Source organism: uncultured Roseobacter sp., assembly GCF_947501835.1.
GTDB lineage: Bacteria > Pseudomonadota > Alphaproteobacteria > Rhodobacterales > Rhodobacteraceae > Roseobacter.
On sequence record NZ_CANMXR010000017.1, the window covers coordinates 1 to 57076 of the forward strand.

The following is a 57076-nucleotide window of genomic DNA, read 5'->3' on the forward strand; positions in this document are numbered from 1 at the left end:
CTCCCATGTTCACAGATATCCTGTGATCCTATCGGGAGCTCGACCTCAGTTCAGGGTCAGCCCAATTACGCATGCTTTGGGCCGTCCTTAGATGGGCAGAATGATCCCGTTCGCGAGACGCTGCGTGAGTGCTGACGGCAGCAGTGAGCTCCCTTTGCTCATTCGTCAGGCTGCGCCGACGTCTGGTTCCAATTCTGCAACCTCATATGGCCGCGTCAAACATCCATCCCGAAGCCATAAAACCGCTTACGGCCGAGGCGAGATAGAGCAAAAACGGCGATCCGACTTTGATTGGATGAGCTAGAGGTTCCTTTTGAGATCCCGATAGCGGCGTCTGCTGACCGGGATGACCGTTCCGTCTTCCAGGATGCAGACGTAGGCGCTGCCCGCAGGTTTGATCTTTTGGACATACTTGAAGCGAACCCAATGTGACCGGTGACACTGCATGCCGTGGAACCCCTTGAGCGCGCTCACGCATTCCGAGAACGAGAGTTTGAGCGTCGCCCTCCCGTTGGCCGTTGTAACGGTCACATAGTGATCCTGCGCCTCCGCATGTATCAGATCATCTCCCAACCGCATGGGTGCGGCGGGCAACGCGCTGCGAAGCGAGGGTTCCGGGAGATGCCGAGATCTCAGAAGGGTCCGGTATCTTTGCGCTATATCCGCCGCACGATAGGCAAATATCGCGACCAGTGCTGACAGCCCCAGAGAAGGGGGTGCTACCGCCGCGAGTTCTGCAAGATAGAGGCGCCCAAAGCTCTGAGTTCGGAGTTCCATCGTTGGATCCCCGTCCAGCACGGCATCGGTCACAAGAGAGAACAGCGCTAGAAACACGGGCAGAAGGCAGACCGCCAGTATGAACGGGAGCGGCATCCGTGCGCCCAGAAGAACGCCCAACGCGGTCATGCCTGCGAGCAGGCAAGCGGCGACGAACAGGTGGCTGAACCAATGCAGAACCGCGAGCCAAATCGGGTAGTGCGCCGTCGCGACTGGATCGAGGCTTGTGATGACCAGGCCTCCGACCGCCGAAAACGCAACACAGTACTTGGCAAGTTGCAGCCAGGACGTGTTTCCAGACCCAAACATCGTCATCAGGATTGTTGGGATCAACCCTGTGTCGAATTCCGCTCTGTCACCGAAGTCCTTCATCGCGATCGAGTTTCCTGTTTTGATTGACGCCCCTTCGTAGTGAACGGTCCAAGTGCGCTGAATGGCGAATTCGCGAATGGTCGAAAAAAGACCGCTCGCGACCCGTTACCTACCGCTCGCGGATTTCTGCCCACACTTCAAGAACACGTTCTTTTCAAAGCCATTCATCGCGAGCTGTTTAGCGACGTGTCAGCCGCTTCGACGCGGCGCCACGGACATCAAACTGAGAAGAGGACGTTCCTATGCCGGAACACTACAAGACTTGGCTGCTGTTCCACAGCGCGTTTATGATCGCGGCGCTCTACGGGCAGCAGGTTTTTGCAAATGAAGCCGGGCGGGACCTGTCAGGCGTCATTGGGATCGGCGTCAGCTCCGGTCCGGAGTTCGCGGGGTCCGACAACGACACCACCGATCTCATTCCGATCATCAGCCTGACTTGGCGTGATCGTTACTTTCTGAACGAACGCGGGCTTGGCTTCTACGCGATCAGGAACGCTGGTCCACGGGATGTGACGGTCAGCTTTGCCATCGGCTATGATTTCGACGAGAGGCTGGCAGAGGATGACGTGCGCTTGACCGGTTTGCGGGATGTCGAGGCGGGTGCGTTGATCTCCGCTGGCCTGGAGTTTGATCTCGGCGGCGCCGCCATTGAGATCGAACTCAATCAAGGGATCAGCAGTGACGGACATGAGGGCACCCGCGCTGTCGTTGGTGCAGCGTTCAGCCGCCAGGTCGGAGACCGATTGCAGCTCGGCGTGAAGCCCTTCGCGGTCTGGTCCGACGGGTCTTACGCCGATGCGTTCTATGGTGTAAGCGCTCAGGATGCCGTGACCTCCCCATTTGCAGCCTATGACGCCGGCTCCGGCTTCGAGCGCCTAGGGATCGAATTGCAGGCGTCTTACGAGCTCACGCCCCGCACCGCGCTGTTCCTCGGTGTCGAGCATTCTCAACTGTTGGGTGATGCGAAAGACAGCCCGATTTCCTTCGACGACTCTCAGACCGAGATTTCGACCGGCGTCCTCTTTCGTTTCTGAAGGACGATGGTCGCGACCGGCGAAAAAACTCACTCGATCCATCCTGACAGGTTGGGAGACAAGACATGAAACCTGTTTTCTACATACCGATTCTGGCCAGCTTGGTCCTGGCGGCGCTCGTCCTGTCGATGGGCGAAGACCCGGACCGGACCAATCCGATTTCGGCCGAAGCTGAACCGCTGGCCTCTATCTTACTGCCGATGAGCAAGGGCCTTACTCTTGCGCTTGTCAAAGATGCCGACAGGCGGGAGACTCCGCTTCTGGTGACCGGAATAGGGGACGCCGAGATCCTCGCAATCGACCTGACCGAGCATGGTGCGGGTCACACTTCAGATCTGCTCGGCGTTGTGGACGATCTTGGAGAGCACGCGCTTGCAGGCCTCTTTGCAGAGACGCAAAGGGGCGGGGCAGTTGGGGTGTCCAAACCCTACGCCTTCGACGAACTTCTGTCGGTCGCGGGGCGCGGCCAACGGCACGTGGCATCTGGCACCAATTTCATTGAACATGCGGAAGAGACGCGAAGCCAGACGGTGTTCAACTTTCCGAAGTTTGGCGGAGCGACCCCGCCGGTCACAACCGTCGCATATAACGAGAGCATGTTGCTCGACTACGAAGTTGAGCTTTGCATGATCTTCGACCGCGACATCGCCATCATTGATGACTTCGACGCCGCAACCAAAGGCGTGTTCCTCTGCGGCGATTTTACGGATCGCGCGGTCCTGTCCCGGATGATTGACGTTGACGACTTCGATTCTGGGTCCGGCTTCAGCGACGCAAAGAGCGGACCAGACTTCTTCCCGAGCGGCGGCCTGTTGGTGATCCCGAAAGACTGGCGACGTTTCGTTGGTGAAGAACGGATTGTAACTCTTCGCAATGGTCACCTGCGGCAGGATGCGCGCGGTGCTGAGATGATCCTTGGTTTTCGTGAGTTGACCGAAAAGGTCCTGGCGGATGCGACGTCGACCCGTTTCTTGTATCAGGGCGACTCCCACCGGCTGATCGAGGATGGAAAAATCGGACGGGATCAGGTCCTTATGTCGGGCACCCCGGAAGGCGTCATTTTCATGCCGCCGACGTGGCGCCAAATGGCACGCGGGATCTTTCGATATGTGGTGTCCGGAGCCTTTCTGACGCAGACCAGCGGGTATGAGTACGTGGTCAATTCCTTTGTTGGAGAGGAGTTGGATTCGGGTAGGTTTCTTCAACCTGATGAGCAGATCAAATACAAATCCAGCTCACTGGGAACGATCACCACGACTGTGGTTTTCGGCAATGAAGATGCTGAGGGATTGCCGGCCTCCGCAAGATAGACAGAGCACACCACGCAGCCCAACCTTTGCCGACGAGACGCGTACGATAGGACCTAGAATTGCGTTCCAAGTCTCGCGAAGGACTCAGGGAGGGGCGAATGAATGCCAAGCGCATTGCAGTGTTCCTTCAGCACCTCCTGCAGAGTGGTGGTGCCAACAGCTAGCGAAGTCTTGGATCACCCTAATACGAGTTTTCATAGACAATAGAGAGGAGCATCTACCCGTGAATTCCGCCAAAGATCATCGCATTGTTGTCCAACGTCGCGGCTCTCCGGGCGTTATGTCTTGGAGGCCGGTTCAGACGCCGGTGCCGGGTGCTGGCGAAGTCCGCATTCGCATCGAGGCTGCTGGCGTCTCCGGTTACGATTTGATGATACGCGGTCATTGGTTTTTGGGGTTTACCAAAACGCCCTATACGCCCGGCGAAGACTTTGTCGGCATTCTAGATGCCATTGGACCGGGTGTGTCCAATTTCGCCATAGGCCAAAGGGTTGCTGGCTGGACGTTCGGACAAGGGGGCGGCTACGCGGAGATGATCGTCCGCCCTGCCGAGACACTTGTTTCAGTGCCGGATGGCGTCGCGCCTATCGCGGTGGCCGCGATCATAACCAACTACCTCACGGCATCGCTCGTGCTGGAGAAAACGGCCAAGGTGCGTCCCGGTGAGCGGCTTTTGATCCACGGTGCGACCGGTGGTCTTGGTTCGGCGCTTCTGCAGCTGGGCAGCTTGGCCGGGTTCGAAATGTTCGGCACTGGGAGCGAGAAATCCACCGACTTCATTGCCGGCAATGGCGCTGTCCCCATCAACTACAGATCCGAGAACTTTGTCCGCTGTATCCGTGAACTGACCGGCGACGGGGTGGACGTCGTGATTGATGTCGTTGGCGGACCACGGCAACTCTGGCGATCAAGCCGATGCCTCAGGCGCGGGGGACGGCTGGTCATGCTCGGAATGGCATCAATCTACAAATCCGGCCCTGCAATCATTCCATTCAGCCTGTTGACCGCCGGTGCTGTGGCGATTTTGCCAAATGGCGTCAGCGTGCCCATGTCGCCAAGCATGTTGAGCTTTCCCGCAAAAAACCTCGACTGGTACAGGGATACGCTGACGGACTTGTTGGAGAAGGCCGCAGCGGGTCGTCTACGCCCCGCCATTGCAGCGGAGATACCCATGCCCGAGGCATCCCAAGCACACGCGATGCTCGAAGTTGGTGGCCTGGTCGGCAAAGTCGTGTTGACCAACTCAAAATGAAGTCTGGGCCAAACTCGATGAACTCACAGCCAATATACCATCACTGGATTACCGCCCACGGTCGCGAAGGCGGGAATAGCCCTTCCGGAGCGTTGTTTCCTTACTGGAGTTTCACAAAGACGGCGATCTCAATTTGCGCGCTCAAGCTTGTAGAGGCTTGTTACCTGAGATTGGACGCCATCGTGCCGGGTCAGCAATTCACCCTGCGTCAACTGCTGCAGCACACTTCAGGCCTTCCGGACTACGAGCCGCTGAAATCATATCGTGCGGCTATTGCCGGAAAGGAAGAGCCTTGGTCCCGCCAGAAGCTGCTTGAGGCTGCGATGGCCCAAGGCATACTTTTCGATCCCGATCAGGGATGGTCTTATTCCAACATTGGCTACCGGTACGTTCGGGAACTGATTGAAGAAACCACCGGGATGCCAATTGGCAGAGTGATTTCGGACCTCATTTGTGAGCCCTTGGGATTGCAGAGCGTGAACTATTGGGAAACACCTGAGCAGACAGCTTCGTTGATTTGGGATGCCGCCGATGGCTATGATCCGCGTTGGGTCTTCCATGGCTGCCTGATCGGCTCAGTTTCGGATGCAACGCGTATTTTGCATGCTCTCTTCCACAGTCAGCTGCTCCGTGACCAAACATTAGACGACATGCTCGTTCGGCATGTCATCGGCGGAGCAATTCCAGGGCGACCATGGACAGAGTGTGGCTATGCGCTTGGCCTGATGTCCGGCGCGGTCGGCGAGGTTGGGCGAGCGATCGGACATTCAGGAGGGGGGCCGTTTAGCGTGAACGCGGTCTACCATTTCCCGGACAGGCCGGACCCCGTCACAGTGGCTTGTTTCACAAGTGGGGAGACCGAAGGCGTAGCGGAACTCGAGGCTGTCAAAATCGCAAAGCAGGTCTGAAGTGTGTCCATTTTGATAGTTCGTCAGAACATTGCTTTGTGCCAGTCAAAGCCATTCCTACCGAGCTAAATCCGAAAATAACGTCTCAAACAACTGCGCGGCGAAAACTTCCGAAAGGTTAGATCGTGATGAAAGAAAAGAAATCATATGATCTTGAGATCAGCATTGATGATGAGATGACCAAAGAAGAGATGATGGGCGTTGTAGAGCGCGCCGCGATAGCGACAGGATTATACATTTCTCATATCGGAGGCTATTCGCGCGTAAAGTACCCCAACTCAGTTCATTGGCACTTCAAGAGACATAAGAAGGAGCCAGGTTTGATTGATGCCACTTTTTGGAAGGAAGGTGCGAGGTTCTGGCTGATTGTCAGAAATAATGAACCACAATGGGTGCACGACGCGGCGCCGTTACTTCAGAGAGCTCTGAAGAACGAGTTGGCAGAACCCTAGAAGGAGCTCGCACTTGCAGCGGCGTTGCCGATACGGATTTGGCATCTTCGCCAAAATCAAAAACCACAAGCAGCCGGACTCTGGCACATCTCTAGTTGTAGATGCGGTCTGGCGCGAGCGCACTAGCAACAGTCCGCCTCACCAAGGGAGACGAGATTGCAAGGTGACATAGCATTTGCCCGGTTGCACGAAGTTGAGCCAACCGAGATAGCAGCGCACATGTCCGATCCACGTGTGGCGGAACACATGCCCCTTCCTTCAATGAATTGGGATGCTGACGTGGCAAAGAAATTCATTGCAAGCAAGGAACAGTGCTGGGCGCGTGATGGCCTAGTGCACTGGCATTTTTGTCCGGCGACCGGTACGTCGGTTGGGGCGGTTTTCAGAAGGAAGGCAACGAATGGGATTTCGGCCTGGTCTTGCGGCCCGATGCGTTTGGCCTTGGGCTTCGCATTGCAAGAATGGGAATTGACTTTGCGAATGCCGACGACCGCATTCCTTACGTCACATTCCTGTTGCCGCCATTGCGTAAGAACCTGAGCGCCCTCAGAAGACTGGGTGCCAAGCACGTCGGCGAGATCATTTACGATGGGGCCAACTTTCTCAAATACCAGCTTGAGACCGGGTGACGGCTTTGTCAGCAACTCAGGATTCAATCGATACCGAGATCGAGCACGTGCAGCGAATGGCGGCAATGCGGACTGCGGCTGCAGCATCTTGGCTGCTTGGTCAACGGCGGGAATGGGCCGTGGGCGGTAGAAGAATTGCAAATCATCTAACCGACTTGACTTGGCTCACTTGACGCTCACAAAGGTATGAAATAAACCCGGATTCTGTTGAGCGGGCGTTGTGTAATGGTAAGACCTCAGCCTTCCAAGCTGATGATGCGGGTTCGATTCCCGCCGCCCGCTCCAACTTTCTAGACCCACTGAAAGAGCTGGTTTTTGCGCCGTACAGCATCTCTTTGAACTGGCCCGGTAGTCATGTGTTGCGGGTAATAATCGCTCCTTACAAAGTCATAATCGAGCAGCCTGGGTGAATTTTCCCGCTCGCTATATACACGCATACCGGGAAGTTTGCCGCGGCATTTCGGCCCCAATCGGACGTTTGGGTTTCCGGAGCCTTGACCCTTTGCACGCCTACAGCCATGAAATAGCCCGACGAAAGAGGAATTGATATGGCCCGCGGTACTCCCCCGGCCCCTGCGGCACCGGGGCAAAAAGAAGAACGCGCCAAGTCGCGAAAAATCGGTGCGCTTGCGGCTCTGGTGCCGTTTCTGTGGCCGTACAGGCGGCTCATGTTCGCGGCCATCGCCGCCTTGGTCACAACGGCGCTCATCTCATTGACACTCCCTTTGGCGGTGCGCCGTGTCGTCGACAACTTTGACACGGCGAATTCGCATATTCTTGATCAATATTTCGGGGCCGCCCTGGGCATCGCGGCGCTTTTGGCCATTGGGACCGGTCTGCGCTATGCCTTGGTCACACGCTTGGGCGAAAGAGTTGTCGCCGATATCCGCAAAGCCGTTTTCGACCGCGTCATCACCATGAGCCCCGCGTTTTACGAAAAGGTCATGACCGGGGAAGTGTTGAGCCGGATCACCACAGATACGACACTGCTTTTATCGGTCATCGGCTCCTCGGTTTCCATCGCGCTGCGCAACCTGCTGATCTTTATTGGCGGCCTCGTGCTGATGCTGCTGACCTCGGCAAAACTGACAGGGCTTGTGCTGCTGATTGTGCCCGCCGTGGTGGTGCCGATCCTTGTGCTGGGGCGCCGACTGCGGGTTCTGAGCCGAGAAAACCAGGACTGGATCGCGGCGTCGTCTGGCAATGCCTCGGAAGCGCTGAGTGCGGTGCAGACCGTGCAGGCCTTTACCCATGAGACGGCGAGCCGGTCGAAGTTCTCCGAATTTACCGAACTCTCTTACGATTCCGCGCGCCGGCGGATCTGGACCCGCGCCCTGATGACAGTCATCGTGATTTTCCTTGTCTTCGCGGGCATCGTGGGCGTGCTGTGGATTGGCGCGCGGGACGTGCGGGCAGGTGACATGACCCAAGGCGCGCTCGTGCAATTTGTCATCTACGCGGTCATGGTGGCCGGGGGTGTTGCGGCGCTGTCAGAGATCTGGGGCGAGTTGCAACGGGCGGCCGGGGCGACCGAACGTCTGGTGGAACTGTTGCAGACCAAAGATAGTGTGCAGGACCCGCAAACGGGTCTGGCGCTGCCGCAACCTGTGACCGGTCGGATCACCTTTGAAAATGTGACCTTTGCCTATCCGTCACGGCCCAAGATCAATGCGCTGGATGACGTCAGCCTGAACATCGAGCCCGGCGAAACGGTGGCATTTGTCGGACCCTCGGGAGCGGGCAAGACAACCATCATTCAGATGATCCTGCGCTTTTACGACCCCTCTGCGGGGAAAATCACATTGGACGGTATGGACCTGAGCCAGCTGCAGCGGGACGCCTTCCGCAAATCCATCGCGCTGGTGCCGCAGGACCCTGTGATCTTTGCGGCCTCGGCCCGGGACAACATCCGCTTTGGCCGTCCCGACGCCACGGATGCGGAGATTGAGAATGCCGCCAAAGCCGCCGCAGCGCATGATTTCATTGCGGCCCTGCCGGATGGCTATGACGCTTATCTTGGAGAACGCGGCGTGATGCTGTCGGGCGGGCAGAAGCAGCGGATCGCCATCGCACGGGCCATTTTGCGCGATGCGCCCGTCTTGCTGCTGGATGAAGCGACCAGCGCCTTGGACGCGGAAAGCGAACGTGCCGTGCAGACTGCTGTGGACACGCTAAGCCGGGGGCGCACGACGCTCATCGTTGCGCACCGGTTGGCCACGGTTAAGAAAGCGGACCGGATTGTCGTGATGGATCAGGGCAGGGTGGTCGCCAGCGGACCACATGATGAACTCGTCGCGGAAGACGGGCTTTATGCGCGTCTGGCCCGGTTGCAGTTTACCGATGGCATGGCTGCGGAGTAGCAGCGCAGATTGACACACCCTCCGCAGGCCGACACATTGGTTTTGTGCCCCAGCGTCACGGCGTGTGACGCAGCGTTCCGGATGCTGTGGCGATTATCGCGGAGCTTGCACTAAATTGCATTAGGCCCCATCTTCTTTGCCACAGATAAATCGCTCGAAAACGGGCGTTTGGGAGGAAAATGAATGACCTTTGCCGGGATCGAAGATCGCGATGCGATCGAGGCTGCAATGCCATGGGTGGATCGTCCACTGCCAAAAACGCTCTATGCGTTGCTCAGCGAGACCGCAGGCAAATTTCCCAACCATAACGCGGTCAGTTACCAGATATTCTCAGGCCCCGGGGACAAGGCGGAAACGCTGACCTGGACGGATCTCAAAGAGCAGGTGACGCAGGCGGCAAACCTGTTCCGCTCCCTGGGCATCGGCGAAAACGATGTGGTCGCCTACATCATGCCCAATGCCAATGAAACGGTTCTGGCGCTTCTTGGCGGGGCGGTGGCGGGTATTGTGAACCCGATCAACCCGCTGCTGGATGCGGAACAAATCGGCTCCATCCTGCGCGAAACCAACGCCAAGGTTGTGGTCACCCTGCGCCCGTTTCCCAAAACTGATGTGGCGGATAAGACCGCCGAGGCCGTGGCGCTGGCGCCCAGCGTCAAGACGGTGCTGGAGGTTGACCTTCTGCGCTATCTGACCCCACCAAAGTCCTGGATCGTGCCGCTGATCCGCCCAAAACGCACGGTTCAGAACCACGCGAAATACATGAACTTCAACGCAGAACTGGCCAAGCAACCCAAAGTGCTGAGCTTTGAGGACAGTACCGAGGACCGGGTCGCTTGTTATTTCCACACCGGCGGTACCACCGGCATGCCGAAAGTGGCGCAACACCGCTATTCCGGGTTGATCTACAATGGCTGGATCGGCACCGAGCTGCTGTTTTCCGAAGAAGACAACATCATCTGTCCGCTGCCGCTCTTTCATGTTTTTGCCTGCCACGTGATCCTGATGGCGGCGGTCACCTCCGGGGCGCATGTGATATTCCCGACGCCGCAGGGCTATCGCGGCGAAGGGGTCATGGATAACTTCTGGAAGCTGGTGGAGCGCTGGAAGATCACCTTTATCATCACCGTGCCGACGGCGATCTCGGCCAAGATGCAGCGCCCGATCAACGCGGATGTCAGCACGGTCAAAACCGCGTTTTCCGGCTCCGCGCCGCTGCCGCTGGAGCTGTTTCGCCGGTTCGAACAGGCGACAGGCGTGAAATTGGTCGAAGGCTACGGGCTGACGGAAGCAACCTGCCTGGTGTCCTGCAATCCGGTGGATGGGGAGAAGAAAGTGGGCAGCATCGGCATCCCCTTCCCCTATTGCACCGTCAAGATCTTCAAGGCGACGAACAGCGGACCGATCGAGGCCGATGTCGACGAGATCGGAGAGATTTGCGTCTCCAATCCAGGCGTTTTTGTCGACCATACCTACACGGAAGCGGATAAGAACAAGGATCTATACTATGGTGATCACCTGCGCACCGGCGATCTGGGCCGGGTCGATCCCGATGGGTATCTGTGGATCACCGGGCGCGCCAAGGACCTGATCATTCGCGGGGGCCACAATATTGACCCGGCCGAGATCGAGGAAGCGCTGCTGCATCACGAGGCCGTCGCCTTCGCCGGGGCCATCGGGCAGCCCGACGCCCACTCCGGTGAAGTGCCTTGCGCCTTTGTGGAGCTGGTGGAGGGGGCAAGCGTTTCCGAAGAGGAACTGCTGGCCTTCTGCAAGGAGCATGTGCACGAACGTGCCGCACAACCGAAGCACATGACGATCATGCCGGAATTGCCCAAGACGGCTGTGGGTAAAATCTTCAAACCGGAGCTGCGCAAGATGGCGATCACCCGTATTTACAATGCCGCTCTGGAAAAGGCGGGCGTTGCCGCTCGTGTGGTGGCGGTTGTGGATGACAAGAAGCGCGGCCTTGTCGCGCAGATTGAACCCAATGGCGCCGGCACGGATGCGATTGCCCATGCGCTGAGCGCTTTTGTCCGGCCTTGGGAATTGGCCAGCAGCGTGGTTGCCGCGGAGTAATCAGGTCAGAAAAACGGGCGCTTTCATCGTTTGTGCGATGGGCGCCCCCAGCCGCGACAGAATGGTCGGGGCCAGTTGCAACTGGTCGATCACATCGTCTTTTTCGGGCCCGTCTGCAGGGCCGAAGTAGTAAAGGGCAGCTTCCTGTTGCAGGGGATCGCGCCCGCCGTGGTGGCCGCGCGCGTCCTGACCATGATCCGCCGTCACAATCACCTCATACCCGGCATCCCGCCACCGGGTGATGAAGGGGGCCAGCATCTCATCCATCACGAAACAGGCGTGATCCATTTCCTGACAGTCATGGAAAAACCGATGGCCCATGCTGTCGAGGGTACAGGTGTGCAACATCCCGTAGTTGAGGTGAAACCGCTCGCAAAGCCCCGTAAGGGTCGCGAAGAGATCCGCATCCGAAGGTGTCATCTGATTGGTCTGACCATAACCGCTCATCGTATGAAAACGGCCGTGGTTGATGGTCGTGCTGTCGGGTTCGTCATATTCGATGTCGCGCACCAGATCGAAGGGCGCACGGTTGAAAAACTCCGACCAGAAAGAATGTGCCACGGCGCCGGTGATGCCGCCCACCGCGCGAACTTGGGAAAAGACATCCGGCTGCTTCAGACGGAACACATTGGCGTTGCCGGTGCAGCCGTGCTCTGCCGGGGTGAGGCCGGTGTGGATCGATGCGTAGCAGCTGGCAGAGATCGACGGCAGCACGGAGCGGATTTTCCAGACCCGGGCATCGCCGCTATCGACCCAGCCCTCTAGGTTCCCGAACAGACGCCGCCAATTGCGCCAGGGCACCCCGTCGAGGATGATCAACAGCAGTTTGGGTTCCATACCTGATGCTCCTTTTCTCGCAGGTATCTGACGGAAAGAAGCGCAAATGCACAACTGCGAAATCGACGTAGGCCGGCTTTTCTGCGACGGCCTGGGCCCGCGGTCGCGAGGCGGCTGAATGAGCTCCGCAACTGGTTTCCAAGGGTATGGTTTAACCGCTTTGTGGCTTGCAGTCTCACGATCCGTTGACAAAAACGTGACAAAGGGCGGGAGTGAAAGCCTTTGCCGGTTCCAGCAGGCCAAAGCTAGGGTGCGGATGAGATAGGCATTGGAGCACGTGATGAGCAAACCCCGCAAGACCAAGTCCCGCAAGTCCAAGGCCGCTACCGCTGCGGGGCCTGAACCCACACGCCGCGACATGTTCAAGCTCGCCCGGAATGGTGCGATTGCGGCCGCCGCAGTGGCAGGTGGGGGGTATTTTGCCGTGGGATCGTTTCGTGCCTATGCGGCTGAGCACGACCTGACCCGTTTGGGGCAGGGCAAGCCGGTGGTGGTACAGGTGCATGACCCGCAATGCCCGACCTGCACGGCGCTGCAAAAGCAGGCGCGCAAGGCGCTCAAGGGCTTTGGCGAATGCGATTTGGTGTATTTGATCGCGGATATCACCACGCCCGAAGGTCGCGCCTTCGCTGTGCAGCACGGGGTCGGTAACGTGACCCTGTTGCTCTTTGATGGTGCGGGTGGATTGCACCAGACCGTGCAGGGGCTGCACAACAGTCAAGGCACATCATGGGGCTGTGCGCCAAGACGCCTAAGCACCGAAGGATTATCGGCGCAAGCCTGACTGTCTGGCCCTAGTTCTGGCCCAGCACCTAGTTGCCGGCGCTTTCCATCTTGCGGTTGGCAATCACCTCTTCTAGCCAGCCCAGCTTCATCTCCGGTACCGAGCTGAGCAGCAGGTCGGTGTAATCATCAAAGGGCGGCGAGAGCACCTGGGATTTCGGACCGTAGCGCACGACTTCCCCTTGGAACATCACGGCGATGCTGTCGGCAATGGCGCGCACCGTCGCGAGGTCATGGGTGATGAAGAGATAGGCCACATCTTCGATCTTCTGCAGGTTCAGCAGCAATTTGAGGATGCCGTCAGCCACGAGCGGATCAAGCGCTGAGGTCACCTCGTCGCAGATGATGAGCTTGGGCTTGGCGGCGAGCGCGCGGGCGATGCAGACACGTTGTTTCTGCCCGCCTGAAAGCTCCGCCGGATAGCGATCCTGAAACCCGTCGCCAAGCTCGATCTCGTCCAGCAATTCCTGAATGCGCTTCTGCTTTTCCGCGCCCTTGAGGCCGAAATAGAACTCCAGGGGTCGTCCGATGATGGTGCCCACCGTCTGGCGCGGGTTCATCGCCGTATCCGCCATCTGGTAGATCATCTGCAGTTCACGCAGGTCTTCCAACGGGCGTGTCGGTAGATCCGGGGTGAGTTCCCGACCATCAAAGGTGATCTTGCCCGACGAGGGCGGCAGCAAGCCGGTGATCACCCGCGCCAGCGTCGATTTGCCGGACCCGGATTCACCGACCACGGCCAGCGTCTGACCGGGGTGTAGCTCCACGTTGATGTTCTTGAGCACATCGAAGTTGGTGCCCTTGTAACGCGCGGTGATGCCCTCGACCCTCAGCACGGGCGTATTGGTTGGCTGCTTTTCCTCATGTTGGATCGAGCGGACCGACACCAACGCCTTGGTGTAGTCTTCCTTGGGGTGGTTGATGATCTGGTCGGTGGTACCGTATTCGACGGTGGCGCCTTGTTGCAGCACCATGATGTGGTCACTTACCTGCGCCACAACCGCGAGGTCGTGGGTGATGTAGAGCGCCGCCACACCGGTATCGCGGATGGCCTCCTTGATCGCGGCCAGCACGTCAATCTGGGTGGTGACATCCAGTGCCGTGGTGGGCTCGTCAAAAACCACAAGATCAGGCTGCGGACACAGCGCCAGCGCGGTCATACAGCGCTGCAACTGCCCGCCGGAGACCTGATGCGGATAGCGGCTACCGATGTTTTCCGGATCAGGCAGGCCCAATTTGCGGAAAAGCTCCACCGCGCGTTCTTCGGCCTCTTTCTTGGAGAACTTGTTCTGAAAAATCGCGGCTTCGGTCACCTGTTCCATGATCTGCTTGGCCGGATTGAACGATGCGGCTGCAGATTGGGATACATAGGTCACCTCGGCCCCGCGCAGACGGCGCACGTCGCGCAGGCCGGACGACAGGATGTCTCGCCCGTTAACCTCAACCGTGCCGCCGGTGATTTCCACTCCGCCTCGGCCATAGGCCATCGAGGCCAGACCGATGGTGGACTTGCCGGCACCGGATTCGCCGATCAAACCCAGCACCTTACCCGGTGCCAGATCGAAATCGACCCCATGAACGATTTCAATCTCACGGGATTTTTCGCCAGGCGGATAGATCGTGGCGCCGATTTTCAGGCCGCGTACTTTGAGCAGGGGTTCGGTCATCCGCGACCTCCTTTCAGTGAGGTGGTTCGGTTCAGAACCCAATCTGCCACGAGGTTGATCGAGATACACAGGATCGCGATGGCATAGGCCGGATAGAGTGCTGCGGAGATGCCGTAATTGATCCCTTCCTTGTTCTCTTTCACGATCCCGCCCCAATCGGCCTGCGGTGGCTGCACGCCAAGGCCCAGGAACGACAGGGTGGAGACAAAGAGCACCATGAAGATGAAACGCAGCCCCATTTCCGCCACCAGCGGCGAGAGCGCATTGGGCAGGGTTTCGCGGAAGATGATCCAGCCGATTTTCTCACCCCGCAGACGCGCGGCCTCGACGTAGTCCATCACCGTGATGTCCACCGCGACTGCGCGGGCAAGCCGGTAGACGCGGGTGCTGTCCAGCAGCCCCATCAAGATGATCAGGATCGGGATGGTGGTGGGCATGACCGACAAGACCACCAGCGCAAAGATCAGCGAGGGGATCGACATGATCAGATCGACAAAACGGCTGATCAGCTGATCCACCCAGCCTCCGGACACGGCGGCGAAAAAGCCAAGCACCGAACCTGTGACAAAGCTGAGGATGGTGGCCGCCGTGGCGATGAAGATCGTCGTCTGCCCGCCGTAGATCATCCGGCTGAGCAGATCGCGGCCAATGCTGTCGGTGCCCAGCAGAAACTTGTCGGAAGGGGCTTCCCAAACGTCGCCGACCACCTCGGCCATGCCATAGGGGGCGATGAGCGGTGCAATGATCGCCATGACAAAGAAAAGCCCGGTGAAAAACAGGCCGATGAGGGCGGAAATCGGTATCCTCATTTTGGATGCCTCAGTCTTGGATTGGCGAGGATCGACACGATGTCAGCGATCAGGTTTAGCCCGATGTAAACGGCGGCGAAAATCAGACCGCAGGCCTGTACCACCGGCACGTCGCGTTTGGACACATGGTCGACCAGATACTGGCCCATGCCGGGGTAGGCAAAGACCACTTCGACCACCACAACGCCCACCACCAGATAAGCGAGGTTCAGCATCACCACGTTCACGATGGGGGCGATGGCGTTCGGGAAGGCGTGTTTGCGAATGATCTTGAGCATGCCGAGGCCCTTGAGTTCCGCCGTCTCGATATAGGCCGATTGCATGACGTTCAGGATCGCGGCTCGTGTCATGCGCATCATATGGGCCAGCACGACCAACGTCAGCACCATCACCGGGATGGCAATCGCGTTGAGCTTTTGGCCGAGCGTCATGCTGTCGTTGATGATGGCAACGGAGGAGAACATGCCCCACTTGATCGACACCCAGTAGATCAGCACGTAGCCGATCATGAATTCCGGGATCGAGATTGTCGTCAGTGTGACGCCAGAGATGATTTTGTCGGGCCAGCGGTCTTTGTAGCGCACGGCCAACAGGCCCAGGAAAATCGCCAGCGGCACCGCGATGACCGCGGCCCAGAAGGCGAGGAAAAGCGTGTTAGAAAGTCGGCTGCTGAGGCTTTCGGCGATGTCGCGGCCGTTGGTCAGCGCGGTGCCGAGGTCACCTTGCAGGATGCCACCAAGCCAGCTGAAATACCGGGTGACGGCGGGCTCGTTCAGGCCCAGTTCACGGCGCAGGTTTTCCAGCGCTTCGGGGGTGGCGGCTTGTCCGAGGATTTGTTGGGCCACATCTCCTGGCAGGATGGACGTCCCTGCAAAGATCAGGATTGAGGCGGCGAAAAGCAACAGGAGGCCCAACGCGAGGCGTTGGGCAACCAGTTTTACGATGGGATGCATCTGCTGACCGCCTTATGCGTCAGTCAGCCAGCACTTGATCGGGGCCTTGTTGTTCATCAACGGGCCGTTGGGGTCGTCATAATAGCCGCCCACGTTATTGCCGATGGCACCGACAAAATCGTTGAACATCGGCAGGATCAGGCCGCCTTCGTCACGCAGCATCCGGCCCATCTTGGAATAGATATCCTTGCGCTTGGCCTCATCGATTTCCGCGCGTGCGGCCAGCAGCATCTCATCGAATTCCGGCACTTTGAAACGGGTGTCGTTCCAGTCAGCAGTGGACAGATAGGCGGTGGAATACATCTGATCCTGCACCGGACGGCCGCCCCAGTAGGAGGCACAGAAGGGCTGCACATTCCAGACCTCGGACCAATAGCCATCATTTGGCTCGCGCTTGATTTCCAGTGGAATACCAGCGGCTTGCGCTGACTGCTGGAAGAGCGCTGCGGCATCGACCGCACCCGGAAAGGCACCGTCTGCTGTGCGCAGGATGATCGGTGAGCCATCGTGGCCGGATTTCTTATAGTGCTCTGCGGCTTTCTCCAGCGAAAACTCTCGTTGCGGAATTGTATCGTCAAAGAGCGGATAGGACCCGTTGATCGGCATGTCGTTCCCGATGGAGCCATAGCCCCGAAGGATCTTGTCGACCATTTCCTCGCGGTTAATCGCGTATTTCAGCGCCAGACGCAGCTCATTGTTGTCAAAGGGGGCGGTGTCGACGTGCATGATGAACACGTAATGTCCACGACCCGCGACGGATTTCACCGTCAGATTTGGCGCCCGATCCAGCAGACCGGCAACCTTGGGGTCAACCCGGTTGATCATGTGCACCTGACCGGATTGCAGGGCGGCGGTCCGCGCGGTGGCGTCGTTCAACACCAGTTGTTCGGAGAATTCCGCGTGGCCGCGGTTTTCGGAATCCCAGTAGTCGTCGCGGCGTTTGAAGCCGTGGCGCACGCCGGGCTCATCGAATTCGATGGTGTAGGGGCCCGTGCCGATGCCCGCGCCGGGGTTGTCCATGCCGCCGCCGGGCTGGATCATCAGGTGGTAATCGGCCATCAGATAGGGCAGGTCGGCGTTGCCGGTGGACAGTTCAACGACAAAATTGTCGCCGTCCACGGCCATATTCTCGATCCCACGCATGATCCCCAGAGCACCAGACTGGCTGTCTTCGTTGGAGTGGCGCTGCATGGTCATCAGCACGTCGTCCGGCGTCATGTCCTTGCCGTTGGAAAAGGGGATGCCCTTGCGGATCTTGAAGACCCATTTCTTGGCGTCAGCGGTGCCTTCGACGCTTTCTGCCATGCGCATCTCAAGGCTGCCGTCCGCACCCACATCCACCAGCGTCTCACCCCAGTGGCGCAGGTTGTAGAGCGGTACTTCGGAGGCCGTCAGTGCGGGGTCTTGCGTGTTCGTGCTTTCACCCCCCGAGGCGCCGATTTTGATCGTGCCGCCCTTGACCGGGCCTTCTGCCTTGGCGGCGGTCGCCAGCATGGAGTTCGCGACGGCTGCCGTCACGCCCAGGGCCGCAGCACGTCCGACAAATTCGCGGCGCGTCATCAGGCCCTTTGTCACGCGTTCGGACAGATGTTTGAGTTGATCGTTCATTGGTTTCTCCCAGTTGGATGGTGCGTCTCTTGCGCATTCTTATCAGTGATGCGGGCAGGCTTGCGCATTTCGGGGCCTGTCGCAAGGGCTTTTGAAGATATTCCATAGGGCCAGTTTCACAGGTGATCGCGCTCAATCTGGTCCGAATGATCGCGTTCAAAGATCAGCTGATCGTTTTCATAGGCTTCCATCCGCGCGCTCAGGTAGAAATGGGTCGCGTCCGACCACATGGCGCAATGCGCTTCCGTGCGCAATCTGATCCCGTCGCGTTCCAGCTCATCGGTCCAATGACAACGGCCCTTGGCAGAAAGCGGATCGTCCGGATGGATCGACCATTCCTCCCGCGCCACAGAGCCGGAGACCAACCCGTGGTCGGCATCGCGCAGCTTGCCGAAATCATCCTCGATCCGCAGGCAGACCACACCGGTGGTCATATCAACTTCGCGTGTTCGGCTGTTCTTGGCCTCCCTGAGCGTTTCAACTTGCCAGGGTTTGGCGGCGGTTGGCGGCTGAAAGCTGTGTTCCTCGCGCCTGCTGGTGCGCCGCATTGGCAAGATGATTTCGCCGCGGTCCAGTGTCAGGGTGCTGGGCGTTGGGGCGGGCCAGAGGAGCGGCCAATAGCTGTTTGAGATGGCCACACGCAGCCGGTGACCTTCGCGGATGCGATAGGCGATGTGGTCCAGCTTCACCGTAACCTGCGTCGGTTCACCGGGCGTCAGCGGGACGGGGGCGGCGGGATCCTTGCGGTGCGACAGGTTCAGAACGCCATAGGTGATACGACTGGTCGCGCCATCCGGGTGCACATCGCAGAGGCGCACGGCGATCTGCCCCTGCTCTGCGTCTGAGGTCAATTGCAGTTTCACCTGCGGCGCGCCCACGATATCCGTGTCCACGTCCAGAGGGGCCGTTTCAAAACAGGCGGACATCGCATCATCCCGGCGCTGGTCGCCGGCCATTTCCGGACCCAGCCAGATGGCGCAATATTCACCGCTTTCCGCACCGCAATCCTGTGGCGAGGCGATGCTGGCCGAAAGCCAGCCAGAGGTGTCCGACAGGCCGCGATCGGTCAGGTAGAGTTTGCGGTGCGGGATATGCGAGGCGGCCCCGTATTCTTCGGCGATCCACTGGCCCGGGCGTTCGGTGTACCAGCGCGCGGGCGGGGTGCTGTGCATGAGGTAGGCGCGGTAGTCAGGGTCTTCCTCGACCCCTGTGTTCGCGTCCTTGAGCCACCTGTCCCACCAGCGCAGGGCTTCCTGCAAAAACCCGATGCGGGGTTCCGGTACCGCAAAATGCGGGTATTTGTGCACCCAGGGTCCAACGATGCCTTTAGCGCCCGGCAAGGCCTCCACCAGCTGCGGCACGGCGTTTTTGTAAGCGTCCCCCCAACCGCCGATGGCCAGAACCTTGGCCTTGATCGCGGCATAGTTTTCGATCACTGACCCATGCCGCCAATAAGCATCGCGCCGCTGGTGGCGCAGCCATGTCGAGGGCAGAAAGGGTTCGTTTTCGAGGCGCTCCAGCCACATCTCACGCCAGTTCTCGCGCAGGGCCGGGTCCGGCGCGCGGCTGGAATAGGACCACATGGTCGCGCCCCAACCGAGGTTTTCATTGAGCAGGCAGCCGCCCTTGTAATGGATATCATCGGCAAATCGGTCGACTGTGGAGCAGAGCGTGATCACAGCCTTCAGCGGAACAGGCGCCAGAGCCGCCACCTGCAACCCGTTGAACCCACCCCAACTGATGCCCATCATGCCGACATTGCCGTTGCACCAGGGTTGTGCCGCAAGCTGGGTGATCACCTCGACCGCATCGCTGAGTTCCTGGGCGGTGTATTCGTCCGCCATCAGCCCTTCACTGTCGCCATTGCCGCGCATGTCAACGCGCACGCAGGCATAACCGCGTTCGGCAAACCACGGGTGAGTCAGGGCATCACGTGCCGTGGTGCCATCTCTTTTGCGGTAGGGCAGATATTCGAGAATGACCGGCACAGGGTCGTCGCCTGCATCTTTTGGCCGCCAGATGCGGGCCGAAAGCCTGCAGCCATCTTCGAGGGTAATTCCGTAATCGGGCAGTTCTTCGATGTCGCGCAGGGCATTGGGTCGGGTCATGCGCAGACGTTTGCCGCGACCGTGGCTGCTGTCAAGCGCTGGCGTCAGGATTTCAGCGCGATGACCAGATCCATCACATTTGTGCCTGTGGGCCCCGTTTTGAGCAGTGCATCGCGCGCGCCCAGCCAGGTGCCTGCGTCAGCACGCTCCAGTGCCTTCTGTCCAGAGCTCTCCCACAACGCCCCATCCACAATCGCACCCGCCGCATCGGTTGGCCCGTCGGTGCCGTCGGTGCCTGCGACAAGCACGCGCAGATCTTGTACGCCAGCGATTTCGCGTGCGATCAGCAGTGCCAGTGCCTGATTGCGACCGCCCTCGCCGGGGTTCGGTGGCAAGACCACGGTGGGTTCTCCGCCAAAAAGATGCAGCCCCGGTGCACCCGACGTCAGAACCTTGGCGATGCGGGGCGCCACGATGTTGATGTCTTCATAAAGCGTCTCTTCGTTGATCTGCACCGGGATGCCTTGCGCCGCCGCAGCCCTTGCGACAGCGCTGCGCGCAATGGCGTTGCTGGCCACGATGCGGGGGTCAAATACGAAGTTTGCAGGTTTGGGCGCTGCGCCAATGCCTGATCCGATGATATCGAGGCTGTCGCCTTCCACATCCGAGATCGCCAGCGTGGTGACAGAGGCCCCCTTGAACGCGGCCAGCAGTTTGCCGCCCTTGACGCGGCTCATGTCCTTGCGGGCCGCATTCATCTCATGGATATCCGCGCCGGACGCGAGCATCTTTTCGGCGCGCGCAGTGAGATCGGTCAGGTTCAGGGGGGCCGCCGGGTCTTCCACGAGTGCGGAGGCCCCGCCAGACACCAGCATCAACAGATGGCTGCCTGGCGCCATGCTACGCACCACTGCGCCGACGCGCGCGCCCGCCCTGAGGCTCATCTCGTCCAGCACCGGATGCGCCGCTTCGATGATCTCCGCGCCGTCCGGTGCACCCGCGCTGTGACTGTATTTGGTGACAATCAACAAGGGTGTGTCGGGAAAACGCGCGCGAGCGGCAAGGGCCATCGCCGTCGCGGCCTTGCCCACCGCGATGATCTGATCGGGCACCGGGCAGGGCGCGTCCCGCAATGCGGTACTGACGGCACTGTCACCGCGCACAGCCTGAACACCTGCCGCAAAAAGGGGGAGTAAAACGTCGTCGGAGGGCATTTCTTCTTCCTGTTCAGGGGGCATCGGTGTCGAGCCAGATGGTGACGGGCCCGTCATTGATGAGGGCCACTTTCATCTCGGCGCCAAAGCGACCGGTTTCGGTGGGGATGTTAAACTCGCGCAGGCAATGGGCGAAATGCAGATAATGCGTCTCTGCCTCATCGGGTTTGGCGGCGCCGGAAAAGCCAGGCCTGTTCCCGCGAGACGTGTCGGCGGCGAGCGTGAACTGGCTGACGACGAGCGCGGCACCCCCGGTCTGCGCCAGCGACAGGTTCATCTTGCCCGCGGCGTCATGGAAGATGCGCAGCTTGGAGACCTTTGCAGCCAAAGCCCTGGCGGTGTCAAAGTCATCCCCCGGCATGGCGCAGACGAGGATCAGCAGACCGGCGCCGATCTCTCCAACGCTTGTACCCTCGACCGTGACGCTTGCCTGTGTCACCCGCTGGATCAGGGCTCTCACGAGCGGACCTCCATAATTTCACTGAGCGATGCGCGCTCGGTCCTGAAGCTGTTGGCGGGGTGGTCGGGGTCGGCGTAGCCAAAGGAGATCGCGCAGAGGATCATTCTGTCGTCTGAAATTTCGAAATGCCTGCGCACAAAATCCGCGTAGGAGGCCACAGCCGCCTGCGCGATGCTGTCCACCCCAAGCGCCCGAGCGGCCAGGGTAAAGGCGGTGACAAATCCGCCGGTGTCCATCGCACCATATCCCCCCAATGCGCGTGGGCTGGAAATGATGGCCACATGTGGTGCGTCAAAAAGGGCAAAATTTCGCATCATCTGCGCGCCGGATGCCGCGCGATCCCCTTTTTGCACACCCACCGCATCGTAAAGCTGCCAGCCGCAGGTGCGACGACGATCGCCATAAACGCCAGGGTAGCCGTCGGGACCCGGCAGGTCGAGCCTGGGGGATCCCTTTGCAGCCTCCTCTTGCAGCGCCTTGCGGAACTTTTCTGTCGCCGCTGGCTCTGTGACAATGAGCTGCCAAGGTTGCGCGTTGCACCATGAGGGTACATGGCGTGCCGCATCGATGATCTGATGGATTGTCTCGCCCGGCACGGGATCAGAGCGGAAGGCGCGGCAGGAATAGCGGGTGCTCAGCAGGTTCTGGAGCGTTTCAATATCCGTCATTGGTTCATCGCCACCCCGTATCCCACACCCGCTGCGATGACGGCTCCGATCAGGATTGCAAAGGCGATCTTGATGGTCGACCAGGGGCGTTCACCCTGCACCTTTCCAGTGCTGCCGTTGACCACAAACCGGTAGGTCTCGCCGCGATACTTGTAGGCGGCGAGCCAGACCGGCAGCAAGATGTGCTTGAAGGTCACATCACGCACATCGGTCTGTACCTGGTGGATGCGCTGGCGGTCGCCGCCGATGTCGAAGCGGATGTCGCGGGCGATCACCTGGTCCATCTTCTGACGTGCCTCACCAAACCCGTCCTCCAGTGCCACCGCGTAGCCTTCGGCCCTGAAACCGGCGAGGAATTCGGGCGCATAGGGTTCCAATCCGCCCAGGTCCCAGGGTTCCAGCGCATCGGTGAAACGCTTGGGCAGGGAGCGTGAGGCCAGCACAAGAACGTCATCGAAAAATCGCGCAACCCGGCCCCGCGCCGCCCGCCAGCGCACCTTTGGCACACGGACCTTTTGCTGCCGCTCGCCCCGCATGACAGTGCGGGTTTCATAGTAGATCGTGCCGCGTTCACCGGTGTAGGAGGATTTCGTATCCGCATCAAAGGTCCAATATGGGACGTAAATACCCTGCATTTTCCGACCTTTGCGGGCGTATTCCTGCAACCCGCCCGGCGCAAACCACAGGCCCCCCAACCAATCGGTCATGGCCTCGCGCGCGGTTTCCTCGTCCAGCGCAAAGGGCAGCACACCGCGTGGTTTGATATGGCGGTGGCTGCCGGTGTCGGTGACCACAGGCGTGGCGCAGAACGGGCACTCCGTGGCATGAAGCTCTGCGTCAAATTCGACCTCAGCGGCACAGTTCGGACATTTGGAGACGCGCGTCTCCTCCATCTCTACCGCCGGTAGATTGTCGCGCAGGGCGCTGTTGAAATCCAGCTCCCTGATCTGCGGGGTGCCCCACGGGCCGCTGTCGAGCGATTGGTGATTGCCGCAGTGATCGCAGGTCAGTTGCCGGCCCTTTGGATCAAATCGCAGATCGGCACCGCAATTGTCGCAGGGGAAATGGTGATCGGCCAGTGGGGCGGAGGGCGCAGTTGTCATCATTCAAAGCATATTGTGCATGAAGCGCGGCGTCATATTGCGCAGGGCACCATCGCCCAGAGCGGTATGACGCCACAGGTGAAAAATCCCGTGCAAGAGGCCCGCGCCGAGGGTCAGCACCGTCACCGTGCGCAGAGCGCCGGTCAATGGCCCGGGATCGGCATTCAAGAGCATCAGGGCAGTGACATCCAGCAGGATCAGCATGGCAATATGCAGTGGCACAAAGCCCTTGCGCAAAATCCCCGTCAGAACCGGGCCCGGTGTGCACAGCAGGCCAAAGCTGCCGTAGCCAACCGACCACAGCACGGCGGTGACCAATAGGCCCCATTTGACCACCGGCACATTGCCGTAAAACAGCGCGGCCACCACAAACGCCAGCGCCGTCCAGTGTAAAACCTTGACGATGCTGCGATAAATGGGGGGCGGTGGTCCGAAGCTGGGCCTCATGGATCAGGCTCCGGGCGGCGGGGGTGGGGGCGGCAGAACGGTAAAGAGCTGCGCCAGTTCGGCCACGTCTTCGGCACGCAGCCACCCATCCTGACCGGGGGTCCAGACCATGCTTTCGCGGGTCAATGCGCCTTCTGTGGCCATGCGGCCCAAAGCAGCCTTGGAAAAAGGGCCCTTGGTTTGGCCGTTTTCGGCCACATGCCAGACGTGCTCGACGGGGGGCGGCGGCGGAGCGGCAGCCGGGGTCCCGGCGCGCGCGCCCCACGGGCCCTGAGCCGCGGCCGCATGTCCGATTTGCATGCCCAGACCTGCACCAAGGCCTGCCTGTATGGCAGCGGCCCCAGCGCCTTCGCGGCCCAAGGCTTCAGCGGCCTGAAACTGCATATATTCGTTCAGATTGCCGATCACCCCCATGGAGGATCGCTTGTCCATCACCTCCTCGACCGCAGGAGGCAGCGAGATGTTTTCGATGTAAAGCTCCGGCATGGAGAGCCCGTATTCGGCCAGCTGTGCCGTGATCTCGCCGCCCACCAGCTTGCCCAATTCGCGGGTATTTGCGGCCATATCCATCACCGGAATGCCCGCCCGTGCGAGGGTGCGGGAGAACTCTTGCACCAGGATATTGCGGATCTGAAAGCTGATCTCATCCATGGTGAATTCGCCATCTGTGCCGACGATTTCCACAAGGAACTTTGCCGGGTCCGAAACCTTGATCGAATAGGTGCCGAAGGCGCGCAGCCGCACCGGACCGAACTCCGGATCGCGGCAGATGATGGGGTTCTTCGTGCCCCATTTCAGATCGTTGAACCGCGTGGTGTTAACAAAGTAGATTTCCGATTTGAACGGCGAGCGGAAGCCATGGTCCCAGTGCTGCAGCGTGGTCATGATCGGCATGTTGTTGGTCTCCAGCATATAGAGGCCGGGGGTAAAGACATCCGCCAACTGCCCTTCATGCACAAAGACCGCCGCTTGCCCTTCGCGCACCGTCAGTTTGGCACCGTATTTGATCTCATGCCCCTCACGTTCGAACCGCCAGACCATTGTGTCGCGGGTGTCATCCGTCCAGTGGATGACATCGATGAATTCGCCCGAGAGAAAGTCAAAAATACCCATATCCGTCAGTCCTTTACCTAGTGGCCTTAGAGCGGGCCGCTTTTGAGTTCGCGCGCAATGATCCGCGTGATGGGGGCCGCTTCGGCGGCGCTCATACCGGCCTCGAGCCGGGGGTCGTAGAGCATTTTGAGCAGCAATGCGTCATGTTTGGTGAGCAATGCAAATTCGTCGTCATCGTTGAAGATCGACGGGCGCGCGTCGCGGCTGTCATTGGCCAGGCCAAGGCCCTGCGCCATTTCCTCGTGAATGCAGCTGAGCCGCAAGAGGCTCGGATTTTCCGCGCGGATGATTGCCACGGCGGCGGTATAGGTATTGGCATCCGACCCCGCGGCATAGGCTGCAACCGCACAATAGGTATCGCGCGAGAGACTGCGCAGCGCATTCAGGCTTTCCGGCGTGATCCCGGGCACCCGCGCGGCAGCCGTGTCCAGGGCATCGCTTCTGTCATCTTCGCTCGCCACGATCACGATGAAATTCGGGTTGCCGAAGGTGCTGATCGGATGCCCGGAAATCTGCCCCAACCTGCGCGCATAGCTGCGAATGGCCGCACCGTCACTGGCGCGCTGCGAGGGGGGCACACTTTGTCCAAAGACGATGCCGACGCGCACAGGCGCGTCCCAACGGCGCAAGGGGCTTTCCCCGCCGCGTCCCTGCAGCGCCTGCGCATATTCATTGAAAAACACGATCCGTTCAAAATTGCGCGCCAGCATATCGGCGGTGAAGGGCGTATCCGGCCCACCGCCGTCCTCGCGCAGCAACCCCTGGTTCAGCTGCGCGGCTTGCACCTGCACCAGGTAACTGCGCAACGCGGCGCTGGCCTCGGAGGTCGGGCGCAGCTGTGTTTCCGCCAGATCGGTGGGCCGGGCGCGGGGTGTTTTGACTGCGGCAACGGGCTGCGCCATGTCACAGGCGATCAAGGCGGCGCCTGCCACAATCAACGCGCTTGCACGCAAAAGTCTCCGCCCCAGCGCCACGTCAGATCAATTCGGCACGGAGGTGCTGGCCGTATCCCCGACCCCGTCGCCGCGCGATTTGGCACTGGCGAGAGTGTCACGCAACTTCGTCTCCATCTCTTGCAGCTCGGTTTCGGCGGCCGCGCGGCGCGCTTTGCCTTCGTCCGCGATCTGCAGGCTTTCTTCGATGGTGCCAATGAGGTCGGCGTTGGCCTGTTTCACCGCTTCGATGTCAAAGACGCCGCGCTCCATCTCCTCGCGGATGATCTTGTTGCTGTCACGCAGGTTCTTGGCATTGGCGGTCAGCAGCTCATTGGTCAGATCATTGGCCTGCCGTACGGCCTTGGCGGCCTCGGCGCTCCGTTGGATGGTGACCGCCTGTGCCAGCTGGGTTTCCCAGAGCGGTACGGTGTTGACCAGTGTCGAGTTGATCTTGGTGACGAGCGATTTGTCATTCTCCTGCACCAGCCGGATTGAGGGCAGCGACTGCATGGTCACCTGACGGGTCAGTTTCAGGTCGTGCACCCGGCGTTCCAGATCGTCACGCGCCGCCCGCAGATCGCGCAGCTCTTGCGCAACCATCACCTGATCGTTCTCCGCGGCCTTGTCGACTTCAGCGGCCTTTGCCGGGATCACGTTTTCATCGAGATCGCGCAGCTTTTCCTCACCCGCAGCGATGTAGAGCGCCAGCTCGTCGTAGAATTGCAGCGTCTTTTCATAGAGCATGTCGAGCGATTTGATGTCCTTGAGCAGGGTGTGCTCATGGGTCAGCAGATCATCTGTGATCCGGTCGATCTGGCCCTGCACTTCTTCAAACCGGGCGGTGAATTTGGCGAAAGGTGCGGCCTTGCCCAACAGTTTTTCCCACCAGCTGCGGTCGCGGCGGACATCAAGCTCGGAGATGGAAAAGCCACGGATGGTGGTGACGATGTTGCGCAGGCTATCGCCCGCGGGGCCCACATCCTTGTTGCGCACGCCGCCCAACATGGCCTGGCTGATTTCCTGCAGTTCCACTTGTGCCCGTGACCCAAAAGAGACGATCGACTGCGTGTTCGACATGTCGATCTCAGCGATGCGTTTCGAGATTTCCGCACTCACCGGCTCATCCGCATCCGCCAGGGGCACGATGGCATTGGCCTCGACAGGGTCTGGCAGCACGACGGCGGTCACCTCTTCCACCATCTTGAGCGCCTCGGTTGCTTTTGCGCGTGTCGTCTCGGTCATACTGGTTGATCCTTTTGTTGTCGGCGCGTCAGTCCAGACGCACGCCTTCGCGTTGCAGACGGTCCCGAAGGACCTCGATTTCGACCGTCAGATCGCTGTGATCGTCCAGCAGCATCTTTTTGGTGCGGTCGGTGAAATTGCGTTCCAGATCATCCAGCAGCGACAGGTAATCATCGCGGGCCTGGGTGTCTTGCGTGCGGGCATAGATGTCGGCGAATTTGACGCTCGCGTCGCGCGCGCCCAGCAGATAGACGCCAAGATATTTGCGGGCCGCTGTCAGGTCGCGCGGGTCTTCCTCCACGGTGCGGATAAGGTCGCGCACGACGGTCTGGAACTGCTGCATCCGAGTCATCACGCGCAGGTTGCCGGAGCGTTTGAGTGCGTCGTTCATCGCGGCCATGTGCGCTTCGGCCTCATCGACGACCTTGGCGACCCGGTCCTGTTGAAAGGTGTCGATGCCTTCCATACCCTTGCTCTTCAGTGGATCAATGCCAAAGGCTGCCAGATGCAGTCCGGTGGCCGCCGCGCCAAAAAGAACAGCCGCTACAAGCCCGCCGCCATGGCTGAGAGCGGCAAGAGCCGTACCAATGCCCGCCAGCGCGGCGGCAAAACACTTGCGCGGCAAGGCGGGGCGGCGTGCGACCTTTCGGCTATGATATGCGGCTTCCGCGATCAGACCCCCGCGCAAAAGCCAGGCCCCAAGGCTCATCGCAGCGGCGCCCAGCAATCCGAACGTCAGACCAAGTGCGCCCTGGACCAGTGACATGAACACCAGCACGATGGCTGGCAGAAACATCAGGTTGGCGCGTGCCCCAACCGGATCGACTTTTGCGCCGGTAAAGGCCCCGCGCGGCGCGGATTTTTCCGTATCCGAAGCCCCTTGCGGGCTGTATTTTCCGCCGAACCGTTTTGCCATGACTTAAAGCCCGCCCAGTAGGCCTGCGGCCACACCGGTCATCAGGAGAAGGAGCGCGACATAGGCGACCTTTTGAAATGCTGTTGGCGTCATGTTGTCTCCCCAGACAGACGTTATGCGGAATATAGGTTCATGCGGCGTGGCTGGCCAGTTCTAGTATCGCGTCGCCGGGCATTGAACCTCTGGACTGTCATAAATGTGCCTCACGCCTTGGGTTTTACATATTTGAGGTCGATGGGGTGGGATCGTGAGGGGGAATTTACAACAGCTTTTATCACAATTGTATCTAGCGAGGCTTGCGCCCGGCGCGGTTGGGCGGCGTTTTGCGGATGCCCTGGGGCGGGCAGGCCTTGCGTTGCCGCGCCACCTTGGCGGGTTTCTTTGTAGCCGTACCACTGGGGTCTTCCAGCTCCAGTCCCAATTGGTCGCGCACGATTTTGCGCCGGACCTCTTCCACGTCCCCCTGTCTCAGCTCGCCAAGCTGAAAGGGACCGTAGCTGATGCGAATAAGGCGGTTCACCGACAGGTTCACTTCTGCCAGCGCGCGGCGAATCTCACGGTTACGCCCTTCGCGCAGACCAATTGTCAGCCAGGCGTTGGCGCCCTGCTGACGGTCCAGCGTCACGGCCATCGGCTGAAAGGCTTCGCCGTCAACGGTCACGCCCTTGCGCAGCGGGTCAAGGGCCGCATCCGTCGGGCGACCATTCACCCGCACGCGGTAGCGGCGCAGCCAGCCCGTTGCGGGCAATTCCAGCTTGCGTTTGACGCCACCGTCATTGGTCAGCAACAGCAACCCTTCGGAGTTGATGTCGAGACGGCCGACGCTCATCACGCGCGGCATGTCCTCGGGCAGGGCGGAATAGATTGTGTCGCGCCCCTTTTCATCGCTGTCGGTGCTGACCAGACCGATGGGTTTGTGAAAAAGCCAAAGGCGCGGCGGTTCCGGTGCGGCAATGGGTTTGCCGTCCACGGTGATGGTGTCTTTGTCCGTGACGTTAAGCGCGGGCGAGCTGATCTGTGACCCGTTCACGCGGACCCGCCCGGCTTCGATCATGCGTTCGGCCTCTCGGCGGCTGGCGACACCGGCGCGGCTGAGGACTTTGGCGATGCGGTCGCCTGCCGGTGTGTTCTGGGAAATGTCTGACATGGGCTGGCCTTACCTTGTTTGCGGGGCTTGCGAAAGGGTACGGTTTGCGGGCATTTGGCGCGCATGGAGTTCAATTCGCATATGCAGCTTGCGCTGTCGGAAGCCCGTGCGGCGGGCAAACGCGGTGAAGTGCCCGTTGGGGCGGTGGTTGTGGACCCGCGCGGCGATGTCGTTGCAGCAGCGGGCAACCGGACCCGCGAGTTGAAGGATCCGACCGCCCATGCGGAGATGCTGGCGCTGCGGGAGGCCTGTGCGGCGCGGGGATCTGAGCGGCTCGTTGATCACGCGCTCTACGTGACGCTGGAGCCCTGCGCGATGTGCGCGGGGGCGATTTCCGCGGCCCGCATTGCGCGGCTTTATTACGGTGCCAGCGATCCCAAATCAGGTGGGGTGGCACAGGGTGCGCGGGTCTTTTCGCATCCGCAATGTCACCATGCGCCGGAGGTGTTCGATGGCATTGCAGCAGTGGAGTCCGAGGCATATCTGCGGGCCTTCTTCGCGCAGCGCAGGTAGCGATGGTCTGAAACCCGTGCCAAATTTTACGCCGGGCGGTGACACATCACGGCAGATCTTGAACACCTAGAGCGAAATGGGCTGCATCACCTGAGGTTCGATCACATTCACGCCCGGCAGCCCGTCGATCAACACCTGCGCTGATTGTTCCAGCAGATCGAAGGTGCGGTAGTGGCAGGGGATCACCGTTTTGAAATCGAAGTATCGTTTGGCGGCATAGGCCGCCCCCGCCATATCCATGGTGAAATGGCCCCCTGCGCTCAGAATACCAATGTCGGGTTTGTAGTAATCCCCGATCCAGTCCATGTCGGCCATGATGCCGGTGTCACCGGAGAGGTAGAGTGTGTGCCCTTCGGCTTTCAGGATGAAACCAGCCTCGCGACCGGCGGAAATCGTCGGCGCGCTGGAAAGGGTGCTGGAGTGCAGCGCAGGCACCAGAGAGACAGCAACATCGCCCAGGTGCACCGTGCCGCCCATGTTGTAGCCGATCGTGGTGAGGCCGTCGGCCTCTTCGAAATGGCTCATCAGCTCATAGATGCCGACCACCGGAACCGATAGTGATTGGGCAAGGGCGACGACGTCTGCCGTGTGGTCAAAATGACCGTGCGTGATCAGGATATGGGTGGCCCCTTCGGTGGCGGCGCCGTGCTGGGTGTCGTCCAGCATCGGGTTGCCGGTCAGCCAGGGATCGACCAGCAGGACCTGATCCGCCATTTCGATGCGAAAACTGCCGTGTCCCAACCAGATGATGTCCATTGATCCTCTCCCTTTGTGCCATATCTCGAGTTTAGCGGGGTTTTGCGGACGAGGGGAGCCTCCGGCGGGGATATTTTGGGCCAGAAGAAAGCGGGGTGGGTGTGGATTGGACACGTGCGGTAGATGGGTATTGTGAGCGGATCGGGCCCGCGTATTGGGCGGAGCCGATCAATGCGGTGACCAATCTGGCCTTTGTGCTGGCGGCACTTTACATGTGGCGTCGTTGTGGGAACGATCTGCTGGCACGGCTACTTTGCGTCGTTCTTTTTGCCATCGGCGTGGGCAGCTATCTGTTTCATACGCATGCACAGGTCTGGGCCGGGATGGCGGATGTCTTGCCCATCGTCCTTTTCATTCTGATCTATATCTTTGCAATCAATCGGGTGGGATGGCGGTTGTCTTTTTGGGCTGCTTTTGCTGTGACATGTCTGTTCATACCCTATGCTGCGGTGACTGTGCCGATCTTCCAATTGGTCCCGGGTTTGGGGTCGTCGGCGGGATATGCGCCGGTGCCGGTGCTGATCCTGTTCTACGCTATTTTGCTGCGGCACCGAGATCCTGATCTGGCCCGGGGGTTGGCGTTGGGTGCGGGGCTGCTTGTGGTCTCACTGATCTTCAGGACGCTGGACTTGCCGCTTTGTGCGCGTTTGCCATTGGGCACTCATTTTGCCTGGCATGTGCTGAATGGTCTGATGCTGGGCTGGATGATCGAGGTTTACCGCCGTGCACGTCTTGGCAAGGCGCGCGCATAGCGCTAAACGCCAATGCCAAGCAGATGAGGAAACGTGATGTCCATTGACGAGACCACAGCCGCCCGTGTGGCCAAGCTGGCCCGGATCAAGGTTGAGCCTGAAGCGCTGCCAGCGCTGGCGGGGGAATTCAACACCATTCTGGGGTTTATCGAACAATTGAATGAGGTGGAAATCGAGGGCGTCGATCCGATGACATCGGTGACGCCCCAAGTGCTGAAGCGCCGGGTGGACGAGGTGCGTGAAGGGGGGCAGCAGGACAAAATTCTGTCGAATGCGCCGGATGCGCGCGAGGGATTTTTTGCGGTGCCGAAGGTGGTCGAATAATGAGCAAGCTGAACGAGCTTTCCTTGAGTGCTGCACGGGATGCGCTGCGCGCGGGTGAGACGACATCCAGGGACCTGACCGAAGCCTGCCTGACGGCAATCGATGCTGCCGGTGTTCTGAACGCATTTGTGCACAAGACGCCGGAACTGGCGCTGGAGCGTGCTGCAGCGGCAGATGCGCGGATTGCGCAGGGTGATGCCCCGTCGATGTGCGGGCTGCCGATTGGGATCAAGGATCTGTTTTGTACCCGAGGGGTGCCCAGTCAGGCCGGGTCGCGCATCCTGGAAGGGTTTCTGCCGGAATATGAATCCACGGTCAGCCAAAACCTGGCGGATGCCGGGGCGGTGGTGCTGGGCAAGCTCAATATGGATGAATTCGCCATGGGGAGCAGCAACGAAACCTCCGTTTATGGCAATGTGGTCAATCCCTGGCGGCGCGGCAATGATGAAACGCCGTTGACGCCTGGGGGGTCTTCGGGCGGCTCGGCCTCGGCCGTCGCGGCTGATCTCTGTCTGGCCGCAACGGGTACTGACACCGGTGGCTCCATCCGTCAACCTGCGGCGTTTACCGGAACGGTGGGCATCAAGCCGACCTACGGGCGCTGTTCGCGCTGGGGCATTGTGGCTTTTGCCTCCTCTCTGGATCAGGCGGGCCCCATGACCAAATCGGTGCGCGATGCGGCCATCATGCTTGAAGCGATGGCGGGTCATGACCCCAAGGACAGCACCTCCGCAGATCTTGCCGTGCCCGATTTCGAAGCGGCCCTGACAGGCGACGTGCGCGGCAAGAAAATCGGCATTCCCAAGGAATACCGTATGGACGGCATGCCCGATGAGATCGAAACGCTCTGGGCCGAAGGCATCGCAATGATGAAGGATGCGGGCGCTGAGATCATCGATATTTCCTTGCCGCACACAAAATACGCGCTGCCGGCCTACTACGTGATTGCGCCTGCCGAGGCCTCCTCGAACCTCGCGCGCTATGACGGCGTGCGCTATGGCCACCGGGCCAAGCTCGATCAGGGCGACGGCATCACCGAGATGTATGAAAAGACCCGTGCTGAAGGGTTCGGGCCAGAGGTGCAGCGCCGTGTGATGATCGGTACCTATGTGCTCTCTGCGGGGTTCTATGACGCCTATTACAACCGTGCGCGCCGGGTGCGGACGCTGATCAAGCGCGACTTTGAACAGGTCTTTGATCAAGGCATTGATGCGATTCTGACCCCTGCGACCCCCTCTGCGGCCTTCGGCTTGGGGGAGATGACGGATGCGGATCCGGTTGCCATGTATCTCAACGATGTTTTCACTGTCACGGTGAACCTGGCCGGACTGCCGGGGATTGCGGTGCCCACAGGGTTGGACAAGAAAGGGCTGCCACTGGCGCTGCAACTGATCGGGCGGCCATGGGCCGAGGCCGATCTGCTCAGCGCGGCCTATGCGCTGGAAACTGCCGCAGGCTTTGTGGCCAAGCCCGGAAAATGGTGGTAATCTCGCGCCAACAAAAGCAACGACAGGCATGTTTTCTGATGACGCCACGTGTGTATTTCGCGGGTCTCGCTCTGGCAGCGATGGCCGCTTGCGCTCCTCAGGTTCCCGATAGCGGGCAAGGGATCGGGTTCGACAACTCATTGGAAGCGCAGCGCCAACGCGACGCTGCCCTAGCGGGCCCGCAATACCGGGTGCCGGACACGGTATTGCCGCCCGCGTCGACACTCGCGCCGGGGTCTGCCGAAGCCACAGCTGCAGAAACCACGCGCATCCTGAATGAGACACGTCCGGGTGCTGCCGATAGCGCCGCGTTGAATTCCGGGGTGGCGCCGGTGCAGGCCAGCCCGACGAATGCAGCCCCCCTTGCTCTGGACAATCCCGGCATCTCTGACGAAAATAATTTTGATGCGGTGTCCGAACGTCAGACCATTGAAAGTGACGCTGAGCGCATCGCCAACAATCGCGCGCAATATGAGGTGGTACAGCCCGAGGCGCTGCCGACCCGTTCCGGCGGCGAGCAGCCCAACATCGTCGCCTTTGCACTAGAGACCAAACATCCCAAGGGCCAGAGCGTCTATGCGCGGGCCGGCTTTGGGGGCGAGGCGCGGGCGGCGCGAAATTGTGCGGCTTATGCGTCCTCTGACCAGGCGCAGATCGACTTTCTGGAGCGCGGCGGCCCGGTGCGGGATCGCAAGGGCCTTGACCCGGATGGGGACGGCTATGCCTGTGATTGGGACCCGGCTCCTTTCCGTAAGGCGTCGCAGGGCTGAGGCCCATGCAGCAGGTTTCGTCGCCAAATTGCGGCCCGCGGCGGGACGGGCTGACCCCATCCATTGTCGTGATCCACTACACGGCGATGCAGAGCGCCGAGGCTGCCATCGAACGACTGTGCGACCCATCGGCTGAAGTCTCCGCGCATTACGTAATCGCACGCACCGGGGAGATCACGCAGCTGGTTCCAGAGGCGCAGAGGGCGTGGCACGCGGGGGCGGGCGAGTGGCGCGACCAGACCGACATCAACTCACGCTCCATCGGTATCGAGCTCGATAACGCGGGCACCCATCCGTTTCCAGAACCGCAAATGGCTGCCTTGGAAACCCTGCTGGCCGGGATCATGAAGCGCTGGGCGATCCAGCCCGGTGATGTCATCGGGCATTCCGACATGGCGCCGGGGCGAAAGGGGGATCCTGGTCCCCGGTTCGATTGGATGCGCTTGGCGAAAGCACAGCTTGCCGCCCCGACGCAGATGTCGCCCGCAGGTGACCCCGATGCCACTGTGTTTCGTGCGATTGTAAATGCCGTGGGCTTCACAGCGGCGGTGGATGATCAGAGCCTGCTGGAGGCGTTTCGCCTGCGGCATCGCCCGTCGGCGTCCGGTCCGCTGGATGCGCAGGATATGGAAATCGCCGCCGGGTGCGCGTCTGCCCCCGCTACATGATCTGCACGATGGTCGGGGTCAGCAGGACCAAAACCCTTGGTGGTTCGGCGTCCTCCTTTTTGACGTAAAGAGATCCGACAACAGGTAAGTTCGAAACGCTTGGAACCGGTAAGTCCGCCGCCTTCGGCGTGGATGTCAATTCATAGGAATAGTTTTTATGGGCCAGAAGCTCGGGGCCGGGCAAGCCGGGCTCCTCCTCAATGTAGATGATCGCCGGATCGCCGGTGAGGTACAATGATCCCACTTTCGTAGCCCCGCTGAAGGCCTTGGAAACGGTTGGCGTAAGCAGGTGCGACCGATCTTCGTAGGAAACAGGTAAAGGCAAGGTCAGATCGTAAAGCTCGGCTGAGCGGCCCCCTGCGGGCCAGCGCACCAAACCGTTAAGGGTGGCCCCACCTGACCGCCCCGGCACCGCGCTGAGCACAGGGGGCAGCATCCTTATGTCGACCTGAGGAAGATATTTGAGCTTGAGCGAGGTTGGCAGGTTGATGCCGCGGTTGAACCTGTTCCGGGTGCTGGCTGCGGCAGGCACCATGCCCGTCCCGACCCCGAAAAGGGTCGCCAGTGCCGTGATGGAAAACCTGCGTCTGTTCTGCATTCTCGGTCTCCTATGGTGTTGAAACAGTTTGAACATGCCGGTTGCGCGGTAGGTTCGATCTTGGCGCAAGCGTATCATGCAGCGCCTCTCGTGCACAATCGCTGGTGGGCACACGATCCGGTGTGACGCGATTTGGATTGACCCCGATGCGCGTCCGGCGTAGCTGCAATTTGCGCGGAAGGCCGGATGGCCGCGGCGTCGGGCAACCGGTGTCGAGGAAAGTCCGGACTCCAAAAAGCAACGGTGCCGGGTAACGCCCGGGCAGGGCAACCTGACGGAAAGCGCCACAGAAATGAAACCGCCAGCGGAGAGGTCGGGCAACCGAAACCGCCCGCAGGCAAGGGTGAAACGGTGGGGTAAGAGCCCACCGCGCCGCTGGTAACAGGGGCGGCACGGCAAGCCCCACCGGGAGCAATGCCAAATAGGGATCGCGTGTCGCAAGACAGGGCCGCTTTTGCCCCAGCAGATCCGGGTTGGCAGCTAGAGCCTACCGGGCAACCGGGTGGCAAGAGGAATGGTCATCGAACTGGAGCGATCCGGGGAACAGAATCCGGCTTACAGGCCTTCCGCGCATAGACATTTGAGGGACAGAGATCATGCAACTGGACAATAAACTGGTGGTCGTCACAGGCGGCAGCGACGGCATCGGCCGACACATTTGCCTGAAGCTGGCAGCGGAGGGTTGCCGTCTGGCCATCCTGGGCCGCAACGCGGACCGGCTGGCCAGCGCCGAGGCGGATGCGCGCGAGGCAGGCGCGCCAGAGGTGCAAAGCTACTCTTGCGATATGCAGGACCCGGCAGCGATTGCGACCACCGTTCAGGCCATTCTGGACGGGCAGGGCGCGCCCGACATCCTGATCAATAACGCAGGCATCTGGCACAAGACCGGTCCGCTGGACAGCATCGATGACGCGATGATCGAGGCCACAATCCAGACCAACCTGACAGGCACAATCCAGTTGACCCGCGCGTTCCTGCCGACGTTGCGCGCGCAGCCTGAAGCCGCCGTGCTCAACGTCATCTCCAAATCCGGCGTCGTGGCGCAGGCGGGGCAATCGGTTTATACCGCGACGAAATACGGCATGCGCGGCTTCACCGACGTTTTGAAGGAAGATGAGCAGGAAAGCGGCGTGCGCATCGCCGGACTCTACCAGTCGGGCACCAACACGGGCATGTTCGCAAAGGCGGGGGAAGAGGTGCCGAACCACATCTTCACCGAACCGGAAGACCTCGCGGACGTGGTGGTGTTCATGCTGTCGCGGCCAGCGAAGCTCTGGATGCATGAGGTGCGCGTCGAGTTGTAAGGCACAGCAGGTGCAATCGCATGCCGCTTAATTTTAGGTCACATCGCGCCTCATGATGCCTAAATTTACATCACTTCGTAAAATGCCCCCTTATTGAGCGTCATATCGCCCTTTTGCTGTTTATTTCAGCAGGTCTTTGCACCACCCCGTTGCGCACTTGAATATGGGGAAGGATCAAAGACATGAACGGAGCGGATACCGCCTGGATCATCGTGGCCACGGCACTGGTGCTCTTTATGACACTGCCGGGTCTGGCGCTTTTTTACGGCGGGCTAGTGCGCGCGCGCAACGTGCTCAGCGTTTTCATGCAGTGCTTTTCGATTGCCTGCCTGATGAGCATTCTCTGGCTGGCTGCCGGGTATTCCATCGCCTTTGGCGACGGCAACGCCTATTGGGGTGGCCTGGGCAAAGCCTTTCTGAACGGGGTCGATGCTGACAGCCTCTCGGGCACCATCCCGGAAGTGCTGTTCTTTGCCTTCCAGATGACTTTCGCGATCATCACACCGGCGCTGATCGTGGGTGCTTATGTCGAGCGCATCGGATATGGGTTCGTGCTGCTCTTCTCCAGCCTGTGGATGCTGATCTGCTACGCGCCGGTGGCGCATTGGATCTGGGGCGGCGGATTGCTGGCAGGCGCGGAATGGTCGCTGTTCGCCGACGGCGTGAATGATTTCGCGGGTGGCATCGTGGTGCACCAGACCGCAGGCATCGCCGCACTGGTGCTGGCGGCGATGCTGGGGCCGCGCAAAGGCAAACATCAACCGCCACATAACCCGGGCATGGTGATGATCGGGGCCGCGATGCTCTGGGTTGGCTGGTTCGGCTTCAACGGCGGCTCGCAACTGGCCGCAGACGGCGGTGCCGCCATGGCGCTGACGGTCACGCATATCTCTGCGGCAACTGCGTCGCTGACATGGGCGAGCTGGGAGAAATTCCGCTATGGCAAGGCCTCCCTCGTGGGCATGGTCACCGGTACAATCGCGGGCCTCGCCTCCATCACCCCGGCCTCCGGCTCGGTCGGTCCGGTTGAGGCGCTCTTCATAGGGGCCGTCGCGGGCGTCATGTGTCAGGAGCTTTGCGGTGTGGTGAAAAACCTGCTCAAGATCGACGATACGCTGGATGTCTTTGCTGTACATGGCGTGGGCGGCATGTTCGGCATCATCATGCTGGCCGCCTTTGGTCACGCGTCTTGGGTCGCGCAGTTGGGCGGGCTGGCGGTTGTCGGTATCTGGACGCTGGTCATCACCGTGCTGATCATTCTGGTGGTGCGTGCGGTCATGCCACTGCGCGTCAGCGAGGAAGACGAGACCAATGGGCTCGATCTCTCCGCGCACGGCGAACGGGCCTACGACATCACGTCCTAGAGTGATCGAATAATCGAGCAGTTCCGGCCAGCGCGCATATGTGTGCTGGCCTTTTGACTGCTGGCCGGTCGCAAAGCCCGAAATCCTGCCTTTTGCGGTTGACTCGGGGGGCTATCTGGTTAAAAGCCGGGCTTCAGGATTCACGCAGTCCCTCACCGGAGGAGCGCTGCAGCAGGAGAAGAAACATGGCCAAGCCAACCACGATCAAGATTCGTCTGAACTCCTCGGCGGGGACAGGCCATTTCTACGTCACCAAGAAAAACGCCCGCACCATGACCGAAAAAATGGTTGTGCGGAAATATGACCCGGTGGCGCGCAAGCACGTTGAATACAAAGAAGGCAAGATCAAGTAAGATCGCTTCTTCGACGACAAGTTTGAAAGCCGCGCCAGATGCGCGGCTTTTTGCGTTGTCTGGGTCGGCGCGGCCCCATCCGGATCCGGTGTCAGATGCAGACACCCGCGAGGGCCCTACGATGCCTCGCGGGGCCTTCCCGGAAAGACGCTTTTGATTGCAACGTAGAAGACGGGCGTGAAGAACAGCCCCAGGAACGTCACACCGGACATGCCGAAGAAGACGGCTGTGCCCAGAGCCTGACGCATCTCGGACCCCGGTCCCGTCGCAATTAAGAGCGGCAATACCCCGAGGATGAAGGCAAAGGCCGTCATCAGGATGGGGCGCAGGCGCAAACGGCTGGCGTCAATCGCGGCCTCAACCGGTGACATCCCGCGTTCCTCCTGTGCCTGCTTGGCAAATTCCACGATCAGGATGGCGTTTTTCGCCGCCAACCCGACCAGCACGATCAGCCCGACCTGGGTCAGGATGTTGTTGTCCATGCCGCGGAACATAACCCCGGCAAGCGCGCCGAGGACGGAAAGGGGCACGATCAATATAATCGCAACAGGCAAGGCCCAGCTTTCGTAGAGAGCCGCCAGAAACAGGAAGGCAAAGAGGATCGAGAAGGCAAAGATATAAGCCGCCGTGTTCCCCTGATTGCGTTCCTGCAGCGCAAGTTCGGTCCATTCGAAATCGACACCGGGCGGTGCGATAGAGGCAGCAAGCTCTTCCATGGCGATCAGTGCTTCGCCGGTGGAGACGCCAGGCGCGGCCGAGCCTTGCACGGGTACGGAGACCTGTTGGTTGTAGCGCTGCACCAGCGAAGGCCCTGCCGTATCCACGACCGAAACAAGTGTGCCAAGGGGCACCAGCGCGCCGGTGGCGGATCTGACCCTGAGGGCGGTGATGTCTTCTTCTTCGAGGCGGAACTGCTCATCTGCCTGCGCGCGCACCTGAAACAACCGGCCAAAGGCGTTGAAGTCGTTCACGTAGGCTGATCCGAGGTTGATCGAGAGGGTCTCGAATATCTCGCCGATGGGGACATTCAGCATCTGCGCGCGCACGCGGTCGATCTCCAGATAGACCTGTGGCGACCCTGCGGAGAAGGTGGTGAAGACTCCCTGCACCGCATCTGACTGCGCCGATGCCCCCATGATCGCATAGGCGCTGCCCAGCACGCGGGACATATCGGCGCTTTCATTCTCCCTCAGTTGCAGCTTGAAACCGCCGCCAGTGCCGACACCGCGCACCGCAGGAGGGGCAATGGCAATGATGAAGGCCTCGCGCAGCGACTGCATCCGGCCAAAGAGCTGTCCGACGATGGCACCTGCATTCAGCCCGCTTTCTGCCCGTGTCTCGAAACTATCAAAGGTGGTGAAGATGACGCCCTGATTGCTGGCATTGGTAAATGTCGCGCCGGAAAACCCTGCGAAGGCCACCGCGTTTGTCACGCCAGGTGTTTCGAGCGCCACCTCCGTGGCCTGTCGGATCACTGCGTCGGTGCGCTCCAGCGAGGCGCCATCGGGCAGTTGGACCACCACAATTGCGTAACCCTGATCCGCATCCGGGATGAACCCTGTCGGCACCTTCTGGTTGATCCAATAGCTGGTCGCCAAAAGCCCGGCAAAGACGACAAGCGAGGCGGCAATGGTCGCCCTGGAACTGACCAGAAAACTCACGATGCTGCTGTATCCGTTCGACATTTTGTCGAATCCCTTGTTGAACCCATTGGCCAGGGGGGTGGTGATCATCGTCAGTGGATTTCTTGAGGGGGCAGTGCGGGCCGGTTTGAGAATGGCGGCGGCCATCGCGGGCGATAGGCTGAGCGAGTTGATGGTGGAGATGACGGTCGCGACCGAGATCGTCACGGCGAATTGTTTGTAAAACTGTCCGGTGATCCCGGGCACCAGTGCGGCGGGCACAAAGACCGCAATCAGCACCAGCGAGGTACCGATGACCGCGCTTTGAACCTCATCCATGGTGCGGGCGGAGGCCTCGCGTGGGGACATGCCGCGGGAAATATTCCGCTCGACATTTTCCACCACCACAATGGCGTCGTCCACCACGATGCCAATGGCAAGGATCAGACCAAAGAGCGTCAGCAGGTTCAGCGTGTAGCCAAGGGCCAGCATGACAGCGAAAGTGCCGATCAGGGACACCGGAATGGCAAGCAGCGGAATGATCGCTGTGCGCCAGCTTTGCAAAAAGACGATGATGACCACCACCACCAGCAATACCGCTTCGAAGAGCGTCTCATAGACGGCGTTGACAGAGGCGGCGATGAATTCGGTCGGGTTGTAGACGACGCGGTATTCCAACCCGTCGGGGAAGTCTTCGGACAGCTCATCCATGACCGCGATGATCTCATCAGCGGAGGCCAGGGCGTTGGAGCCGGGGCGCTGGAAGATGCCAAGCGCCACCGCCGGTTTGTTGTTCAGATAGGAGTTGTTGACGTAGGAGCGCGCGCCGATTTCCACACGGGCAACATCACGCACCCTTACGACACGCCCGTCCTCAGAAGCCTTGACGATGACGCGGCCAAATTCACGCGGGCTTTGCAGGCGCCCTTGGGTTGTGATCGTGACCTGAAAGGCACTGTCGCTGTCGTTGGGGGGCGCACCGAGCGAGCCACCCGACACCTGGACATTCTGTTCGCGCAGTGCGTCGACCACATCTGCGGCTGTCAGGCTCAGCGATGAAAGCTTGTCAGGGTCCAGCCAGACCCGCGCCGAAAACTCGCGTTCGCCAAAGATCAGCAAATCGCCGACGCCATCCAGCCGCACGAGCCTGTCCCGCACGCGCGAGCGGGCATAGTTTGACACATAAAGCTGATCGAAGCTTTCGTCCGGCGACAGCATATGCACAACCATCATCAGATCCGGGGAGGATTTGGTTGTGGTCACACCAAGCGCGCGCACTTCCTGCGGCAAGCGTGGCTCGGCAATTGCCACCCTGTTCTGCACAAGCACCTGGGCGGCATCGAGATCCGTGCCCAGCTCAAACGTGATCGTGAGGCTCATGGAGCCATCGGCGGTCGAATAGGAGGACAGGTACAACATGTCCTCGACACCGTTGATTTCCTGTTCCAGCGGTGTGGCCACAGTGGCCGCAATCGTCTCTGCATCCGCACCGGGATAAGAGGCGCGCACCACGATCGAGGGGGGTGCGATCTCGGGATATTGTTCGATCGGCAGTTGCGTATAGGAGATCAGGCCCACAATCGTCGTGATGACGGCGATCACAATGGCAAAGATCGGACGGTTGACGAAAAACCGGCCCATCTCAGTTTTCCGCAATCAGCGGCAGCTCGACCATTTCGGGGGTCACCACGCTGCCCGGTCGGGCGCGCACGATCCCTTCGATCACGATCACCTCAGAGCCATCCAGCCCATCTCGGATCACGCGGTATCCGTCGATGCGCGGGCCGGGGCGCACCGGGATTGGGGTGACGTTGCCTTCCGCGTCCACAGACATCACTAGCCGGCGGTTCTGGTCCGAAACGATGGCGGAATCAGGGATCAGAATGCCCTCATAGGGCAGGGAGCCCGGCACATTGACACGACCAAAAAGACCAGGGGTCAGCACCTCATCCGGGTTGTCCAGAACGGCGCGGACCCGCATGGTGCCGGTATCGGCATCAATCCTGTTTTCGGAGAAGTCCAATATGCCGGTCTGCGGTGGGATGCTGTCGTCTGAAAGTGAAACCTTGACCTCCAGCCCGCCGCCGCCCTCCTGCAGCGAGGCGCCGCGCGCCCGCGCATCCCGCGCATAGGCAAGAAAATAACGCTCGTCGATGTCGAAATAGAAATAGATCGGATCGGAAGACACAATCGATGTCAGCACCGTGTCATTGGCAGAAACCAGGTTGCCCGGGTCCACCTGTGACCGGTCAATGCGGCCCGACATGGGGGCGGTGATCTGCGAATACTCCACGTCCAGCTGGGCCAGCTCCAGGTCTGCGCGCGCCTGTTCGCGTGCGCCCTGTGCGGAGAGGTATGCCTCGCGCCGTTCGTCGACAACGCTTTGCGCAATGTTGCCGTTTGATACAAGCGATTGTGCCCGTTCCAGCTGTTCCTGCGCAAAATCATAGGTCGCCTGCGCCACATCAATCTGCGCCTGGGCCTGCCGGAAAGCGGTCTGGAACTGACGTTGATCGATGGTAAAGAGCAATTGGTCCTTTTCGACGATGTTTCCGTCTTCGAAATGGATGTCCTGCAGATATCCCGATACCCGTGCCCTGACGATGACCTCGGCACGCGCCTCGAAACGGCCGACAAATTCATCGTCTTCCACGATGGTCTTCACCACCGGGTTGGCAACCGTCACCGGCGGCGGCCCTTGTTGCGCCAAAGCGGCGCTGCCGATCAGAATGGCAAAGAAGGTTCCGACCCATGCAAGTGTATTTTTCATTTGGGGATTGCCTTTTTGATCGCTGGGCGAAGGCCCAGACCGTCTTGGACGGGAGTTAGGATTATACGTCTCAGGATCAAGGACAAAGACCGGAACCAGCAAACGTGACACCCTGCGTGATGGACCGCCCTAACCTGCGTCATTACCGCAGCTTCGGTGATTTTTGATTTCCTAACAAGGCCGCAATTGGGCTTTCGGCATATTTGTTCCGCCCGCGTGCAAATCGGGTCCGAACCGTCCCGTGCTCTGTCTAAAAATTACACAGCACGTAGCCTGAAAATACCCAAGCTGCGGGGGATAGGGCAAAGCACTGCGGAACAAAACCAACCTGCCGCTTGTTGCTTTGTTGTGATGTCAGCGCACCGGTCAAAATGGGGGCGCCGAAATCAAAGATCAGAAAGCAGGGGTAAATCCATGAACCGCATTATCTATATTATTGGCCTGGTGGTCGTCATTCTGGCAATCCTGTCGTTTCTCGGGCTGCGGTGAAGGCCGATGCGCTCATACTGGTGATTTTCCGTCGTACTCTCGCGGTGACTTTTCAGAAGTAACGGCGGGTTCACATGTCGCGGTGATACTCCGCTCCCAAATCGGAAACCTTTGACGCATGAGGCAAAGCCCGTTGCCAAGCTTCGGTCGGCGGCGTGAGGTCACGCCAACGACAGTTTCGCAAGACTTCCAGATCTCTTCAGAGCATCTGAGCGACGGATCCGTCGCAGCCCCGCACCCCTGAAACCCGAACCAATTGCTGATCCCAAAAACTGGATACAAAAAAGCCCATGCGCGAAGACATTAAAGCCCTCCGGCGGAGCGTAAGCACTTTAACCACCATCACAATTTTTGTGATCGCCTATTTTGCCCGCGATTTGATTCTGCCGGTGATGCTGGGCTGCCTGATCGCGCTGACCCTAAGCCCGATCAATCGATACCTGCAAAAGCAGGGGCTGCCTGCGGCGGTCTCAGCGGTGACGCTGATCCTGCTGGCCGCGGGGTCCATCGCGGCGATCATCTTCTTCGCTGGTGACACGGTGCGGACCTGGTCAGACGATGCTCCCAACATCGCCAGAGAGCTCAAGTACAAACTCAGTGGCGTCACCGAAGCAATTGACGCGGTAAAAGACGCCTCGTCGCAGGTGGAGGAAATGACAGCGGCGTCAGCAGGCGGACCACAAGCCGTTGTCGTGCAGCAACCCGGTTTACTGAATTCCGCCGTGACCCTCGCGGCCAGCAGCGCGACCTCGATCAGCGTCGCCCTCATTCTGGCGCTTTTCCTGCTTGCCTCTGGGGATCTTTTCTACGTGAAGCTGGTTCAGGCATTCCCCACTTTCAGCGCGAAAAAGCACGCATTGACCATGGTCTATGACATCGAGCGGCGCGTGTCGGGCTATCTGCTGACGATCACGCTGATCAACGCGGGGCTGGGCGTGATCATCGCGTCAGCGCTCTGGCTGGTGGGGTTGGAATATGCCTACATTTGGGGGATCGCGGCCTTCTTGCTGAACTATCTGCCGATCCTCGGCGGGTTGATTGGTACGCTGCTCGTCGCGGCGCACGCCATCATCTATTTCGACAGCTTTTCCTATGCGCTGCTTGCTCCGCTCTTGTATCAGGCGCTGACGGCTTTCGAGGCGCAGTTCGTCACCCCCTATCTGGTCAGCAAACGGCTGGAATTGAATACGGTTGCGGTCTTCCTGACCGTGGTGCTGTGGGCGTGGTTGTGGGGTGTTGCGGGCGCTCTTGTCGCCGTGCCGTTTTTGCTGGTGTTCAAGGTTATTTGCGACAAGATCGACAGTTTGAAGGTCATCGGTAACTTTTTGGGGGCGGCAGAGGCACAAACGCGACCGGACCCGTAATCTGCTAGCGGGAGCAGTTGTAAAAGAACGTCTTGCGAGGTTTAGATGAAGTTGGTTTTCTGCCGAATGACGTGATGAAAACGAGGCCGTGACATCAGCAAGTTTGCGCAACCGCGCGTGAAGGGAAGGGCGATGAGCAAACGGGCTCTGTTACTCAAAATAGCGCAGGATTTGCGGGCCAGTTACTGGTTCATCCCCGCCACTCTGGTGCTGGTCGCATTGGCCTTGGCCCATGGGTCGGAGTGGTTGGATCGCAACGTCGAACTGATCCCGTTTCAATTGCCCGACGCCTTGACCGACACACAGGTCGATGGCGCGCGCAGCACGCTGTCCACCATTGCGACTGCGGTGATCGGGGTGACCGGGGTGATGTTCTCCATGACGATTGTTGCGGTGTCTTTTGCCGCCGGGAACTACGGCCCGCGCCTGATCGGGAATTTCATGCGCGACCGGGGCAATCAGATCAGCCTGGGCGTCCTGATCGCCACATTCGTCTATGCGCTGTCGATCCTGCGTGCCGTGCAGGACCCCTCAGAGGCTGCAGGCGTCGAGGCCTTCGTGCCGCAATACTCGATGTTGATTGCCATGCTCGGCAGTATCGTGGCCGTTTTCACGATGATCTACTTTGTGCATCACGTGCCCGAAACCATCAACGTTTCAAACATCACGGCCAACCTGGGCCGGCGGCTGGAACGCGAGATCATCAATATCATCGAGGCAGATGCGGCCTTGGACCCCAAACCAAAGGTCCGTTATCCCGAGAGAGACCCCGATCATCTCTTCACGCTGGAGGCAGCGGGGTACATCCAGACGCTGAATTACACCCGCGTCGAGGAACTGACGGCGGAGGCAGATTGGCACATCCGGATCGAGAAGGTGCCGGGGGATTTTGTCACGCCCTTCACCCCGGCGCTGGCCGTCTGGACCAAAGATGACATCTCGCAAGATGCCATTGCGGAACTGCGCGCCTGTTTTGCGGTCGGGGTGAGCCGTACCGAACATCAGAATGTTCTGTTTCTGGTGGATGAACTGGTGGAGATGCTGGCCCGCGCGCTATCGCCCGGGGTCAATGATCCGTTCACCGCGATCAACTGCCTGAACTGGATGCACAACGCGTTGAAAACGGCACAGAATTATCAGCAAGGTTTGGGTGACGCGGGCGCAGGGAAATACCACCTCGGTCCACGGCTGACCTATGACGAGCTCTTTAAGCGGAGTTTTCTCGCGTCGCAGCCCTATTGTAAGACCGATCATCTGGCGCTGGCGCATTATGAGAAAAAGGCGCGCGATTTAGAGCGCGGGTGAGGCTGCGGGTGGAAGGATCACGGGGGCGATGTGCTGAGCTGTTCCATCGGGCGCCATGGATGGGCTGGTGGCCCCATCTCCGTGGGAAATGCAAAGTAACAGCCCCCACCACCGGGTCCCTGATCGTGCGCGCGATCGATAGCCAGCCCGGCCAGGTGGCAATAGAGAAGGGTGCCAACACCGCCATGCCCGACAAACAACACGTCGCCCTCATCGTGGTCCCGCAGGCAGGCTCGTACTTCGGAAACGATACGGGATTGCGCCGCACGGGCGGTTTCCCAGCCTCTCACACTGGTCTCCGGCTCGGCAAAGAACTGATCCGCCACCTGCTCAAATTCCCGCGGCGGCAGAAACCCCGTCGCGCTGCGGTCATTCTCGTGCATACGCTCTCTGACCTCAAGGGCGCAACCCAATGCGTCGGCCAAGGGGCGCGCCGTTTCAACCGCTTTGACCTCGGCGCTTGTGACGATACGCCGGGTGCCGGCGAGGGCATTCGATTGGGCTAGACGCGCAACCCGCGCAGCACCGGTGTCGTTGAGCGACCAGAGTTGGATCTCTTTCTGAGGATCAATCTGCACCTGAGGATGAGAGAGATAACGGGCAACAGTCATGCGGGCTCTATGGCACTCCGTTCGCCTTGTTGAAAGTCTTACCATCCCATCTTTTCCGAAAAAGAGATTTCAGGACTTACAAATTAGAAACCCCGCCGAAGCTAGCGCTTGGGCGAGGCCGGACTTTCCGGGCTTTTGCCGTGTATGGATAAATGTGAGCGTAGGGCGGTGGCGCGGCGGCGATACTCCGACCAAAGACTGATTTGTGAAATCTGTCACCCAAGTTAAGGTATGTCATGGCCAAGTATTCAATGATATTGGCGATTTTGTGCGTGTTTCTTCTCTCTTTGTCCATGTTGCGCCCTGACCGCTGGAGGGACGTCGAGGACAAAGCACGACAGGATGCTCTACTCTTTGCATCGGTCGCCGAGAGGCCTGATCGCATTGGGTTTGCGCTGATTCAGGATGAAACAATCCGGCATCTCGTATTGTTTGATATCAACCAAATACCAATCTATCCAGAAAAAGACGGCTTCGTACCCGTGCGGTTCACGTTGTCAGAAACTCAATTGAGAGATTTGATGGAAATCTACGCGCAGACCGCCGAATCTCAGTGGTTGCGTTTTGATCGCGATGGCCAGAAGTTGCTCAACTGTCGTAAAGAAGATGCGCTTTGCCTGGTCTATGACCGCGTCGCTTTGGAAGAGTTGTTTGGTCTTCGTGCTGGTGCGTTGAACAATCCCGGTGTGTTCAACTGGTTGAACGTCGTGCTGGGGGTTGTCTCTATGGCGTTGGTCGCATTCGCCGCCTGGAGCAAGCTGTGTCAACACTCGGTTGGCACTGATCTCGAACTCGTTCCGGACAGGTACAGCGCAAGGCGTGGCGATCTTGAGATTGCTCTTACACCCAGAGACTTAAAACTCCTGAAGCTGCTCATTGACAGACAAGGTTCGGTGGTCACGAAAGATGAGCTTTACGATGTGGGATGGGGGCGTGATTTCATGCCCAACTCAAGAGCACTCGATCAGCACATTATCAACTTGCGCAAAAAGCTGGACCCAGATCGGAAGTTGCCCAGGATCATCGAAACCGTAAGAGGTGTTGGGTATCGCCTCTCCACCTGAGCGATTTTTTTGCACATTTTTTGCGAAGACTTTGCACAAAATTCACACACGCCACACAGCTTTCGGCTCCCTTTCAAACGAAGACACATCGCTTCAATGGAGGGAAGACAATGAAGACACCACCGATCACACGCCGTCAGGGACTCGTCGGAATAGGAGCCGCTGCCGCCGCGGGCGTGGCCAGCGCCAGCCCGGCCGCATCGCCGATAGGCTTTGACGAAAGCAACGTGAGGTGGAACACGCTACCGGGTATCGAACATGTTTGGTACCACATTCTGAAGGTTGATCCTGACGAGAAGATTGTCGATCTTTTGCTGAAGTTTGCTGCCAACGAAAGAATTGTCGTGCACAAGCACCACGCTGACTACAGCACGTTTATTATTCAAGGAGAGCTGCGGATCTACGATGAAAACGGACAGATCAAAGAGATCCGACCAACGGCCAGCTTTGTGGAGAAATCAGCGGGCGGTGCCGCGCATACGGAAGGTGGCGGTGATGTCGATTGCATCGCATTGTTTAGCAATTGGGGGACCGATGGGATGATCTACGAAATCCTAGGGCCGGACAATACAACGGCCGCAACGCTGGGGCTGCAGGATTTTGCAGCACTGTTGGAAGCTCAGGATCCGCCTGTTCAAGCAACCAAGCCTGGTTGAGACTGAGTTTGCCGACGCCGTGCCTTGTCCTGAGTGTTTTGCCCTAGCACGATAAAACACACAGGACATTGGTTTCAGATCCGGCCATGTGATCCAAGGTCATCAGGTTTGCTTTGATAGATGCCACTCGTGTTCAACCGGTTAGGTTTTGGCCCATTCAGATGGAAAGCCGGCTCTGACATGGCGTGCTTCATCAGGCGCATCGAGTTCTTGGAAATTCTGCACCACGAATTCGATCTGATTGAAGAGCCTGAACCAATAAGAGGTTGTCAGATTGAAGCTGATGCCACTTGGATCGGATTCGACCCTGGCCCAGTCGGCACCCCAAATGCCGCGACAATTGCGCTTCATTCGGGCAGCAAACTCGACAGATCGGCCTATTGCCGACTTTTACAGCCTGCTGTGGAGCTTCTGAAAGCTGCCGATCGTGCAGTCCGCAAGGTCAACGGTCGCAAGCACAGGGAAGGTTTGCTGCAACACGAAGCGCGGCCGCCCGATCTGGCACAACATTGATGCGCTCAAAACATCATGCAATCTGCGCCCGGTGGCAACGGCGCGGAACCCGGCTGCAGCGTAGGTGTATAGTCGAATGTCACGATTTGCGCGCCACCGTCGAACGCGATGAATAACTGATCGGAGCCCGGCCTGATGGCTATCCCTTCCGGATCATTGCCGTACTCCAACAAGCTAGCCTGTGCGAGAAGTTCTCCATCGGAGGAAAACTCATATAGGCTGTTCGACCCTTCCCAATCGTCGACGATCAGGAGATGACCTGTGCGAGGGTCGATCGCGATCCCCTGCGCCTCGCTCAACGGTGGGGACAACTTCATCGTGTTCATCTGTGTTTTCAGCTGGCCAGTCGGGCTAAACCAGGACAGGCGTTCTGGATCGTCCTCCACTGTTACGATGTCGCCATTCGCGGCAATCGCAATGCCTTCGGTGTCCGAAAATCCGCCGTCCAAGGTGAAAGGCGGCCCCAAGGCTTCTCCATTCTTTGTCAACCGTTGCAGCTTGCCAAACCCATCCCCGACGAGCAGATTATCGCCTTCCAGTGAAATTGCCTTAATCCGAAGCAGGTCACTGCCGACGCGTCGCAACTCCTCGCCCTGCAATGTGACCAGCACTGCATCGGGCCCCTCGTTTGCGATCCACAGGCCGCAAAATGTTGGATCATAATCCAAGCTGGCCGGGCGGTTTAGATCGTACCGGCCTGTTTCTTTCAAATCCAGGGCTGCCGCGGGAAATGTCGCGACCACTATCAGTAAAAACGTCAACCCCTTGCGCATTTGAACCCTGTCAGCCTGTTCTTCATCTTTAGGTGTTCCGATTTGCCAGCTCGTCAATACTGATCAGGGGATTGATGCGTTTTTGGTCGAAAACCCAAAGCCTGAAAGTTGCATGACCTACTGCTACGAACACAGTCCACCTTGCAGCGGTGTCATATGAGCATCGCGGTCAACAAGCGGTGTATATGACTCCCGGCCCATTACAGGCATTGGGCAAGGTCCTTGGACGCCGCGCTCGCGCCCGAATAACGGCCATTCGCCGCGAGAGCACAGTCAGCGCCTCATTAAACCGACGCTCTGCGGGACATTTCTGCCGTTCGTCAAGCTTGGTCGAAAGACCGCGTTCAGAGATGGCCGCCAGCTTCTCGACGCTATCGACATGTTTACTGCAGTGTATCGCGCTGCATATCACATCTTCGATTTTCCACCACCAAGCCTTGCTCACATCATCCCCTGAGACAGGCTCGCCTGAGAGGTAGTCGCAAAGCACCGCCGCAAGCAGGAAATGGAACCGGACCCCGCCGTCCTCATCATGCTCGATCACATCCACATTTGTCAGATAGCGAACCGGATGCCCGATAAAGCCTGTTTCTTCGCGCGGCGCGCGCGCGGCGGCCTCCATCGCGGTTTCGCCAAAGTTCACGTGCCCACCCGGAAAGCCCCAGAGGCCCGCATCCGGCTCATTCCGCCGTTTAACCAACAGGACGTGGCCATGCATGGCCGTTGTGGAACCGACGCGGCGTCTCAGAAAATGAAATCAGACGCGTCGAGATCAGCGATGTTCACGTCTTCCAGCGTGATGACCGGCTGTCCGTCTCCGTTCACCAGCACGTTGCGGTCAGTGATCAGCACGTCTGAGCCGTTCTGCAACAGATGGTTAGCCTGCAAATCGGCGAAGCTGGTGATCGTAGAAACGCCTGAGAGATCGATTTTCTCTTTCGCATCAAAGGCATCGAAATCGGTGATTGTATTGATGCTATCACCATCGCGAAAGACAAACGTATCGGCCTCGGTGCCCCCGCTCAGCTCGTCATGGCCTCTGCCGCCATCAAGGATGTCCCTCCCACCAAAGCCTTGCAGCGGTCGTTGCCCTCCCCGCCACGCACGGTGTCATTGCCCCGGTTGCCGATCAGCCGGTCATTGCCCGCACCGCCGTCTATCGTATCGTCGCCGTTTTCGCCGCTCATCGTGTCGTCGCCGTCAAAGCCAAACATCACATCGTCATCTCGCCCCCCAGCCAATGTGTCATCGTCCTCGGTGCCGCAGATCGCTTCAGGCATGCGGTTGAGGATCACGGTCTTGATCATGCTGTCGGCCGTGCGGTAGCTAACCGCCACCAGACCGTTGGGCAGCAGCGTGGCATCAATCTGGTTGGCCGCCTCGTCTGCGAGAACAAAATCCTCGCCCACCGCGTCGCCCGCGCTGTCGAAACGCTGGCCGCGGACCTGTTTCGCGCCATTGTCCTGGTCTTAGAAGATAATGAACCCGCCATCGTTCAGCGCGGCAATCACCGGCTCGTTGTTGTTGGTGTTGCCGCTGCCAAGGTTGAACCCCGTGCCGCGGAAGGAGGTCACGGAATTGAAATTGGCATCAAAGACCTGATAGAGCACGTCCCTGTCGTCATCGAACTCGGTCCAGGCCATGACAAAACCGCCGCCTTTGAGCGCGGTGACCGCCCGCTCAATGGCTCGGTCGTCGCGGTTGCCGACGTCCCTTTGCTGCACGATCAAGCCATCCGGGCGCAAGATGGAGGCGAGAAGCCGACCGTCGCGGTTGCCGCCGGGGCCATCGGGATCGATGACAAGAACGATGTTGCCGCTTTCCAGCGTGGTGGAGGTAAGCTCGGCATTGCCGTTGCCTGCAAAGTCGATCTCCGCGATGTCAAAGAAGGCGTCACCATTCTCCAGTCCGTGCATTTCAACAATCTCAGTCGTCGAGTTCCGACGAACGAAGAAGTACCGATAATCATCGTCACCGCCCACGTCTGCGATCGTCGGATTGAGGAACTGTAACCCGCCGCCACTATTGGTGTGGGATGTTCCACGGTCTACAACTAGAGCACCAAAATCACTTGCGAAAAAAGGTTGTCTCTATCTGGGCCCTAGTGGCCCCGCCGTCGGTTTCCGTGACAAGGGCAACGCGGTTACCGCCAACCGCCACAATGTCGAAGGTGCGCTCATCGACCTCATTGAGAATGTCGAACCCGAACTCATCGCCGATCAGCGTGCCGTCGGCCTCAAAAAGCTGGCCGCGGATATCGACCCCCGGACTGCCGCCCTCCTCGGTCGCATAGGCCACAAGCAAGCGGCCGTCCGTCAAGGTGATGGTTCTGGGGTTGCTCACGCCTTGGGTCGTGTTGGTGATAAAGGCATCGACGAGAATTTCCGGGGCGGTGGTCATATCACTGGTCCTCATCAAAAAAGCGCGCGCAGGGCAATAGCCCGAAAACGCGAGTTACCGGTTAGGCCGTCGGTTTCGCAGCCTATCGTTGTAACCAGCGCTGTAAGGACCGTTGTTTTTGCAGGCGGCACCGTTTTATTTCCCGGTGCCGCCTGCATGGGGGATGGCCCATCGTTCCTGTTTTACCTCGTAGTCGAGGTTTCTACGGTTGTGACCATCATTTGCGCGTTGATCCTGATCTCAATTCCAGGACTAAAAGACTTGCCAGTTCTGGATCTGGCTGACATCGCATCGACTGAGTTGGAAGGTGCTTGCGCAGCGGCATCCAGCCATGCGTGTTGTTTGATCAGCTTTGTCAGTATCTCCTTCTTTCCAAAACAGGGTGTTTAAAGGAAATGTCCCGCCGGTAACGACAAATCTACAGTTCCGGTTTTCGAAAGTATCTTAATGTTCGAATGTGCTGAACATTTCTTTCTTAACCGGCGATTGCATTAACTTTCGCATGAGCGCGTCTGCTCGGTTGTCAACCTTACTCGAGCTATGCTTCCGATCGGTCTGGATCATACCGATCTGCCCTTCGATGGCCGTTCGGGTCGAAAGCAACTGGGCCTCCGCTTGAGACAAGAAAAGGTCATTGAAGGTCGTTTCCGGAAAGTCTTCTTTGTATTTCTCTTTCATCGCCTGGTTGTGCGCAAGGAATTCAAGCGCCCTTTCGTAAGCGGTGTCGAGATTATCCAGCATGGCGAGCGTGCGCTCTTCCCAAGCCATCAACTGTGCCGTGTCCAACTCGAGCAAAATGTCTTGGGCCGCCAGTTTGGGCTGCTCTTCCTGGGAGGGAACCTCAGGAAGCATCGGTTTTTCGATACTGCCAAGCAATTGACCGATCATTGAGCCCTCGGGCACGGCCTGCGAAAAACCAACCGTCTCTCGCCGCTCCACTTTTTCGCGCACAATGTTGAAATACTCGATGACGACCACGCGCATCTCATTGATCAAATCCCGCCGCCGTTCATTTTCGCCGCTCCAGAAAAAGACCTTTTCCAAGGATAGTGCATTGTCGAATGCACCTTCGGCCACATCCCGGTGAATGAAATCCGAAAGCTCTTTGGTCGCACTGACCGGCACCCGCTCGGATATTTGATCAAAAGCCGGTTTCGCAAACCTGTGGAACAGGTAGTAGGCTTGGTGTTCATCAAGCAACCGCAGGCCGGGATACTGCCGACCTTCATAAAGTGTATTTGGAGAATCTGTGAGACCAGTGGTCGAACTCAAGATCCGATCGACAAAATTGTCGTCGATAAAGCGGGTTTCCGCAGGCGAATATCCTCCCACCCTCACGGATTTCCTGCTTGGGGTTTGCTCGCGTTCAAGGACGTCGTTTGCTTCAAGATAAAGCAGCCATACAGCCAGTTCCATGGGGATTACGAAAGCATCCAGATCGGCGAGAATTGTATCGGACAGATCAATCAGATCAAAGAGATTGCTTTCGATCTCCTCCATGACCAACACCGTTTCAAATGACGAAAAGACATCATCGTCTTCTACAGCCTCAAGAATGGCGCGCATCTGAGCGTAGTGTTCGATGACGTCCAGTTTGAGGGACTCGCATTCGGTGGTCAGTTCGACGATCGCACCTGTCGTCGTGAAAGACCGCTCATTTGACGTGCCATACCTCTCGGCAACGGCCTCGGCTGGGAATGCCTCCGGATATCTTTGCAAGGCCACCTGCGAAAAGGCGCGGAATTCCGATTTTCCTGCATCGATGTGATGAGCATAGTCATCGATCAGACCCCGTATCTTGTTATTGATTTTCCGCTCAGTGATGTCCTGATATCGTACTGCCAGCGCGTCTATCGTTGGCAAATCGCTTTCCATCGCCTCGATCACGAAGCCTCGATTCTGATCGAGGTATTCGATATCGTGCCGGACACGGGCCAGTTCTTCTTTCGTCACCAGATTTAGCTTCTGTCGTTTTCGCCACGCGCGTTTTCGGGATTTGGGCGGGCCGCGCATATGCAGTCGGTTGAGCAGCCGCACCTCTTGCCCCACCAGTTCTGAGCGCATGCGGTCCAACACCGCAGCTTTGCGCCCTGGTAACGTTGCGATGCGTCGCATCATCACCTTGGACCGAGCCGATGTCTTAATGCTGGTCAACAGAAGCGCACTGGCACCGGCCAAAACCGGCGCGGCGCCCGTCACACCAGCCAGAAGGGTGACTTCGACGGCGAGCGCAAAAAACAACTCACCCATGATCTGTCCAAAGGTGACGGGTTCTCCCTGTTCGATCCCCCGCACCCGCGCCTCCAGGCTATGAAGCCTGACATCCTGCACATTGTTGAGTGCGATCGACGCCAGCTTTTCGATCAGGTCGAGTTGAAACACCGTGTGTTCGCGCATCGTATCGATGTTCCCGATCAGGAACGTCTTCAGTATCCGCGCCTGATCCTTTTCCGGCGCTTCGTTGAGAGCGCCGAAAAGCTCGGCATACATATCATAGGCAAAATCTTCGCCACTCCCTGTTGCATCATCCATCGGCACCGGCCTTTTCGGTCGATGTCATCAGGGCCGCCATGGCGGTCTCCTGCTCTTCGATCTCTTCCTCGCCGGGCAATTCGACCGCGCCATCTGTATCTGGAGCGAAGGAACAGTCGAACTCGGGCAGGTCTGATCCCTCCTGAAGATAGACGAAGCTGGTTGGTACCTTGACCTCCCAAGGCGCCTCCACGGGCATCCCGTCACCCTTGCCGATCTGCACCGAGTCGTGCAGCTCTTCGAGAAGCGAAAGATGCGTGTCGTCGTCAAAGGCTGGCACCTCACCACCCGCCCAAATCATGTTTGTGCGCAAGAAGTATAAAACCGACCGTTCATAATTCGGACGAAGTGGGACGACGACCCGAGCAAAGCCGGATTTGAGAAACTGATCAAAGAGCGCGTCGCCGGTTTCCGCCTCGCGGAAGAGCTCATCCCACCTCTGGCGATCTGTCCAGAAATAGGGATAGAGCTTGTAAGTGATCATTTCCCATTCGAACGCTTCCTCAGCAAAGGCCGCCGTAACACCGTTGACGTTGTTCGCTTGCCAGTTGGGAATGCCGAAGAGACCCGACAGATTGATTTCCATCCGACCGTCGGGCAGTTCGTTCAGCTTTCGCGGTTGCTCGGCAAAGGCGGTGTGCCGGGTCAGAACGTCGATGCAGTGCTTGCGCAATTCTTCGGCCTCGATCCGCCTGTAGGTCTCTTCACGCGGCTGGGCCTTAAGCGCGCCCACCTGACTGTCACGAGACGTTTCTGCCTGCTGCAGATCTTGCTCGTAGGCGGTTTGCTTGTTGGTATAGGCCTGCAGAATTTTGGCATAAGTGTCGATTTGCCATTGCTGCAAAGTCTCATCGTTACGCTCCATTTTGTAGAGCAGATTGAAGTAGAACTTGCCCTCGAATTCCGCCCCGATCGTGATCGGAATTTCGCCTTCCAGCGGATCAGGCGACGCGTGCCATTCGTCGAAACGATTGGTGCTGACCATGATGTCCTTGTCGTTGTCGGCACCATCGTTGTGGGTCAGGTAATAACAGGTAACACCCATCACGTTGACCAGCAGCATGTTGACGTCCGACGACGTGTCGGAAAAGCCGATGGTCGTGTAGTACCCGTACTTCACGTCTGTGTTGGTGCCGTTCTTATCGGGTCGACTGATCTGGGTCATCGGGATATTGGCCTGCCATTCCACCAGGTGATATCCTTGGTCAACGATGACCGTGTCGATCGTCTTGGCGAGGGTTGGTTCGTTGTGGTCCTGCACGCCGTTGTCGGACGTGCCGGGATCGGCTTCGGGGTGCGAAATGCCCTTGCCCTTTACAAGCCTCAGGGGCGGCGGCGGCGCGATATCCGTGGCGTCATAGGTTGCGGCCAGGCTTGCATAGTTGGCCTCGGTCACGTCCTCATAGCTCTTGATGGGCGGTGAGAGGTCACGCGGATGTGTCGGCGGGTCAATGTTCGCAAGTTCCTGACGGTCGATCAATTTTGCCAGGTCGCGCAGAAAGAAGGCGGGTTCAGGCACATGAAATTGCAGGAACAATCGTTTGCCGTAGTCGAAGAGTTGCGCGTTGTAGTATTTGTCGATCCAGCGGTAGATGCCGGTGATATGGGTATCGCTTTCAGTGTTGTCGAAACCCTGCAACGTGGTTTTTACCGACTCGGTCACAATGGTGACCTTTTTGGATTCACTGACGGCCTCGCGCACGCGCTTGGTTGCTTCTTCCGTCACCGTCTTCGCGTATTCCTGCGATGTGGTGAGTGATGCGTCCTTAGAGGATGTATAGGAGGCATTCGCGCCGATGGTCGCCGAGAAGGCCGGCGCATTGTAGGATGCGCTGATATTGCCACTGACAGATGTCTGCTGACTTTGCGCCTCCTGCGATTGGACCGACAGGGAAAATCGCTCCTCGAACCCGGAGGTCTGGGTTTCCTCGACTTCACGTTCAAAAGAACTTTCGGTGGTATCCGTGATGCTGTTGAGATCGCGGCTGCTGAATTCGCGGCGCTCGCGCGCCATGACATTTTCGATTTGCGCGATCTCACCCATCTTGTAGCCGCACAGGTTTTGCTCAACGACCAGCAGGTCACCGACGGTTACGGGCGCAAGACAGCTTTGCCGCAAGGGGCGGAAATGAATACACGATTTGATCGGTTGCAGCAGGTCGTCATCACCTCCGAAAATCGGTAGAATTGTGTTCAGTGATGCCAGTGGCAGGTCGGTTGCGGTATCTTCTGCAGCGTTGGTTGTTGCAGCAGTCTTGTTGGCGGTGGTATCCGAGGGTCCGGATTGTGATGTCTTCGTACGTTTCATTTTGGCTCTCCGCTTCATCGGCTGCTAAGCTAGGTTGTCGTAGCTCAAGAGATCTTTGGGCAATGTCGCCTCGTAAGCATCGAAATCGTAGTAAGGCCATGTGATCGGCGGTACGGGCTTCAGGTTTTCGAGACGTACAAGGGTCAGAAGATGCATTCCGCGAATGGCGTCTATGTGATGGTTGGTTTCGACCTGATGGATACCCGCCATGACGCAGACCGCATAAAGCGACTCCCAGATCACAGAGTACTCCAGAAACAGGACCAAAAGCGCAGGCGGGGGCAGCACCGGATCATGGAAAAAGTTCGAAGTCGCCAGGGCAGGTATGCGGTCTTCGAGTAGAGCGATGATGCTTGCCAGCTCCACGCCCTCCGTAGTGCTGCCATCCCGGTTGTGAACCGGACCCCGCAACTCAGAACGCAGGGTATCGGTCACTGTCTCGAATTGCAGTTGATAATATCGCTCGGCGCTGAAGAAGAGAGGGCCTTCTATCATGGTTCTGGCTAGAACCACCTTCTGTAAATAATTGTCCGTCCCGATGAGTTGTTGGCGGAATGGAGCTTGTGCATCCGTTCTGAGGTCACGGATATAGCGCAGGCGTTTCAGTTTTTGCCGGATACGTTCGGGCTGTCTCAGTGTAATGAATTCAAGGGTGGT

General features: G+C 59.0%; 54 protein-coding genes, 1 tRNA gene and 1 other RNA gene (1 of these 56 cut by a window edge). 25 read left to right on the forward strand and 31 right to left on the reverse strand.

Annotated features, from left to right (window positions below):
- Window positions 1–300: 300 nt before the first annotated feature.
- Entirely contained in the window at window positions 301–1149 is an 849-nt protein-coding gene (locus Q1A20_RS23160) for a LytTR family DNA-binding domain-containing protein (RefSeq protein ID WP_299406589.1), read from the reverse strand.
- 242 nt (window positions 1150–1391) lie between these two features.
- Here Q1A20_RS23160 and Q1A20_RS23165 point away from each other — a divergent pair, with 242 nt between their 5' ends.
- From Q1A20_RS23165 to Q1A20_RS23205, 9 genes are all read left to right on the forward strand, one after another.
- Window positions 1392–2183, forward strand: coding sequence for a MipA/OmpV family protein (locus Q1A20_RS23165; RefSeq protein WP_299406586.1), 792 nt, complete (start codon window positions 1392–1394; stop codon window positions 2181–2183).
- Between the two features lie 65 nt (window positions 2184–2248).
- Window positions 2249–3493 carry a fumarylacetoacetate hydrolase family protein gene (locus Q1A20_RS23170; RefSeq protein WP_299919007.1) on the forward strand — a complete coding sequence of 415 codons (1245 nt, stop codon included), beginning with the start codon at window positions 2249–2251 and terminating at the stop codon, window positions 3491–3493.
- 223 nt (window positions 3494–3716) lie between these two features.
- Entirely contained in the window at window positions 3717–4745 is a 1029-nt protein-coding gene (locus Q1A20_RS23175) for a zinc-binding dehydrogenase (protein WP_299919009.1), read from the forward strand.
- A gap of 17 nt (window positions 4746–4762) precedes the next feature.
- Window positions 4763–5653 (forward strand): serine hydrolase, encoded by an 891-nt coding sequence (locus Q1A20_RS23180; RefSeq protein WP_299919010.1) that lies wholly within the window; start codon window positions 4763–4765, stop codon window positions 5651–5653.
- Between the two features lie 128 nt (window positions 5654–5781).
- A complete protein-coding gene (locus Q1A20_RS23185; RefSeq protein ID WP_299919013.1) occupies window positions 5782–6105 on the forward strand; it encodes a hypothetical protein in 324 nt (107 codons plus the stop codon).
- Window positions 6106–6566: 461 nt separating this feature from the next.
- Window positions 6567–6734, forward strand: a complete 168-nt coding sequence (locus tag Q1A20_RS26180; RefSeq protein ID WP_367180961.1) for a hypothetical protein — start codon at window positions 6567–6569, stop codon at window positions 6732–6734.
- A gap of 211 nt (window positions 6735–6945) precedes the next feature.
- Window positions 6946–7019 (forward strand) — tRNA-Gly (locus Q1A20_RS23195).
- Between the two features lie 263 nt (window positions 7020–7282).
- A complete protein-coding gene (locus Q1A20_RS23200; protein ID WP_299919016.1) occupies window positions 7283–9094 on the forward strand; it encodes an ABC transporter transmembrane domain-containing protein in 1812 nt (603 codons plus the stop codon).
- Window positions 9095–9277: 183 nt separating this feature from the next.
- On the forward strand, window positions 9278–11173 hold the full coding sequence (locus Q1A20_RS23205) for an acyl-CoA synthetase (protein ID WP_299406572.1): 1896 nt from the start codon (window positions 9278–9280) through the stop codon (window positions 11171–11173).
- Here Q1A20_RS23205 and Q1A20_RS23210 read toward each other — a convergent pair whose 3' ends face one another.
- Window positions 11174–12010 carry an alkaline phosphatase family protein gene (locus Q1A20_RS23210; RefSeq protein ID WP_299406570.1) on the reverse strand — a complete coding sequence of 279 codons (837 nt, stop codon included), beginning with the start codon at window positions 12008–12010 and terminating at the stop codon, window positions 11174–11176.
- Window positions 12011–12290: 280 nt separating this feature from the next.
- Here Q1A20_RS23210 and Q1A20_RS23215 point away from each other — a divergent pair, with 280 nt between their 5' ends.
- Window positions 12291–12794, forward strand: a complete 504-nt coding sequence (locus tag Q1A20_RS23215) for a hypothetical protein (RefSeq protein ID WP_299919018.1) — start codon at window positions 12291–12293, stop codon at window positions 12792–12794.
- A gap of 28 nt (window positions 12795–12822) precedes the next feature.
- On the opposite strand, the gene Q1A20_RS23220 is transcribed toward Q1A20_RS23215, so the two are convergent.
- From Q1A20_RS23220 to Q1A20_RS23290, 15 genes are all read right to left on the reverse strand, one after another.
- Window positions 12823–14460, reverse strand: coding sequence for an ABC transporter ATP-binding protein (locus Q1A20_RS23220; protein ID WP_299919021.1), 1638 nt, complete (start codon window positions 14458–14460; stop codon window positions 12823–12825).
- A complete protein-coding gene (locus tag Q1A20_RS23225; protein ID WP_299502878.1) occupies window positions 14457–15269 on the reverse strand; it encodes an ABC transporter permease in 813 nt (270 codons plus the stop codon). Before Q1A20_RS23225 ends, Q1A20_RS23220 begins: the two co-directional genes overlap by 4 nt.
- Window positions 15266–16222 (reverse strand): ABC transporter permease, encoded by a 957-nt coding sequence (locus Q1A20_RS23230; protein ID WP_298971884.1) that lies wholly within the window; start codon window positions 16220–16222, stop codon window positions 15266–15268. Before Q1A20_RS23230 ends, Q1A20_RS23225 begins: the two co-directional genes overlap by 4 nt.
- 12 nt (window positions 16223–16234) lie before the next feature.
- On the reverse strand, window positions 16235–17830 hold the full coding sequence (locus Q1A20_RS23235; protein WP_298971886.1) for an ABC transporter substrate-binding protein: 1596 nt from the start codon (window positions 17828–17830) through the stop codon (window positions 16235–16237).
- Between the two features lie 116 nt (window positions 17831–17946).
- Window positions 17947–19938 carry a CocE/NonD family hydrolase gene (locus Q1A20_RS23240; protein WP_299406563.1) on the reverse strand — a complete coding sequence of 664 codons (1992 nt, stop codon included), beginning with the start codon at window positions 19936–19938 and terminating at the stop codon, window positions 17947–17949.
- A gap of 44 nt (window positions 19939–19982) precedes the next feature.
- On the reverse strand, window positions 19983–21092 hold the full coding sequence (locus Q1A20_RS23245; protein WP_299406560.1) for a DUF4147 domain-containing protein: 1110 nt from the start codon (window positions 21090–21092) through the stop codon (window positions 19983–19985).
- 13 nt (window positions 21093–21105) lie between these two features.
- The gene (dtd, locus tag Q1A20_RS23250; RefSeq protein ID WP_299406558.1) at window positions 21106–21552 is read right to left on the reverse strand and encodes a D-aminoacyl-tRNA deacylase; all 447 of its coding nucleotides are present in this window, start codon (window positions 21550–21552) and stop codon (window positions 21106–21108) included.
- The gene (locus tag Q1A20_RS23255) at window positions 21549–22220 is read right to left on the reverse strand and encodes a nitroreductase (protein ID WP_299406555.1); all 672 of its coding nucleotides are present in this window, start codon (window positions 22218–22220) and stop codon (window positions 21549–21551) included. Before Q1A20_RS23255 ends, dtd begins: the two co-directional genes overlap by 4 nt.
- On the reverse strand, window positions 22217–23323 hold the full coding sequence (locus Q1A20_RS23260) for a primosomal protein N' (replication factor Y) - superfamily II helicase (protein WP_299406658.1): 1107 nt from the start codon (window positions 23321–23323) through the stop codon (window positions 22217–22219). Before Q1A20_RS23260 ends, Q1A20_RS23255 begins: the two co-directional genes overlap by 4 nt.
- A gap of 3 nt (window positions 23324–23326) precedes the next feature.
- Window positions 23327–23770 carry a hypothetical protein gene (locus Q1A20_RS23265; RefSeq protein WP_299406553.1) on the reverse strand — a complete coding sequence of 148 codons (444 nt, stop codon included), beginning with the start codon at window positions 23768–23770 and terminating at the stop codon, window positions 23327–23329.
- A 3-nt stretch (window positions 23771–23773) separates the two neighbouring features.
- Window positions 23774–24883 carry an SPFH domain-containing protein gene (locus Q1A20_RS23270; RefSeq protein ID WP_299406550.1) on the reverse strand — a complete coding sequence of 370 codons (1110 nt, stop codon included), beginning with the start codon at window positions 24881–24883 and terminating at the stop codon, window positions 23774–23776.
- Between the two features lie 26 nt (window positions 24884–24909).
- Entirely contained in the window at window positions 24910–25818 is a 909-nt protein-coding gene (locus tag Q1A20_RS23275; RefSeq protein ID WP_299919071.1) for a DUF2927 domain-containing protein, read from the reverse strand.
- A gap of 45 nt (window positions 25819–25863) precedes the next feature.
- A complete protein-coding gene (locus Q1A20_RS23280; protein ID WP_299406545.1) occupies window positions 25864–27060 on the reverse strand; it encodes a toxic anion resistance protein in 1197 nt (398 codons plus the stop codon).
- A gap of 28 nt (window positions 27061–27088) precedes the next feature.
- Window positions 27089–27976, reverse strand: coding sequence for a 5-bromo-4-chloroindolyl phosphate hydrolysis family protein (locus tag Q1A20_RS23285; protein WP_299406542.1), 888 nt, complete (start codon window positions 27974–27976; stop codon window positions 27089–27091).
- Window positions 27977–28262: 286 nt separating this feature from the next.
- Window positions 28263–29123, reverse strand: coding sequence for a pseudouridine synthase (locus tag Q1A20_RS23290; protein ID WP_299919028.1), 861 nt, complete (start codon window positions 29121–29123; stop codon window positions 28263–28265).
- 63 nt (window positions 29124–29186) lie between these two features.
- Here Q1A20_RS23290 and Q1A20_RS23295 point away from each other — a divergent pair, with 63 nt between their 5' ends.
- Window positions 29187–29636 carry a nucleoside deaminase gene (locus tag Q1A20_RS23295; RefSeq protein WP_299406537.1) on the forward strand — a complete coding sequence of 150 codons (450 nt, stop codon included), beginning with the start codon at window positions 29187–29189 and terminating at the stop codon, window positions 29634–29636.
- Between the two features lie 66 nt (window positions 29637–29702).
- On the opposite strand, the gene Q1A20_RS23300 is transcribed toward Q1A20_RS23295, so the two are convergent.
- Complete coding sequence (locus Q1A20_RS23300) at window positions 29703–30392, reverse strand: metal-dependent hydrolase (RefSeq protein WP_299919032.1); 690 nt, start codon at window positions 30390–30392, stop codon at window positions 29703–29705.
- A gap of 101 nt (window positions 30393–30493) precedes the next feature.
- On the opposite strand from Q1A20_RS23300, the gene Q1A20_RS23305 reads away from it, so the two are divergent.
- From Q1A20_RS23305 to Q1A20_RS23325, 5 genes are read left to right on the forward strand one after another with little or no spacing between them, the layout of a single operon-like run.
- Window positions 30494–31144: a ceramidase domain-containing protein gene (locus Q1A20_RS23305; RefSeq protein ID WP_299919035.1), complete on the forward strand. Its 651-nt coding sequence runs from the start codon at window positions 30494–30496 to the stop codon at window positions 31142–31144.
- Window positions 31145–31180: 36 nt separating this feature from the next.
- Window positions 31181–31468 (forward strand): Asp-tRNA(Asn)/Glu-tRNA(Gln) amidotransferase subunit GatC, encoded by a 288-nt coding sequence (gatC, locus tag Q1A20_RS23310; protein ID WP_299919038.1) that lies wholly within the window; start codon window positions 31181–31183, stop codon window positions 31466–31468.
- Window positions 31468–32955 (forward strand): Asp-tRNA(Asn)/Glu-tRNA(Gln) amidotransferase subunit GatA, encoded by a 1488-nt coding sequence (gene gatA / locus Q1A20_RS23315; RefSeq protein WP_299919041.1) that lies wholly within the window; start codon window positions 31468–31470, stop codon window positions 32953–32955. Before gatC ends, gatA begins: the two co-directional genes overlap by 1 nt.
- Before the next feature lie 38 nt (window positions 32956–32993).
- Window positions 32994–33725: a hypothetical protein gene (locus Q1A20_RS23320; RefSeq protein WP_299406524.1), complete on the forward strand. Its 732-nt coding sequence runs from the start codon at window positions 32994–32996 to the stop codon at window positions 33723–33725.
- A 5-nt stretch (window positions 33726–33730) separates the two neighbouring features.
- Window positions 33731–34393: an N-acetylmuramoyl-L-alanine amidase gene (locus Q1A20_RS23325; RefSeq protein ID WP_299406521.1), complete on the forward strand. Its 663-nt coding sequence runs from the start codon at window positions 33731–33733 to the stop codon at window positions 34391–34393.
- Here Q1A20_RS23325 and Q1A20_RS23330 read toward each other — a convergent pair.
- On the reverse strand, window positions 34386–34991 hold the full coding sequence (locus tag Q1A20_RS23330) for a hypothetical protein (protein WP_299406518.1): 606 nt from the start codon (window positions 34989–34991) through the stop codon (window positions 34386–34388). The genes Q1A20_RS23325 and Q1A20_RS23330 overlap by 8 nt on opposite strands.
- Window positions 34992–35165: 174 nt before the next feature.
- On the opposite strand from Q1A20_RS23330, the gene rnpB reads away from it, so the two are divergent.
- From rnpB to rpmG, 4 genes are all read left to right on the forward strand, one after another.
- Window positions 35166–35565: RNase P RNA component class A (rnpB, locus tag Q1A20_RS23335), an RNA gene on the forward strand.
- Between the two features lie 22 nt (window positions 35566–35587).
- Complete coding sequence (locus Q1A20_RS23340; RefSeq protein ID WP_299406516.1) at window positions 35588–36295, forward strand: SDR family oxidoreductase; 708 nt, start codon at window positions 35588–35590, stop codon at window positions 36293–36295.
- A 182-nt stretch (window positions 36296–36477) separates the two neighbouring features.
- On the forward strand, window positions 36478–37659 hold the full coding sequence (locus tag Q1A20_RS23345; RefSeq protein ID WP_299919046.1) for an ammonium transporter: 1182 nt from the start codon (window positions 36478–36480) through the stop codon (window positions 37657–37659).
- Between the two features lie 185 nt (window positions 37660–37844).
- On the forward strand, window positions 37845–38012 hold the full coding sequence (rpmG, locus tag Q1A20_RS23350) for a 50S ribosomal protein L33 (protein WP_011454349.1): 168 nt from the start codon (window positions 37845–37847) through the stop codon (window positions 38010–38012).
- 116 nt (window positions 38013–38128) lie between these two features.
- Here rpmG and Q1A20_RS23355 read toward each other — a convergent pair whose 3' ends face one another.
- Window positions 38129–41275 (reverse strand): efflux RND transporter permease subunit, encoded by a 3147-nt coding sequence (locus Q1A20_RS23355; protein ID WP_299919049.1) that lies wholly within the window; start codon window positions 41273–41275, stop codon window positions 38129–38131.
- Window position 41276: 1 nt separating this feature from the next.
- Complete coding sequence (locus Q1A20_RS23360) at window positions 41277–42404, reverse strand: efflux RND transporter periplasmic adaptor subunit (RefSeq protein WP_298971921.1); 1128 nt, start codon at window positions 42402–42404, stop codon at window positions 41277–41279.
- Between the two features lie 779 nt (window positions 42405–43183).
- Between Q1A20_RS23360 and Q1A20_RS23365 the strand changes: the two genes are divergently transcribed.
- Both Q1A20_RS23365 and Q1A20_RS23370 read left to right on the forward strand, forming a co-directional pair.
- Window positions 43184–44257, forward strand: a complete 1074-nt coding sequence (locus tag Q1A20_RS23365) for an AI-2E family transporter (protein ID WP_299406508.1) — start codon at window positions 43184–43186, stop codon at window positions 44255–44257.
- Between the two features lie 132 nt (window positions 44258–44389).
- Complete coding sequence (locus Q1A20_RS23370) at window positions 44390–45562, forward strand: DUF2254 domain-containing protein (RefSeq protein WP_299406505.1); 1173 nt, start codon at window positions 44390–44392, stop codon at window positions 45560–45562.
- A gap of 17 nt (window positions 45563–45579) precedes the next feature.
- Here the strand turns inward: Q1A20_RS23370 and Q1A20_RS23375 are convergent, their stop codons facing one another.
- Entirely contained in the window at window positions 45580–46173 is a 594-nt protein-coding gene (locus Q1A20_RS23375; protein ID WP_299919053.1) for a histidine phosphatase family protein, read from the reverse strand.
- A gap of 236 nt (window positions 46174–46409) precedes the next feature.
- Here Q1A20_RS23375 and Q1A20_RS23380 point away from each other — a divergent pair, with 236 nt between their 5' ends.
- From Q1A20_RS23380 to Q1A20_RS23390, 3 genes are all read left to right on the forward strand, one after another.
- A complete protein-coding gene (locus Q1A20_RS23380) occupies window positions 46410–47237 on the forward strand; it encodes a winged helix-turn-helix domain-containing protein (protein ID WP_299919055.1) in 828 nt (275 codons plus the stop codon).
- 110 nt (window positions 47238–47347) lie between these two features.
- Entirely contained in the window at window positions 47348–47893 is a 546-nt protein-coding gene (locus tag Q1A20_RS23385) for a hypothetical protein (protein ID WP_299919057.1), read from the forward strand.
- A 120-nt stretch (window positions 47894–48013) separates the two neighbouring features.
- The gene (locus Q1A20_RS23390) at window positions 48014–48406 is read left to right on the forward strand and encodes a hypothetical protein (RefSeq protein WP_299919059.1); all 393 of its coding nucleotides are present in this window, start codon (window positions 48014–48016) and stop codon (window positions 48404–48406) included.
- A gap of 5 nt (window positions 48407–48411) precedes the next feature.
- Here the strand turns inward: Q1A20_RS23390 and Q1A20_RS23395 are convergent, their stop codons facing one another.
- From Q1A20_RS23395 to Q1A20_RS23435, 9 genes are all read right to left on the reverse strand, one after another.
- On the reverse strand, window positions 48412–49236 hold the full coding sequence (locus tag Q1A20_RS23395) for a hypothetical protein (RefSeq protein WP_299406500.1): 825 nt from the start codon (window positions 49234–49236) through the stop codon (window positions 48412–48414).
- 112 nt (window positions 49237–49348) lie between these two features.
- The gene (locus tag Q1A20_RS23400) at window positions 49349–49897 is read right to left on the reverse strand and encodes an NUDIX hydrolase (RefSeq protein WP_299406498.1); all 549 of its coding nucleotides are present in this window, start codon (window positions 49895–49897) and stop codon (window positions 49349–49351) included.
- Between the two features lie 26 nt (window positions 49898–49923).
- Window positions 49924–50049: a hypothetical protein gene (locus tag Q1A20_RS23405; protein ID WP_299919063.1), complete on the reverse strand. Its 126-nt coding sequence runs from the start codon at window positions 50047–50049 to the stop codon at window positions 49924–49926.
- Window positions 50050–50201: 152 nt separating this feature from the next.
- The gene (locus Q1A20_RS23410; protein ID WP_299919065.1) at window positions 50202–50588 is read right to left on the reverse strand and encodes a hypothetical protein; all 387 of its coding nucleotides are present in this window, start codon (window positions 50586–50588) and stop codon (window positions 50202–50204) included.
- A gap of 60 nt (window positions 50589–50648) precedes the next feature.
- Window positions 50649–51095 carry a hypothetical protein gene (locus Q1A20_RS23415; RefSeq protein WP_299406493.1) on the reverse strand — a complete coding sequence of 149 codons (447 nt, stop codon included), beginning with the start codon at window positions 51093–51095 and terminating at the stop codon, window positions 50649–50651.
- A 151-nt stretch (window positions 51096–51246) separates the two neighbouring features.
- A complete protein-coding gene (locus Q1A20_RS23420; protein WP_299406490.1) occupies window positions 51247–51579 on the reverse strand; it encodes a hypothetical protein in 333 nt (110 codons plus the stop codon).
- 444 nt (window positions 51580–52023) lie between these two features.
- Window positions 52024–54111, reverse strand: coding sequence for a hypothetical protein (locus tag Q1A20_RS23425; RefSeq protein ID WP_299919066.1), 2088 nt, complete (start codon window positions 54109–54111; stop codon window positions 52024–52026).
- Window positions 54104–56419 carry a hypothetical protein gene (locus Q1A20_RS23430; RefSeq protein ID WP_299919068.1) on the reverse strand — a complete coding sequence of 772 codons (2316 nt, stop codon included), beginning with the start codon at window positions 56417–56419 and terminating at the stop codon, window positions 54104–54106. The genes Q1A20_RS23425 and Q1A20_RS23430 overlap by 8 nt, the downstream gene beginning before the upstream one ends.
- 24 nt (window positions 56420–56443) lie before the next feature.
- A protein-coding gene (locus Q1A20_RS23435) for a hypothetical protein (RefSeq protein WP_299406483.1) crosses the window boundary here: on the reverse strand, window positions 56444–57076 show its 3' portion. It continues 9 nt past the right edge of the window; 633 of the gene's 642 nt are visible here — the last part of the coding sequence; its start codon lies beyond the right edge, outside the window — the gene reads right to left on this strand; it ends in the stop codon at window positions 56444–56446.

What these genes read in the sequence shown, in the direction of transcription:
- Q1A20_RS23280 (WP_299406545.1), bottom strand. Translation starts at nt 27,060, where the DNA reads ATGACCGAGACGACACGCGCAAAAGCAACCGAGGCGCTCAAGATGGTG.
- Q1A20_RS26180 (WP_367180961.1), top strand. Translation starts at nt 6,567, where the DNA reads ATGGGAATTGACTTTGCGAATGCCGACGACCGCATTCCTTACGTCACA.
- Q1A20_RS23355 (WP_299919049.1), bottom strand. Translation starts at nt 41,275, where the DNA reads ATGGGCCGGTTTTTCGTCAACCGTCCGATCTTTGCCATTGTGATCGCC.
- Q1A20_RS23245 (WP_299406560.1), bottom strand. Translation starts at nt 21,092, where the DNA reads ATGCCCTCCGACGACGTTTTACTCCCCCTTTTTGCGGCAGGTGTTCAG.
- Q1A20_RS23285 (WP_299406542.1), bottom strand. Translation starts at nt 27,976, where the DNA reads ATGGCAAAACGGTTCGGCGGAAAATACAGCCCGCAAGGGGCTTCGGAT.
- Q1A20_RS23300 (WP_299919032.1), bottom strand. Translation starts at nt 30,392, where the DNA reads ATGGACATCATCTGGTTGGGACACGGCAGTTTTCGCATCGAAATGGCG.
- Q1A20_RS23255 (WP_299406555.1), bottom strand. Translation starts at nt 22,220, where the DNA reads ATGACGGATATTGAAACGCTCCAGAACCTGCTGAGCACCCGCTATTCC.
- Q1A20_RS23185 (WP_299919013.1), top strand. Translation starts at nt 5,782, where the DNA reads ATGAAAGAAAAGAAATCATATGATCTTGAGATCAGCATTGATGATGAG.
- Q1A20_RS23400 (WP_299406498.1), bottom strand. Translation starts at nt 49,897, where the DNA reads ATGCATGGCCACGTCCTGTTGGTTAAACGGCGGAATGAGCCGGATGCG.
- rpmG (WP_011454349.1), top strand. Translation starts at nt 37,845, where the DNA reads ATGGCCAAGCCAACCACGATCAAGATTCGTCTGAACTCCTCGGCGGGG.
- Q1A20_RS23420 (WP_299406490.1), bottom strand. Translation starts at nt 51,579, where the DNA reads ATGACCACCGCCCCGGAAATTCTCGTCGATGCCTTTATCACCAACACG.
- Q1A20_RS23345 (WP_299919046.1), top strand. Translation starts at nt 36,478, where the DNA reads ATGAACGGAGCGGATACCGCCTGGATCATCGTGGCCACGGCACTGGTG.
- Q1A20_RS23180 (WP_299919010.1), top strand. Translation starts at nt 4,763, where the DNA reads ATGAACTCACAGCCAATATACCATCACTGGATTACCGCCCACGGTCGC.
- Q1A20_RS23265 (WP_299406553.1), bottom strand. Translation starts at nt 23,770, where the DNA reads ATGAGGCCCAGCTTCGGACCACCGCCCCCCATTTATCGCAGCATCGTC.
- Q1A20_RS23415 (WP_299406493.1), bottom strand. Translation starts at nt 51,095, where the DNA reads ATGCACGGACTGGAGAATGGTGACGCCTTCTTTGACATCGCGGAGATC.
- Q1A20_RS23370 (WP_299406505.1), top strand. Translation starts at nt 44,390, where the DNA reads ATGAGCAAACGGGCTCTGTTACTCAAAATAGCGCAGGATTTGCGGGCC.
- Q1A20_RS23290 (WP_299919028.1), bottom strand. Translation starts at nt 29,123, where the DNA reads ATGTCAGACATTTCCCAGAACACACCGGCAGGCGACCGCATCGCCAAA.
- Q1A20_RS23225 (WP_299502878.1), bottom strand. Translation starts at nt 15,269, where the DNA reads ATGAGGATACCGATTTCCGCCCTCATCGGCCTGTTTTTCACCGGGCTT.
- Q1A20_RS23380 (WP_299919055.1), top strand. Translation starts at nt 46,410, where the DNA reads ATGGCCAAGTATTCAATGATATTGGCGATTTTGTGCGTGTTTCTTCTC.
- Q1A20_RS23295 (WP_299406537.1), top strand. Translation starts at nt 29,187, where the DNA reads ATGGAGTTCAATTCGCATATGCAGCTTGCGCTGTCGGAAGCCCGTGCG.
- Q1A20_RS23215 (WP_299919018.1), top strand. Translation starts at nt 12,291, where the DNA reads ATGAGCAAACCCCGCAAGACCAAGTCCCGCAAGTCCAAGGCCGCTACC.
- Q1A20_RS23165 (WP_299406586.1), top strand. Translation starts at nt 1,392, where the DNA reads ATGCCGGAACACTACAAGACTTGGCTGCTGTTCCACAGCGCGTTTATG.
- Q1A20_RS23375 (WP_299919053.1), bottom strand. Translation starts at nt 46,173, where the DNA reads ATGACTGTTGCCCGTTATCTCTCTCATCCTCAGGTGCAGATTGATCCT.
- Q1A20_RS23360 (WP_298971921.1), bottom strand. Translation starts at nt 42,404, where the DNA reads ATGAAAAATACACTTGCATGGGTCGGAACCTTCTTTGCCATTCTGATC.
- Q1A20_RS23260 (WP_299406658.1), bottom strand. Translation starts at nt 23,323, where the DNA reads ATGACAACTGCGCCCTCCGCCCCACTGGCCGATCACCATTTCCCCTGC.
- Q1A20_RS23235 (WP_298971886.1), bottom strand. Translation starts at nt 17,830, where the DNA reads ATGAACGATCAACTCAAACATCTGTCCGAACGCGTGACAAAGGGCCTG.
- Q1A20_RS23365 (WP_299406508.1), top strand. Translation starts at nt 43,184, where the DNA reads ATGCGCGAAGACATTAAAGCCCTCCGGCGGAGCGTAAGCACTTTAACC.
- Q1A20_RS23210 (WP_299406570.1), bottom strand. Translation starts at nt 12,010, where the DNA reads ATGGAACCCAAACTGCTGTTGATCATCCTCGACGGGGTGCCCTGGCGC.
- Q1A20_RS23430 (WP_299919068.1), bottom strand. Translation starts at nt 56,419, where the DNA reads ATGAAACGTACGAAGACATCACAATCCGGACCCTCGGATACCACCGCC.
- Q1A20_RS23230 (WP_298971884.1), bottom strand. Translation starts at nt 16,222, where the DNA reads ATGCATCCCATCGTAAAACTGGTTGCCCAACGCCTCGCGTTGGGCCTC.
- Q1A20_RS23390 (WP_299919059.1), top strand. Translation starts at nt 48,014, where the DNA reads ATGCCACTCGTGTTCAACCGGTTAGGTTTTGGCCCATTCAGATGGAAA.
- Q1A20_RS23200 (WP_299919016.1), top strand. Translation starts at nt 7,283, where the DNA reads ATGGCCCGCGGTACTCCCCCGGCCCCTGCGGCACCGGGGCAAAAAGAA.
- Q1A20_RS23340 (WP_299406516.1), top strand. Translation starts at nt 35,588, where the DNA reads ATGCAACTGGACAATAAACTGGTGGTCGTCACAGGCGGCAGCGACGGC.
- Q1A20_RS23270 (WP_299406550.1), bottom strand. Translation starts at nt 24,883, where the DNA reads ATGGGTATTTTTGACTTTCTCTCGGGCGAATTCATCGATGTCATCCAC.
- Q1A20_RS23425 (WP_299919066.1), bottom strand. Translation starts at nt 54,111, where the DNA reads ATGGATGATGCAACAGGGAGTGGCGAAGATTTTGCCTATGATATGTAT.
- gatA (WP_299919041.1), top strand. Translation starts at nt 31,468, where the DNA reads ATGAGCAAGCTGAACGAGCTTTCCTTGAGTGCTGCACGGGATGCGCTG.
- Q1A20_RS23320 (WP_299406524.1), top strand. Translation starts at nt 32,994, where the DNA reads ATGACGCCACGTGTGTATTTCGCGGGTCTCGCTCTGGCAGCGATGGCC.
- Q1A20_RS23160 (WP_299406589.1), bottom strand. Translation starts at nt 1,149, where the DNA reads ATGAAGGACTTCGGTGACAGAGCGGAATTCGACACAGGGTTGATCCCA.
- Q1A20_RS23330 (WP_299406518.1), bottom strand. Translation starts at nt 34,991, where the DNA reads ATGCAGAACAGACGCAGGTTTTCCATCACGGCACTGGCGACCCTTTTC.
- Q1A20_RS23385 (WP_299919057.1), top strand. Translation starts at nt 47,348, where the DNA reads ATGAAGACACCACCGATCACACGCCGTCAGGGACTCGTCGGAATAGGA.
- Q1A20_RS23205 (WP_299406572.1), top strand. Translation starts at nt 9,278, where the DNA reads ATGACCTTTGCCGGGATCGAAGATCGCGATGCGATCGAGGCTGCAATG.
- Q1A20_RS23220 (WP_299919021.1), bottom strand. Translation starts at nt 14,460, where the DNA reads ATGACCGAACCCCTGCTCAAAGTACGCGGCCTGAAAATCGGCGCCACG.
- gatC (WP_299919038.1), top strand. Translation starts at nt 31,181, where the DNA reads ATGTCCATTGACGAGACCACAGCCGCCCGTGTGGCCAAGCTGGCCCGG.
- Q1A20_RS23170 (WP_299919007.1), top strand. Translation starts at nt 2,249, where the DNA reads ATGAAACCTGTTTTCTACATACCGATTCTGGCCAGCTTGGTCCTGGCG.
- Q1A20_RS23240 (WP_299406563.1), bottom strand. Translation starts at nt 19,938, where the DNA reads ATGACCCGACCCAATGCCCTGCGCGACATCGAAGAACTGCCCGATTAC.
- Q1A20_RS23325 (WP_299406521.1), top strand. Translation starts at nt 33,731, where the DNA reads ATGCAGCAGGTTTCGTCGCCAAATTGCGGCCCGCGGCGGGACGGGCTG.